Source organism: Myxococcales bacterium (assembly GCA_016720545.1).
GTDB lineage: Bacteria > Myxococcota_A > Polyangia > Polyangiales > Polyangiaceae > JAAFHV01.
Map to the genome: position 1 here is coordinate 1 of JADKKK010000006.1, position 57671 is coordinate 57671.

At 72.2% G+C, this 57671-nt stretch carries 43 protein-coding genes and 1 pseudogene (1 of these 44 running past the window's edge); 23 read left to right on the forward strand and 21 right to left on the reverse strand.

All coding sequences use genetic code 11. The features are described from left to right. Positions 1-2053 (forward strand): thioredoxin domain-containing protein (locus IPQ09_13820; protein ID MBL0195281.1); only part of this gene is annotated, 2053 nt, incomplete at its 5' end. Positions 2054-2087: 34 nt separating this feature from the next. On the opposite strand, the gene IPQ09_13825 is transcribed toward IPQ09_13820, so the two are convergent. Next, positions 2088-2930 carry a metallophosphoesterase gene (locus IPQ09_13825; GenBank protein ID MBL0195282.1) on the reverse strand — a complete coding sequence of 281 codons (843 nt, stop codon included), beginning with the start codon at positions 2928-2930 and terminating at the stop codon, positions 2088-2090. 82 nt (positions 2931-3012) lie between these two features. Between IPQ09_13825 and IPQ09_13830 the strand changes: the two genes are divergently transcribed. After that, positions 3013-3912 carry a DUF481 domain-containing protein gene (locus tag IPQ09_13830; protein MBL0195283.1) on the forward strand — a complete coding sequence of 300 codons (900 nt, stop codon included), beginning with the start codon at positions 3013-3015 and terminating at the stop codon, positions 3910-3912. Positions 3913-3965: 53 nt separating this feature from the next. Here IPQ09_13830 and IPQ09_13835 read toward each other — a convergent pair whose 3' ends face one another. The 4 genes from IPQ09_13835 to IPQ09_13850 all read right to left on the reverse strand — a co-directional run bounded on the left by IPQ09_13835 (position 3966) and on the right by IPQ09_13850 (position 10244). Beyond that, entirely contained in the window at positions 3966-4802 is an 837-nt protein-coding gene (locus IPQ09_13835; protein MBL0195284.1) for an MTAP family purine nucleoside phosphorylase, read from the reverse strand. 237 nt (positions 4803-5039) lie between these two features. After that, positions 5040-5315, reverse strand: a complete 276-nt coding sequence (locus tag IPQ09_13840; protein ID MBL0195285.1) for a hypothetical protein — start codon at positions 5313-5315, stop codon at positions 5040-5042. A gap of 171 nt (positions 5316-5486) precedes the next feature. Further along, positions 5487-5675: a hypothetical protein gene (locus tag IPQ09_13845; GenBank protein MBL0195286.1), complete on the reverse strand. Its 189-nt coding sequence runs from the start codon at positions 5673-5675 to the stop codon at positions 5487-5489. A gap of 2235 nt (positions 5676-7910) precedes the next feature. Beyond that, entirely contained in the window at positions 7911-10244 is a 2334-nt protein-coding gene (locus tag IPQ09_13850) for a glycosyl hydrolase (protein MBL0195287.1), read from the reverse strand. A 251-nt stretch (positions 10245-10495) separates the two neighbouring features. Here IPQ09_13850 and IPQ09_13855 point away from each other — a divergent pair, with 251 nt between their 5' ends. From IPQ09_13855 to IPQ09_13865, 3 genes and pseudogenes are all read left to right on the forward strand, one after another. Next, positions 10496-11035 (forward strand): hypothetical protein, encoded by a 540-nt coding sequence (locus IPQ09_13855; GenBank protein ID MBL0195288.1) that lies wholly within the window; start codon positions 10496-10498, stop codon positions 11033-11035. Positions 11036-11147: 112 nt separating this feature from the next. Further along, entirely contained in the window at positions 11148-14009 is a 2862-nt protein-coding gene (gene gcvP / locus IPQ09_13860) for an aminomethyl-transferring glycine dehydrogenase (protein ID MBL0195289.1), read from the forward strand. Between the two features lie 254 nt (positions 14010-14263). After that, positions 14264-14392: pseudogene (locus tag IPQ09_13865) on the forward strand (type I methionyl aminopeptidase). Between the two features lie 113 nt (positions 14393-14505). Here IPQ09_13865 and IPQ09_13870 read toward each other — a convergent pair. Continuing rightward, on the reverse strand, positions 14506-15900 hold the full coding sequence (locus tag IPQ09_13870; GenBank protein MBL0195290.1) for a DUF2330 domain-containing protein: 1395 nt from the start codon (positions 15898-15900) through the stop codon (positions 14506-14508). Positions 15901-16116: 216 nt separating this feature from the next. Between IPQ09_13870 and IPQ09_13875 the strand changes: the two genes are divergently transcribed. After that, entirely contained in the window at positions 16117-16986 is an 870-nt protein-coding gene (locus IPQ09_13875) for an NmrA family NAD(P)-binding protein (GenBank protein MBL0195291.1), read from the forward strand. Between the two features lie 29 nt (positions 16987-17015). Here IPQ09_13875 and IPQ09_13880 read toward each other — a convergent pair whose 3' ends face one another. The 3 genes from IPQ09_13880 to IPQ09_13890 form a co-directional block, all read right to left on the reverse strand. Then, complete coding sequence (locus IPQ09_13880) at positions 17016-17564, reverse strand: uracil-DNA glycosylase (protein ID MBL0195292.1); 549 nt, start codon at positions 17562-17564, stop codon at positions 17016-17018. Between the two features lie 92 nt (positions 17565-17656). Next, the gene (gene glyQ / locus IPQ09_13885; GenBank protein ID MBL0195293.1) at positions 17657-18571 is read right to left on the reverse strand and encodes a glycine--tRNA ligase subunit alpha; all 915 of its coding nucleotides are present in this window, start codon (positions 18569-18571) and stop codon (positions 17657-17659) included. An 84-nt stretch (positions 18572-18655) separates the two neighbouring features. Next, positions 18656-19429 (reverse strand): DUF4328 domain-containing protein, encoded by a 774-nt coding sequence (locus IPQ09_13890; GenBank protein ID MBL0195294.1) that lies wholly within the window; start codon positions 19427-19429, stop codon positions 18656-18658. Positions 19430-19535: 106 nt separating this feature from the next. Between IPQ09_13890 and IPQ09_13895 the strand changes: the two genes are divergently transcribed. After that, the gene (locus IPQ09_13895; GenBank protein MBL0195295.1) at positions 19536-20195 is read left to right on the forward strand and encodes a class I SAM-dependent methyltransferase; all 660 of its coding nucleotides are present in this window, start codon (positions 19536-19538) and stop codon (positions 20193-20195) included. 27 nt (positions 20196-20222) lie between these two features. On the opposite strand, the gene IPQ09_13900 is transcribed toward IPQ09_13895, so the two are convergent. Beyond that, a complete protein-coding gene (locus tag IPQ09_13900) occupies positions 20223-20618 on the reverse strand; it encodes a (deoxy)nucleoside triphosphate pyrophosphohydrolase (GenBank protein MBL0195296.1) in 396 nt (131 codons plus the stop codon). Between the two features lie 10 nt (positions 20619-20628). Further along, positions 20629-21747 carry an FHA domain-containing protein gene (locus IPQ09_13905; protein ID MBL0195297.1) on the reverse strand — a complete coding sequence of 373 codons (1119 nt, stop codon included), beginning with the start codon at positions 21745-21747 and terminating at the stop codon, positions 20629-20631. Between the two features lie 265 nt (positions 21748-22012). Here IPQ09_13905 and IPQ09_13910 point away from each other — a divergent pair, with 265 nt between their 5' ends. Together IPQ09_13910 and IPQ09_13915 are read left to right on the forward strand one after the other, a co-directional pair. Next, positions 22013-22651, forward strand: a complete 639-nt coding sequence (locus tag IPQ09_13910) for a MarR family transcriptional regulator (GenBank protein ID MBL0195298.1) — start codon at positions 22013-22015, stop codon at positions 22649-22651. A gap of 92 nt (positions 22652-22743) precedes the next feature. Continuing rightward, on the forward strand, positions 22744-24018 hold the full coding sequence (locus IPQ09_13915; protein MBL0195299.1) for a hypothetical protein: 1275 nt from the start codon (positions 22744-22746) through the stop codon (positions 24016-24018). A gap of 40 nt (positions 24019-24058) precedes the next feature. On the opposite strand, the gene IPQ09_13920 is transcribed toward IPQ09_13915, so the two are convergent. Genes IPQ09_13920 through aceK form a run of 3 tightly spaced genes read right to left on the reverse strand, consistent with a single transcriptional unit; the run spans position 24059 to position 27814 of the window. Next, a complete protein-coding gene (locus IPQ09_13920; GenBank protein ID MBL0195300.1) occupies positions 24059-25138 on the reverse strand; it encodes a hypothetical protein in 1080 nt (359 codons plus the stop codon). Next, entirely contained in the window at positions 25116-26060 is a 945-nt protein-coding gene (locus tag IPQ09_13925) for a cytochrome c (GenBank protein ID MBL0195301.1), read from the reverse strand. The genes IPQ09_13920 and IPQ09_13925 overlap by 23 nt, the downstream gene beginning before the upstream one ends. Further along, entirely contained in the window at positions 26057-27814 is a 1758-nt protein-coding gene (gene aceK, locus IPQ09_13930) for a bifunctional isocitrate dehydrogenase kinase/phosphatase (GenBank protein ID MBL0195302.1), read from the reverse strand. Before aceK ends, IPQ09_13925 begins: the two co-directional genes overlap by 4 nt. Positions 27815-27999: 185 nt before the next feature. Here aceK and IPQ09_13935 point away from each other — a divergent pair, with 185 nt between their 5' ends. The 4 genes from IPQ09_13935 (at position 28000) to IPQ09_13950 (ending at position 33318) form a co-directional block, all read left to right on the forward strand. Then, a complete protein-coding gene (locus IPQ09_13935; protein ID MBL0195303.1) occupies positions 28000-28329 on the forward strand; it encodes an SCP2 sterol-binding domain-containing protein in 330 nt (109 codons plus the stop codon). A gap of 106 nt (positions 28330-28435) precedes the next feature. Continuing rightward, entirely contained in the window at positions 28436-29581 is a 1146-nt protein-coding gene (locus tag IPQ09_13940; protein MBL0195304.1) for a CoA transferase, read from the forward strand. A gap of 30 nt (positions 29582-29611) precedes the next feature. Next, entirely contained in the window at positions 29612-30433 is an 822-nt protein-coding gene (locus IPQ09_13945; protein ID MBL0195305.1) for a hypothetical protein, read from the forward strand. Between the two features lie 86 nt (positions 30434-30519). Continuing rightward, positions 30520-33318 (forward strand): fused MFS/spermidine synthase, encoded by a 2799-nt coding sequence (locus IPQ09_13950; protein ID MBL0195306.1) that lies wholly within the window; start codon positions 30520-30522, stop codon positions 33316-33318. Between the two features lie 14 nt (positions 33319-33332). On the opposite strand, the gene IPQ09_13955 is transcribed toward IPQ09_13950, so the two are convergent. Further along, entirely contained in the window at positions 33333-33881 is a 549-nt protein-coding gene (locus IPQ09_13955) for a hypothetical protein (protein MBL0195307.1), read from the reverse strand. Positions 33882-33998: 117 nt separating this feature from the next. Continuing rightward, positions 33999-36356: a serine/threonine protein kinase gene (locus IPQ09_13960; GenBank protein MBL0195308.1), complete on the reverse strand. Its 2358-nt coding sequence runs from the start codon at positions 36354-36356 to the stop codon at positions 33999-34001. Positions 36357-36564: 208 nt separating this feature from the next. Between IPQ09_13960 and IPQ09_13965 the strand changes: the two genes are divergently transcribed. From IPQ09_13965 to IPQ09_13975, 3 genes are all read left to right on the forward strand, one after another. Beyond that, positions 36565-39093 (forward strand): ComEC/Rec2 family competence protein, encoded by a 2529-nt coding sequence (locus IPQ09_13965; protein MBL0195309.1) that lies wholly within the window; start codon positions 36565-36567, stop codon positions 39091-39093. A 99-nt stretch (positions 39094-39192) separates the two neighbouring features. Further along, on the forward strand, positions 39193-40311 hold the full coding sequence (gene add, locus IPQ09_13970; GenBank protein ID MBL0195310.1) for an adenosine deaminase: 1119 nt from the start codon (positions 39193-39195) through the stop codon (positions 40309-40311). Positions 40312-40459: 148 nt separating this feature from the next. Continuing rightward, positions 40460-41716: a serine/threonine protein kinase gene (locus IPQ09_13975; GenBank protein MBL0195311.1), complete on the forward strand. Its 1257-nt coding sequence runs from the start codon at positions 40460-40462 to the stop codon at positions 41714-41716. Positions 41717-41763: 47 nt separating this feature from the next. On the opposite strand, the gene IPQ09_13980 is transcribed toward IPQ09_13975, so the two are convergent. Next, on the reverse strand, positions 41764-42444 hold the full coding sequence (locus tag IPQ09_13980; protein ID MBL0195312.1) for a hypothetical protein: 681 nt from the start codon (positions 42442-42444) through the stop codon (positions 41764-41766). 166 nt (positions 42445-42610) lie between these two features. Between IPQ09_13980 and IPQ09_13985 the strand changes: the two genes are divergently transcribed. Beyond that, positions 42611-43594 (forward strand): HD domain-containing protein, encoded by a 984-nt coding sequence (locus IPQ09_13985; protein MBL0195313.1) that lies wholly within the window; start codon positions 42611-42613, stop codon positions 43592-43594. Between the two features lie 15 nt (positions 43595-43609). Further along, positions 43610-44308, forward strand: coding sequence for a hypothetical protein (locus IPQ09_13990; GenBank protein MBL0195314.1), 699 nt, complete (start codon positions 43610-43612; stop codon positions 44306-44308). Positions 44309-44476: 168 nt separating this feature from the next. On the opposite strand, the gene IPQ09_13995 is transcribed toward IPQ09_13990, so the two are convergent. Further along, positions 44477-44812, reverse strand: coding sequence for a hypothetical protein (locus tag IPQ09_13995; GenBank protein MBL0195315.1), 336 nt, complete (start codon positions 44810-44812; stop codon positions 44477-44479). A gap of 103 nt (positions 44813-44915) precedes the next feature. On the opposite strand from IPQ09_13995, the gene IPQ09_14000 reads away from it, so the two are divergent. From IPQ09_14000 to IPQ09_14010, 3 genes are all read left to right on the forward strand, one after another. Then, the gene (locus IPQ09_14000) at positions 44916-45389 is read left to right on the forward strand and encodes a hemerythrin domain-containing protein (GenBank protein MBL0195316.1); all 474 of its coding nucleotides are present in this window, start codon (positions 44916-44918) and stop codon (positions 45387-45389) included. A gap of 140 nt (positions 45390-45529) precedes the next feature. Beyond that, positions 45530-46366, forward strand: a complete 837-nt coding sequence (locus IPQ09_14005; protein MBL0195317.1) for a hypothetical protein — start codon at positions 45530-45532, stop codon at positions 46364-46366. A 146-nt stretch (positions 46367-46512) separates the two neighbouring features. Next, positions 46513-47688 (forward strand): hypothetical protein, encoded by a 1176-nt coding sequence (locus tag IPQ09_14010; GenBank protein ID MBL0195318.1) that lies wholly within the window; start codon positions 46513-46515, stop codon positions 47686-47688. A 267-nt stretch (positions 47689-47955) separates the two neighbouring features. Here IPQ09_14010 and IPQ09_14015 read toward each other — a convergent pair whose 3' ends face one another. The 3 genes from IPQ09_14015 to IPQ09_14025 all read right to left on the reverse strand — a co-directional run bounded on the left by IPQ09_14015 (position 47956) and on the right by IPQ09_14025 (position 53387). Then, positions 47956-49404: a GuaB1 family IMP dehydrogenase-related protein gene (locus IPQ09_14015; protein ID MBL0195319.1), complete on the reverse strand. Its 1449-nt coding sequence runs from the start codon at positions 49402-49404 to the stop codon at positions 47956-47958. Between the two features lie 835 nt (positions 49405-50239). Then, entirely contained in the window at positions 50240-52492 is a 2253-nt protein-coding gene (locus IPQ09_14020; GenBank protein MBL0195320.1) for a hypothetical protein, read from the reverse strand. After that, a complete protein-coding gene (locus IPQ09_14025) occupies positions 52482-53387 on the reverse strand; it encodes a MoxR family ATPase (protein ID MBL0195321.1) in 906 nt (301 codons plus the stop codon). Before IPQ09_14025 ends, IPQ09_14020 begins: the two co-directional genes overlap by 11 nt. A gap of 102 nt (positions 53388-53489) precedes the next feature. On the opposite strand from IPQ09_14025, the gene IPQ09_14030 reads away from it, so the two are divergent. Together IPQ09_14030 and IPQ09_14035 are read left to right on the forward strand one after the other, a co-directional pair. Then, a complete protein-coding gene (locus tag IPQ09_14030) occupies positions 53490-55673 on the forward strand; it encodes a hypothetical protein (protein MBL0195322.1) in 2184 nt (727 codons plus the stop codon). A 119-nt stretch (positions 55674-55792) separates the two neighbouring features. Then, on the forward strand, positions 55793-57671 hold the 5' portion of the coding sequence (locus tag IPQ09_14035; GenBank protein MBL0195323.1) for a hypothetical protein. The gene runs 194 nt beyond the window's last position; only the first 1879 of its 2073 coding nucleotides appear in the window; the start codon lies at positions 55793-55795; the stop codon falls past the right edge of the window.

Consider the following 57671-nt stretch of genomic DNA (forward strand, 5'->3'; position numbering starts at 1 on the left):
TCGCCGGTGCGTGTCGCGCGAGCCCGGCGCTCGGTTCGCCAGCGTTCGCGAGGCCCGCGCCGCCTTCGACGCCCTCGCCCCAAGCGCCGAGGATCGCCCCTCGAACCCGGACCGCGCGCCGCTCCCCGTGCCCGCGAGCCCCGCGTACCCGCCGCCGCCGGTCACGGGTTTCTCCGCGCCTCCCGTCCCCGCCGGCGCCGCCGGCTCGCCGTTTCGGCACCCGGCGCCCGGGTGGCCGCCCCCTCCGCCGCAGGCTACGGGCAGCTCGGCCGCCCCGTGGCTGGCGCTCGGCCTCGCCGGGATGCTCATCGTCGCGCTGGGCGGTAGCCTCGCCGGCTTCGTCGCGTACCGAAAGCGCGCGCGCGCGCCCAAGCCGACGCCCGTGCTGGCCTACTGGAGCGACGTCGACTCCCCCGTGCCGGTCACCTCGCGAGACCCCGTGTGGGGTGAGCGCGACGCGCCGGTCACGCTGGTCGAGTTCTCGGACCTGCAGTGCCCCTTCTGCAGCCGCGCCGAGAAGACCGTCGCGCAGCTCAAGGGCGAGTACGGCCCTGCGAAGCTCCGGGTCGTGTGGAAGAACCAGCCGCTGTCGTTCCACGCCAACGCTCAGCCCGCCGCCGAGGCCGCGCAGGTGGTCTTCGAGAAGCAGGGTTCGACCGCGTTCTGGGAGTTTCAGCGCCTCGCGTTCGAGAACCAGACCTCCCTCGAGCGCGCCTCGTACATCCGCTGGGCGACGGGGCTCGGCGTCGAGGAGCGCGCCTTCACCCTCGCGCTCGACGGGCGCCAGAGCAAGTACAAAATTCAACAAGATCAAGATCTTGCAAAGCGCGTAGGTGCCACCGGCACGCCCACGTTCTTCGTCAACGGCCTGCGCCTCAACGGCGCGCAGCCGATCGAGAGCTTCCGCAAGCTCATCGACCCCGAGCTCGAGAAGGCCGCCGTGAAGGTGGCCGCGGGCACCCGCAAAGACCGCCTGTACGTCGAGCTCTCGCGCGACAACTACGCTGCGCCTCCGCCGAAGTCCGAGCCGCCACCGCGGCCCGCGGAAGACAGCACCCGCGTGCACAACGTGCCCGTCGGCGCGTCGCCGGTGAGCGGGCCGGCCACCGCCCCGGTCACCATCGTCATCTTCTCCGACTACCAGTGCCCGTTCTGCAAGCGCGCCGAGAAGACCCTCGCCGCGCTCCGCGAGACGTTCGGCGACAAGCTCCGCTTCGTGTGGAAGGACCAGCCGCTCCCGTTCCACTCGCGCGCGATCCCCGCGCTCGAGCTCGCGCACGAGGCCCGCCGCCAGCGCGGCGACGCGGGGTTCTGGAAGGTCCACGACCTCCTCATGGCCTCCCCGCGCCTCGAGGACGACGACCTCAAGCGCATCGCGGGCGAGGCGAACCTCGACGTCGCCAAGGCCATGGCCGCCGTCGCGCGGCGCCCCCACTGGTCCGCGTCGTCGTCCGGGTCCGCCACGTCCGACGACGCGCTCCTCGCCAAGAGGCTCCACGTCAGCGGCACGCCCAGGTTCTTCATCAACGGCCGCTCGCTCGTGGGGGCGCAGCCTCCCGAGGCGTTCTCGACGATCATCCGCGAGGAGCTGGCGCACGCCGAGCGCCTCGTGAAGTCCGGCACGAGCCCCGCCGGCGTGTACGCGGCGATCATGGCGACCGCGGTCGACGAGGACCTCCCCTCGCCGCCCATCGGCGGCGCGGTCCTCGGCGGCGACCTGGCGCCCACCGTCACGCAGGTCGACGTCAAGGTGGGAACCGGGATGATGGCCGCGAGCGGCGACCGGCTCAAGGTGCACTACGTCGGCACCCTGGGCGACGGCACGGAGTTCGACAGCTCGCGAAAGCGGGAGGCCCCGTTCGAGTTCGAGCTCGGCGCGGGCCACGTCATCAAAGGGTGGGACCAAGGCCTCGCGGGGATGCGCGTGGGCGGCACGCGCCGCCTGGTCATCCCACCGAGCCTCGCGTACGGCGCCGCCGGTCACGCGCCGATCCCACCGAACGCCACGCTCACCTTCGTGGTGGAGCTGCTCGAGGTCAAGGCGAAGCGGTAGCCAGACCAACCACCAGCCCGCCTCCGCGGCCCCTTCAAATCGTCACGACGTCGAAGGTCTCGCAGGGCGCGCGGCGGCGCCTGAAGCCTCGGTGCGCGAGGGTGGCCACGCCGGCCGCGGCCGTGAGCTCGAGCCACCCGAACGGGCTCGGCGCCGGCACGTGCGCGAGCGTGGGGTGCCGCGCGCGGGCCCCGGTGAGCAGGCGCATCCGCGGCGCGCTGGCGCTGCCCGAGACCACGAGGTGCTTGCCGCGCGACGCGAACCGCTCGTACGCGTGGACATGGCCGCTGACCCACGCGCGGGCCTTCGGGGCAGCGTAGAACGCCTCGAGCAGCTCGCAGAGACGCGGCGCGCTGTCCCCCGTCATCGCGCTGTTCGTCCACGGCGGGTGGTGGCTCGCGACCACGACGGCGCGCACCGAGCCCTCGCGCTCGGCGTCCGCGAGCTCGGCCCGAAACCACACCACCTGCTCGCTCCACAGCCGCGGACCGAGCGCGCGGCGGTTGGTGTCGAGCACGAGCACGCGCACGTCGCCGAGCGACACCCGCTGCCAGCTCGCGGGCCCAAGCAGGCCGCGGCGCGCGAGGTCGTCGTAGCCTCGAAACGCGAAGGGGAACAGGTCGTGGTTCCCCGCGCACGCCGCGAGCCTCACCCCGCGAGCGCGGAGGCGCGCGAGGCACCCGTCTACGATCTGCCAGGCCGTCCTCGACTGGCGCGCCACGAGATCCCCTAGGAAGATCGCGACCTCGGCGTCGAGCGCGGCGACGAGGTCGAGGAGCCGCGCGCGCTCGTCCGAGTTGTCTTCGCGACCGATCAGCCGCTCGAGCCACAGGGTCGCCTGGGTGTCCCCCACGAAGATGGCGCGCGCGTCCGTCACCCTACGACCGTAGCAGCACGATCGAGTCGAAGCCGCGCGTGGACCGAGGTGGCCCGCGCCGCGACCGTGGTACCGTCACCCCATGGAGCGCCCTCGCGGAGGAGTCGCGCGCGGCGCGGTCGTCGATCGCGGCAAGCAGCTCCGCGCCCGCGTCAGCGCGTGCGCCCTGCGCGCCGCGAGCGCCTGCGCCGCGCTCGCCACGTCGCCTCGGGCGGCCGCCCAGGTGAACACCGAGGCGCTGCGCCCCCAGCTGATGGAGTCGGGGGTCTCGGGCACCGCTGATCTCAGCGTCGGGCTGGCGAAGGGGAATGTAGACTACATCGACATCGGCGGCGGGCTCCGCGTCCAACTCCAGACCCTGCGACCGCCCCGCGCCGACGGCGGCATGCCCTTCGCAGCGCAGCGGGTCTTCGTGGCGGCGAGCGCGCGCTACGCGGAGCGCACGCCCCTCGGGGCGGAGCGCGGCGAGGCGTTCGTGAACCAGCTGCTCGTGCACGCGCGGTGGACCGCCATGTGGCGAGAGCGCTTCGGCACCGAGCTGTTCGCCCAACTTCAAACCAACGAGTTTTTCCGCCTACGCGTGCGCACGCTCGGCGGCACCGGGCTGCGGTTCGAGATCGTGCACGAGGAGCCCGTGCAGGTGTGGGCGGGCACCGGCACCATGCTGGAATACAACCGCGTCGACGTGGCCCCGGGCGCGCCTGATCCCTCGACCGAGCTCGTCAACCGCTCCACGAGCTACCTCGGCGTCCGCACCGCGCTCCGCGACAAGACGCTCCTCCTGCAGCTCATGGGATACGTGCAACCTGCATGGATTCGCCCCAAGGACGTCCGCACGCTCGTCGAGCTCGAGGCGCTCGCCAAGGTCACGGACGCGTTCTCGCTCGGCAACACCCTCTCCGTCCTCCACGACAGCGAGCCCCCGACGACCGTGAGGCCCACCGACCTGAGACTCACCATGACGGTGAAGCTCACGTTCTGAGGTCCGCGCGCAGCCTCCGCCGAGCGCCGCGCGGGACGCCACGGCCGCATCGATCACGCGTAGCGCGCGAGGAACGGCGCGAGCTCGGCCACGCGAGCCTCGGGCCAGGCCGCGCGAGGCGTCAGGATCGCCGTCTTCAGCGCCGAGTGCGCGGGCGGGCTCGTGCCCACCGGGACCCGCTGGATGGCGAGGGCGAGCGCGCGCTGCGCGAGGGCGGCGTTGGCCTGCAGCTGCTTCACCACCGCGCCGACGTGGACGTCTTGGTCTTCGCCCTCCACCGGCTCAGCGTGCTCACCGAAGGCGTCGTAGTCGGTCACCATCGCGAACGTCGCGTAGCTCATCTCGGCCTCGCGGCAGAGCTTCGCCTCGGCGAGGTTCGTCATGCCTACGATGTCGCACCCCAGCGACCGGTGCCACTCGGACTCCGCCCGCGTCGAGAACGCCGGGCCCTCCATGTTGACGTACGTGCCACCGAGCGTGCAGGACGCCCCCGCGTCTCGGGCGGCGGCGTAGAGCACCTCGGCGAGGACCCCGCAGACGGGCTTCGAGAACCCGATGTGGGCCACGATGCCTCGCCCGAAGAAGGTGTGCTCGTCGCGCTGCTTGGTGCGGTCGAGCATCTGCAGGGGGACCACGAACTGCCCAGGCGCGAGCTCGCGCCGGAGCGATCCCACGGCGCTCGCGGAGAGCACCCAGCGTACGCCGAGCTGGCGCAGCGCGTGGATGTTCGCGCGGAACGGGATCTCCGAAGGCAGGAGCGTGTGGTGGCGGCCGTGGCGCGCGAGGAACGCGACCCGTCGGCCTCGCAGACGTCCAATACGGAACGTGTCCGAGGGCGCGCCGTACGGCGTGACCACGGCCCGGTCCTCCTCGACCACGAGCCCCTCCATCGAGGAGAGCCCTGTGCCGCCCAGGACGGCGATTTCCACGAGCTCGGGAGTCTCTCCGGCGGGATCAGTCACTGTGCTCACCCTTCCTCTGCCGCGCGCTCTACCGCGCTCTACCGCGCTCTACCGCGCTCTGCAGATCTCGCTCGACTCGCTTCGATCGCGCTCGAGCCCGGCCAATTGTCCGAGCGAGCTCGCGATCCAAGCGGCGCGCCCACACGGCGCGCCGCTCGGCCGGTGTCAGCCGCCTGCCCCGAGCCGACCGACGACGCCGCCCAGGATCCACGCGACCGTCCACGCGATCATCGTGATCTTCGCGGGGGGCATGAGCTTCTCTCCCTTGGCCGCGGCCTCCGCGTCCAGCTTGCCCGAGTTCGCCCAGCCCCAGTAGAAGCCGAGCGGGCCGCAGAGGCTGAGGAGCCCCCACATCACGCCTGCGTTCTTGAACGCACGAATAATCGTGATGACCCAGGCGACGAGGCCGACGAGCGAAATGAGTCCAGCGAGTGCTTGCATCGTGATCCCTCCGTGACGCGGGCAAGACGCCCGCGCCGAAACGGTACCCCACGCGAGGCGCGGCCCCCTCACTTTTCCCAAACTGGGCGCGCGCGCGACACATGACGCGACCCGACCACGCCCCGTCGGCCGCACAGTGATCTCGCTCGAAGATCACGCCCGCCCAGCGAGCTAGCGCTCGACGAGGAACAGCGTGTTCCCGTCGGGATCGCTGAACGTCGTCGCGGCCGCGCCCAGGTGCGCCTCGCTGCGGAGCGCGAGGCCGCGGTTCTCGAGGAGCGCGGCCGAGCGCTCGACGCTCGCGACCGAGAGCCCCAACGTCGCGCGCGGACGCGCGGGCGGCGCGGGCGTGAGCGCCACGAGGAAGCCGCCCCCCAGGTCGAGCGTCGCGGACTCGGGGGGGGCCGGGGCCCGGCGGGCCCGGGGGGGCGCGGGGGGGGACCCGCGGCGCCCCCCCGGGGGGGGGGGGGGGGCCCCCCGGGGCGCCGCCGGGGGGCCCCCGGCCCCCGGGGGGGGCGGGGGGGGGGGCCCCCCCCCGGCGGCCCCCCCCCCGGGGGGGGGCCCCCCCCGGGGGGGGCGCCCGCCCCGCCCGGGGGGGGCGGGGGGGGCCCCCCGGGGGGGGGCGGCCGGGGGGGGGGGGGGGGGGGGGGGGGGGGGGGGGGGGGGGGGGGGGCCGCGGGCCCTGGGCCGGGGGGGGCCGGGCGGCCCCGCGGGGGGGGGCGGGGGGGGGGGCGGGGGGGGGCCCGGGCCCCCCCCGGGCCGGGGGGGGGGGCCCCCGGGGCCTCCCGGGGGGGGGGGGCGCCGCGGGGCCCCGCGGGGGGGGGGGGGGCGGGGGGGGGGGGGGGGGGGGGGGGGGGGGGGGGGGGGGGGGGGGGGGGGGGGGGGGGGGGGCCCCCCCCCGGGGGGGGGGGCCCCCGCGGGGGGGGGGGGGGGGGGGGGGGGGGGGGGGGGGGGGGGGGGGGGGGGGGGGGGGGGGGGGGGGGGGGGGGGGGGGGGGGGGGGGCCCCCCGCGCGGGGGGGGGGGGGGGGGGGGGGGGGGGGGGGGGGGGGGGGCCGGGGGGGGGGGGGGGGGGGGGGGGGGGGGGCGGGGGGGGCGGGCCCGCCGCGCGGGGGGGGGGGCCGCCCCGGGGGGGGGGGGGCGGGGGGGGGGGGGCCCCCGCGGGGGGGGGGGGCGGCGCCGGGGGGGGGGGGGGGGGGGGGGGGGGGGCCCGGGGGGGGGGGGGGGGGCGGGGGGGGGCCCCCCCCCCCGCCCCCCCCGGGGGGGGGGGGGGGGGGCCGGGGGGGGGGGGGGCGGGGGCGGGGGGGGGGGGGGGGGGGCGGCGGCGGGGCGGGGCGGGGGCCGGGGGGGGGGGGGGGGGGGGGGGGGGGGGGGGGGGGGGGGGGGGGGGGGGGGGGGGTTTTGGGGGGGGGGGGGGGGGGGGGGGGGGGGGGGGGGGGGGGGGGGGGGGGGGGGGGGGGGGGGGGGGGGGGGGGGGGGGGGGGGGGGGGGGGGGGGGGGGGGGGGGGGGGGGGGGGGGGGGGGGGGGGGGGGGGGGGGGGGGGGGGGGGGGCCCCGGCCCCCCCCCGAGCGCCCCTCCACGGGCTGGGGGGGGGGGGGGCGTCGGGCGTGGTTGTGCCCCTTGCGCCGAGCTTCCTCAGCGTCTCCAGGGCGTCCGTCGCGCTCCGCCTCGGTCGAAAGCCGAGGCCCGACGAAAGTCCGCCTCGAAGATGGGCTCCAGCACCAGCTTCGCCGCCATCCTACCCGGGGTCCCGACCGTCGGGATCCGGCCACCTCCGGGAGCTCTCCACGCCCTGCTCTTCGAGGCGCGATCGTCAGGCATCGACGCCCGCGGCCCCCTTTGTTCTGTCTCCCCGCTTCCATGCTTCCGCGAGGACGTCCCGCGATGCGGTCGACAGCGCATGGAAGGGCGCTCCGGTTGCGCTTGGCTGAGGGCTGCAGTTGTCCTCGGAGGGCCGCGCCCTCGGGGGGGGGGAACCGGTCTCGCGCCAGCCCTCGCGCTTACCTGCTCTGCCGACACGACCACCCCAGGGACCTTTCCTCCCCCCGCCGTTGTTCTGCGCGGCGTTCGTTCCGCGGCTCGCGCCCCGGTCTTCGGTACAGGTGGACACCCGCTGCGCAGACGTTCCATCTTCGAAGGCCTGCTCTGGCCTGGCGCAGAGGGTCTCCGAGTTCCGCACCTCTCCGCGGGCGCCCCTTCCCGGGCCGACGACGCGCTTGACACGCCGTCGATGTTGCCCTCGCCGCGCGGGGCCGGCTCCCGGATTGTTTCCCGACGAGGCTGCAGGCTTCCTCCTTGCGCCGCGTGCTTGCTCGGTCCGTGGACCCTTCGAGCCCCGCTCGGCGAAGATCTCTCCCGCTCGGCTCCCCCGCCCGGGCCTGCAGGGGGCGGCGGGGCGGACGGGAGGGGACTTGCCCCGCTGGCGAGTGCGCGAGCCGCGCCGCGCTTCGCGGCTCGGTCCGATCTTCTTCACGGCGCACCATGGGCAGAGGCTTAGTACCTCGGCCCCCTGACCTCAACCGAGTTCGCGAGGAAGCGAGCGATGGCCGGGGCGACGAGGCCGTCGTTCGCGGGCATCGGGCCCGGGCTGCAACGGCTACGGCGCCAGGACGGCCGCGGCGCGCGGGCCGAGGGTGAGCGTCACCTGCCGACCGGCGACCGTGATGTCGCCGCCACCGAGGCGATCGCGGAGCCTCTGGCCGCTCGCGAGCGGCAGCGTCGTCGGCAGCGTCACCGTCGCGGTGCGCCCCGCGGGGTTCGACGTGAGCGCCACGAGCGCGGCCTCGCCGGCCGCGGTGACCCGCGCGTACACGAGCAGGTCCTCCTCGGCGAGCACTGTGCGGTAGTCGCCGCGGCGGAGCGCGGGCAGCTCGGCCCGAGCCCGGCCGAGCGCCCGGGTGAGGTCGAGGGTCTTCTGCTCCTCGGCCGAGAGCGCGCCGGCGCCGCGCCACATGCCGCGGTTGTTCGGGTCGGCGCCGCCGAAGTCGCCGTACTCGTCGCCATAGTAGAGCAGCGGCGCGCCGGGCTGCGTGAGGAGCCACGCCATCGCCAGCCTATGCCGGGCGAAGGGCTCGGCGTCCACTGGGGGGCCCGCGGGGTTCGACCACTTGTTCCCGGGTACGCCGCGGTCGGCGCTCGCGTTCTGCCCGCGGTAGCTCGCGAGGGTGACGAAGCGCGCGGTGTCGTGACTGCCGATGTAGGGCGTCATGACCGCGCCCGCGGTGTACTGCTCGAGGCTCGCGCGAGACCAGTAGTCGGCGTGGATGAGGCCCTTGTCGCCGTACGCGAACGAGCGATAGGGCACCGCGTGATAGAGCACGAAGTCGAACTGGCCGTCGAGCGCCAGCGGCCCCATGTAGCGGTTGATCGTGGAGTACTCGCTCTGGTTGCACGCGAGGCCACAGTCGTTCCACCCCATGGCCGTCTCGCCGGTGAGGAACACGCGGCGCCCCGACGCCTCGAGCTCGCGGTGGATCTTCTCGCGCAGCGCCATCGCGGAGGCGTCCTCGACGTGCTTCACCGCGTCGACGCGGAGGCCGTCGAGATCGAACGAATCGAGCCAAAACACCGCGTCATCGGCGAACTGCTCCGCGACCTTGGGCACCTGCCAGTTCACGTCGGGCAGGTAGTCGGCGAAGAGGCAGTCGAGGCGGCGCCCGGTCCAGTCGCAGCCGCCGGTGCCGCACACGCAGCCCGTGCGGAACCAGTCGGGGTGCTGGGTAAAATACTCGTGCTCGCGGTGGATGTGATTGACCACGAAGTCCTGCAGCACGCGAATTCCGTGGGCGTGGGCCGACTCCACCATCGCCTCCAGCGCAGCCCTCCCGCCGATCCGAGGGTCGACCTCGCGGGCCTTCGTAGGCCAGTATCCGTGATACCCCATCACGTTCGCCACGCCGCCGTCGGCCGGGTACGATCCGGCCGGGTTCGTGTGAAAGGGCGAGAGCCACAGCGCGCGCACGCCGAGCTTGTCGAGGGTGCCATCGTCGATGCGCGCCTTGAGCCCCTGCAGATCGCCGCCCTTGAAGTCGGCGCGGGCGTCGACGCCGGGTGTGCGCGCGGGGTCGTTCGCTCGGTCGCCGTTCTCGAACCGGTCGATCATGGCCATATAAATGAGGGCGTCCTTCCACTCGAACGCTTGCGCCTCCACCCAGAACACGAGGCGGAGCGGCCGGGTCTCGGCGCCCGACCTGTCCTTCGCCGTGAGCACGACCGTGTATTTCCCGTCGTCGAGGCCCGACAGGTCGACCTTCACGCTACGCGTGGCCGCGTCCACCGTGGCGGGCACCTTCTTCACCGAGCGCCCGGCGCGGACCTCGGCGACGACCGACGCGGGGTCGAGCCCGGCGCCGCCCGCCGGCCGCGTGAAGACCGCCTCCGCCGCGAACGTGCCCTTCTTGGCCTCGGGCCGCGCGACGACGATGGGGCGCGCGAGGGTCAGCGTCGGCACCTTGCAGTCCGCCGCGCGGACGCCCGAGTTCTCGATCCCGCTGACGTACTTGCGGAGCTCGGCCTTCGGGTCGAGCTCGTACTCGCCGTCGAGGAGCAGCTTATACCCCACCACCGGGCCGAGGCTCGCGTCCAGCTTCACGCGCGCGGTGTACGCTCCCTCGGCGTCGGGCCCGACCATGGGCGTGCCGGGCTTGGCGAACGCGTTCCACTCCCCCGCGAGGGCGACCTGCCGCACGACGCGCCCCGCAGGCGGCACGTAGCGGAACGCGGTCTCGCAAGCGACCTCGGGCCCGGGCGGGGCCACCGGGGGCGCCGCGTCCGCGTCGGCATCCGGCAGGGCACCGTCGACCCGCACGGGCGGGATCGCGCCGTCGGGGAGCGCCCCGCCGTCGGTCGCCGGGTCGGCGGGCGGGGTGGAGCTGCAGGCCGCGGCGACGACGAACGCGCCGAGCAACGAAGAGAGTCCTGCGATGCGCATCGCCATGGAGCTAGCACGCGGCGCACGCCCCGCCAGGGCAAAGTCACTCATGGCTGCGTTACGGCACGGGCCCGACGCCTGGCGCGCCTCGTCGGTCTCCGGGAGCTCGGCCGGTCGCCTGCGACGGCCCACGCATCCCCGCTTCAAGGCGAGACCTCGCCTGCGGCTCGGGCTCGCCTTCGACCTGCGTTCGCCCCTGCGGGGCTCACTTCCGGTTCAAGATTGGCCAAAGGAGCGCTAGGGTCCCCTTCATGAAGCTCGCGAGCCCCTTCGCCGTCGCCGCCGCCGTCGCCACCACGGTCGCGCTCTCCTCCGCTTGCCTGGTGGCCTGCACCCCGCCCGAGGGCCCGAAAGGCGCCCAGATCAAGGCGGGCGAGATGCCCGAGGGCGAGACCTACACCGGGGTCTACTTTCACCCGGTGTACGGCCACCTGCACATCGTCGAAGACGGCGGGAACGTGTTCGGGAAGTGGAAGCGCGCCGACCAGAGCCGCTGGGGCGAGCTCCAAGGCACGAAGACCGGCAACGTCGTCCACTTCAAGTGGAAAGAGCACACGATCGGCCTCGTGGGGGCGGGGTCCGAGTCGGCCGGCAAAGGCTACTTCGTCTACAAGCTCGGGAAGGACGGCCCCAACGCGTCTGCCGAGCTCGATGGCCAGTTCGGCCTGAAAGACGACGAGACCGGGGCCGACTGGCACAACGTCAAGCAGCAGCGCGCGACCCCGGATTTGAAGTCGATCCCGGGTGACACCGACGCGACCTCGCAGCCCACCGGAGAGAAGTGGGAGTGAGCTAGTCGCACGTCCTCGCCCTCCATCTCTCTGCCTGCGCACGGCGTCGCCCCCAGGCGGCGCCCTTTTTCTTTCGACGCTCCCCTTCGTCCCCCCTCGCCCGAGAGCCCCCATGTCCGTTCGACTGAGCCACCCCGACACCTTCGTTCGTCGTCACCTCGGCCCGAGCCCCGCGGAGCAGCAGAAGATGCTCGACGCGCTCGGCCTGCCCACGCTCACCGCGCTCACGAGCGAGATCGTGCCCGCCAGCATCCGCTCGCCGAAGCCGCTGACCGTGGTGGAGGCGCTCTCGGAGCGGGCCATGCTGGGCGAGCTCGCGGCGCTCGGCCGCGAGAACGTCATCGCGAAGAGCTGGCTCGGCATGGGCTATTCGGGGTGCATCACGCCGCCCGTCATCCTGCGCAACATCGTGCAGAACCCCGGCTGGTACACGCAATACACGCCCTATCAGGCGGAGATCGCGCAGGGGCGCCTCGAAGCGCTGCTGAACTTCCAGACCCTCGTGATGGACCTCACGGCCCTCGAGATCGCGAACGCGTCGCTCCTCGACGAGGGCACGGCCGCGGCCGAGGCGATGGCGCTCGCGCACGCCTTCAAGGGCACCCCGGAGCGTCAGACCTTCTTCGTGTCGAGCGAGTGCCACCCGCAGACCCTCGAGGTCGTGAAGACCCGCGCGGAGCCGCTCGGCATTCGCGTCCACGTCGGCGATCACCGCGCCGTCGACCTCGCGGCGCTCGGCGCGTTCGGCGCGCTCGTTCAGTATCCCGGCACGCACGGAGAGGTGTTCGACTACCGCGCGTTCGGAGAGGCGGCGCACGCCGCGGGCGCGCTCTTCGTCGTCGCGGCCGACCTGCTCGCGCTCGCCCTCCTCGTGCCGCCGGGCGAGCTCGGCGCCGACGTGGCCGTAGGCAGCTCACAGCGCTTCGGCGTGCCGCTCGGGTACGGCGGGCCCCACGCGGCGTTCTTCGCTACGAAGAACGAGTTCGTGCGCAAGCTCCCCGGGCGCATCATCGGCGTCTCTCAAGACGCCCACGGCAAGCCCGCGCTCCGCATGGCGCTGCAGACCCGCGAGCAGCACATCCGGCGCGAGAAGGCGACGAGCAACATCTGCACGGCGCAGGCGCTGCTCGCCGTGGTCGCGAGCATGTACGCCGTCTACCACGGCCCTGAAGGCATCCGAGGCATCGCCGAGAGCGTCCACGGGGCGGCCTGCACCTTGGCCCACGGCCTGCGCAAGGCCGGCCTCACCGTCGAGACCGGCGTCTTCTTCGACACGATCGTCGCCCGCCTCGACGCGGCGCGCGCGACCGCGGTGTTCTCTGCCGCCGCGGCCGAGGGCGTGAACCTACGCCGCGTCGGGGCCGACGGCCTCGCCATCGCGTTCGACGAGACCACGACCGAGGCCGACATCGCCCAGGTGCTCCGCCTCTTCGGCGCCCCGGCCGACGTGCGCGCCCTCGCCGACGAGGCCAGCTCGTCGCTCCCGAAGAACCTCCGCCGTACGAGCGCGTACCTCACCCACCCAGTGTTCTCGGCGCACCACTCCGAGACCGAGATGCTGCGCTACATGCGCAAGCTCGAGAGCCGTGATTTGTCGCTCGCCCACTCGATGATCCCGCTCGGCTCGTGCACGATGAAGCTCAACGCTACGGCCGAGATGATGCCGATCACCGAGCCGTGCTGGAACGCGCTCCACCCGTTCGCGCCGCTCGACCAGGCGAAGGGGTACGCCAAGGTGTTCGCGGACCTCGAGCGCTGGCTCTCCGAGGTCACGGGCTTCGCCGGCGTGTCGCTCCAGCCCAACGCCGGCTCGCAAGGCGAGTTCGCTGGCCTCCTGGCCATTCAGAAATACCACGAGAGTCGCCACCAGGGTCACCGCAAGGTCTGCCTCATCCCGCAGTCGGCGCACGGCACGAACCCCGCCTCGGCGGTGCTCGCTGGCCTCGAGGTCGTGGTCGTCGCGTGCGACCCCGAGGGCAACGTCGACGTCGACGATCTCGTGAAGAAGGCCGACGCCCACAAGGAGTCGCTCGCCGCGCTCATGGTCACTTACCCGTCGACGCACGGCGTGTTCGAGGAGCGCATTCGCGAGATCTGCGCGATCGTCCACGAGCGCGGCGGACAGGTGTACATGGACGGCGCCAACATGAACGCGCAGGTGGGCCTCACGAGCCCCGGCGAGATCGGCGCCGACGTGTGCCACCTGAACCTCCACAAGACCTTCTGCATCCCCCACGGCGGCGGCGGACCGGGGGTTGGGCCCATCGGCGTGGCCGCGCACCTCGTGCCGTTCCTCCCGCGGCGACCAATCTTCGACGCCGACGGGGCGGGCACGGTGGGGCCCGTGTCTTCCGCGCCCTGGGGCTCGGCGAGCATCCTGCTCATCTCCTGGGCGTATATCCGCATGATGGGCGGCGCGGGGCTCACCGTGGCGACCCAGGTGGCGATGCTCAACGCCAACTACATCGCGACGCGGCTCTCACCCCACTTCCCGCTCGTGTACAAGGGCCGCAACGGCCGCATCGCGCACGAGTGCATCCTCGACATGCGCGGGTTCAAGAAGTCGGCGGGGATCGAGGTCGACGACATCGCCAAGCGCCTCATGGACTACGGCTTTCACGCGCCCACGATGTCGTTCCCCGTCCCCGGCACGCTGATGATCGAGCCCACCGAGAGCGAGTCGCTCGCCGAGCTCGATCACTTCTGCGAGGCCATGATTGGCATTCGCGAGGAGATCCGCGCCATCGAGGACGGCCGCCTCCCCAAAGACGACAACCCCCTGAAGCACGCCCCGCACACCATCGAGTCGATCTCCACGGCGACGTGGGATCACCCGTACTCGCGCGAGCTCGCCGCGTTCCCCACCCCGTGGACGCGCGAGCGGAAGTTCTTCCCCGCGGTGGCGCGCCTCAACAACGCCCTCGGCGACCGGAAGCTCGTGTGCTCGTGCCCCCCCATGGAGGCGTACGTCTAGGAGTGTGTCGGGAAAAGACCAACGCCACCCGACCGCGACCGCGACCCCCGACCTCGCCCGCGACCCGAAGCCGCGGGCGGCGAGCGCGAACCCCAGCGGCGGATGAGGCCCGTGAGGAGCGCCACCAACCGATCCCCGAGGACGACGCATCGGTCGGTCATGCCCCCGGTCGCGCTGGCGGCGCCGGCGACCGCGACGATTCGCCACTGCACGGGGCAGGGCCTCACGTCGTTCCGCGAGTGCGAGCAGTTCTAGGCGGCGCGGCTATCCGCCAGCTCGGCGACGGGTGGACGCTGGTGACGGCCGACGGGAGCCTCTCGGCGCAGTGGGAGCACACCGTCATCGTCACGCGAGTCGGCTTCGAGCTGACCACGCAGCTTTGAATGAGCAGCGCGAGCCGCGACCACGGTCGGCGGCGGCAGCGGCCGGGCGCGCCCGCGAACGAGCGACGCCCAGCGCACCGAGCCGTCGGAGGATCTTTGGGAACGCCTACCGCTCAGCCCTGCTTGCGGCGACGGCGCACGACCCTCGCGAAGGCGAGCCCCACGAAGCCGACGGCGGCCGCGGCGAGCCCCTGCTCCGCGCGCGGCGCGAGCGGCGCGGCGGCGCAATGGTTCGTGGAGCTACGAATCGCCTCGCTGCGGGGCGCGGTGCCGGTCTGCTCGCAGCCGACGTACACCGGGCAGAGCGGCTCGTTCAGCTCCTTCGTGACCTGACGGATGTTCGAGACGAGGGCTTGGTCCTTCGCCGCCTGGAGCGCGAGGTCCTCCGTGAGGGCCGCGTGCGCGAGGTCGGAGCGCATGCGGGTGACGAAGAAGTCTCCGTCGTTCCTCTTGTTGAAGAGCACGGCCAGGTCCTCCTCGCGGACTTGGTCGGCCGTCTTCGCCGGTGTGGTCGGCGTGGCGGGGACCTCCGTGTAGTCGCCCGTCCCGCCCGGCGGACCGAAGCGCGAGGTGAGCCCGGTGCGGATTTGGCCAATCGGGAGCCGGAACGCGCTCTCGAGCTCCCAGCCGCGGCCCTTGTTGGCTGCGGTACGCTCTTCGCGGAGCGCCTTGTAGTTGCTCTCGCTCTTGGTCCAGTCCCACAGGAGCTCGTCGGCCTTGATGGTGAACGAGGGGAAGTTCGTCGTCTCGTAGCGCCCGTCGCCGATGACCCACAGCGTGATGCCCACCACGGGGCCCGTGCCCGCGGCTACCATACGGAGCGGCAGCACGACCGCCGGCCCCTTCGTGGTGACGCGCACCGGGCGCATCGCCTGCACGTTGGCGCCGGGGCGGAGCTTCATCGCGAGGAAGTTGAAGTGCTCCTTCACATACTGGGCGATCACCGGCTTCACGTCGGCGGGTACGGTGAACTTGTTCTCGGCGAGCCACTGGTTCAACGCCTCGGCGTTCTCCGACTGCAGCTGCACCGTGGCGTAGGGGCCCACGTTCTCGACTTTGGTCACGGTGACGCCGGGCGCGCCAGCGGCCGCGTCGGCGCCTCGCGAGTCGGCGGACGCGCTCTCGAAGTCGCCGCCACCGCACCCCGAGGGCGGGCTCGGGCAGTTCAGCGGAGGTGCCACGATGCTCGTCTGCGTGAACCCACCGATGGTGGAGAAGAGCGTGTCGGCCGAGAGACCGACGTCGGCCTCGCCCGAGATGGGGAGCACCCACGCGAACTCCTGCGGGAGCCCCTGGTAGCGGATCTGGTCGTAGAGCGTGCTCTGCCCCTGCGCGACCGAGAGGATCATCCGGTGGTCGGTGACGACCGTCGCGTCCTCTGGGGGCACGAAGCACCCGCCACAGGCGGAGGCCGTGGACTCGGTGGCGAGCGTGGCCCCGGCCGAGAGCGCGAGGCCGAGAGCGAGCGGAGCGAGGCGAGCGAGGCGACGGACGGAGCGCAGGTTCATTCGAGGTTCTCCTGATGAGGACGTTGCAGCACGCGTGCCAAGCGCGAGTTGCGCTGGAACTCGGTCACTTCGAGTCTCACTCGGTCCCCCGCGCGGGCGCAACGACTCACGCTGGCACAGCGACACGCAAAATCGGTCGCGGCTCCCTTGCGCACGTCGGAGGGCGTCCGCAGGTTGCGGGCTCCACTCACTTCCTAAAAAGAAGGACCTCACATCATGTTCGTCATCGCGGGTGTCTCGGGTCATGTCGGTTCGGTCGTCGCCAAGTCGCTGCTCGCGGCGGGCGAGAAGGTCAAAGTGCTCGTGCGCGACGCCAAGAAGGGCGAGCCGTGGGCAGAGCAGGGCGCCCAGGTCGCGACCGGCAGCCTCGACGACTCGGCGTTCGTCGCGGGCGCGCTGAAGGGCGCGGAGGGCTTCTTCACGCTCCTGCCGCCTCCTCCGTTCACGGTGCCGGACTTCTTCGCGGCGCAGCGCGCCACGGCCGATGCGCTCGCTGCCGGCGTGAAGGGGAGCGGGGTCCCCCATGTCGTCTTGCTCTCGTCGGTCGGCGCCGACCTGGCGGAGGGCACGGGCCCCATCAAGGGCCTGCACTACTTTGAGGGCCTGCTGCACGCCGCGGGCGTCCAGCTCTCCGCTATCCGCGCAGGCTACTTCCAGGAGAACGTCGGCATGTCGGTCGCCCCCGCGAAGGGCGCGGGCATCTACCCGAACTTCGCCCCCTCCGCGGACCTCGCGATGCCCATGATCGCGACGAAGGACATCGGCGCGCTCGCCGCGAAGCTGCTCGTGGAGCGGCCCGCGAAGTCGGAGAACGTCGACCTGCACGGCCCGGCGTACTCCGCGAACGAAGTCGCGGCGAAGCTGGGAGCGGTGCTCGGCAAGGCCCTCAACGTCGTCACCATTCCCCAGGCCGGTCACCTCCCGGCGCTCCTCGAGGCGGGCCTCCCGCCGACGTTCGCCGCCGCCTACGCCGAGATGTACGCGGGCTTCGCCACCGGCAACGTCGGCCCGAAGGGCGACCGACTCGTGCACGGCCAGACCACGCTCGACGAGGTGCTCCCTAGCCTCGTCAGCCTCGTCAGCTGAGCGCTTCGCAGCCGGTGGATTGACTCTCGTCAGGCGAACGCGTCGCGCACGGCGGGGTGCGCGGCGAGGAGAGCCAGCGCCTCGCCGAGCAGGGTCTTCCCCGGCTCGGTGCGGTGCCAGGTGGACGCGCCGCTGGGGTGCGGCAGCGGCACCACGTCGCACTCCACGCCGTGCACCACGCGCCGGTGGACCTGGCCCACCACGTCCGCGAGCTTGTTCACCTCGCCGAGCGCCTGCGTGATCGCCAGGCCGCCCACGGGCAGCAAGAGCCGCGGCTTCAGGATGGCGATCTCTCCCGCGAGGTAGCGCTCGCAGGCCGCGATCTCCGTAGGGTCGGGCTTGCGATCGCCGCCCCCCTTCGCCTTGCCGGGGAAGCAGCGGGCAACGGCTGCAATATACACGCGTTCGCGCACGCGTGCCTCGTCGACCCCGAGCGCGCTGTGGAACCACTTGAACAGGGTCTTGCCGGCGGTCCACGCGAAGGGCCGGCCGAAGCCTCCCTCGCGCGGCCCCGGGGCCTGCCCCACGAGCACCACGGGGGTGACCACGGCGGCGCCGTGGACGACGGGCCCGATCATCGACGGGCAGGCCTTGCACGCGTCGAGCTCGGCGTGCAGCGCGAGGAGCCGCCGCTTCTGGGCTTGCTCTGCGCGGTGGGGGCCCGGCGTCGTCACTCGGCGGCGCCTGCGGTCGCGGCGGCCCTCGCGAGCAGCGGGAAGCCGAGGGCCTCGCGCTGCGCCAAGTACGCCTCGGCCACGCCCTTCGCGAGGCCGCGCACCCGGCCGATGAAGCGCGCGCGCTCGGTGACCCCTATGGCGCCGCGCGCGTCGAGCACGTTGAACTGGTGGGCGGCCTTCGCGACGAAGTCGTAGGCGGGCAGCACGAGCTTCTTCAGGGGATCGGCGTCCCGCGCGAGCAGCCGCTTGGCCTCGCGCTCGAAGTGGTCGAAGGCCGCGAAGTGGGCCGCGGTGTCGGCCTCTTCGAAGTTGTAGGTGCTCCACTCCCACTCGGCGCGCTTCGCGAGCTCGCCGTAGCTGACGCCGGGCGCATAGGCGAGGTCGTACACCGAGTCGACGTCTTGAAGGTACATGCAGATTCGCTCGAGGCCGTACGTGAGCTCGCCCGAGACCGGACGACAGTCGACGCCTCCCACCTGCTGGAAATACGTAAACTGGCTGATTTCTAGGCCATCGAGCCACACCTGCCAGCCGAGCCCCCACGCGCCGAGGGTGGGCGACTCCCAGTCGTCCTCGACGAAGCGCACGTCGTGCTCCTCCGGCTTGGTGCCGAGCGCCAGGAGCGACTCCACGTACAGATCTTGGATGTCGATCGGCGCCGGCTTCAGGATCACCTGGAACTGGTGAAACTGCTGGAGCCGGTTCGGGTTGTCGCCGTAGCGCCCGTCGGTGGGGCGGCGCGACGGCTCGCAGAACGCCACGGCCCACGGCTCGGGGCCGAGCGAGCGGAGGAACGTGTTCGGGTTGAACGTGCCCGCGCCCACCTCGGAGTTGTAGCCCTGCACGAGCGTGCAGCCGCGCTTGGTCCAGAAGTCTTGGAGCGTGAGGACGAGCTCTTGGAAGTACATGGCGCCCCTGGGTCTACCATGTTCGCGCGGGCGCGCGTGCGCCTCGCGAGCGCGGCTCGCGAGCGGCGGGCGCGCGCGGCGCGCTCAGTAGGCGGGCGGGCCGTAGCCGGGTGGCGGGCCGCCGTAGCCCCCCATGGGCGCGCCGTAGCCGCCCGCAGGAGGCGCGTAGCCGCCCCCGCCGAAGCCCTGGGGCCCCGCGCCGCCGCCCGACGCCGACGCGGTCTGGAGGGCCATCGCCGCGCTGTCGAACGACAGCATGTAGAAGAACCACAGGAAGGGCGCGACCAAGATGTTCATGTACGGCACGAACTGGAAGATGCACGACACGAGCGACAGGCTCTTCGGCGCCGTGCGGTGGCTCCCCGAGGTGCGCAGCAGGTAGTCGAGCGCGTCGCACAGGCCGCCGCTCACCACGAACATCCAGTAGAGGTTGTAGAGCGGGACGAACAGAAATCCGACGGCCTCTCCTGGGCTCACGCGCTTGCCCGAGCCCGTGACGCGGTAGTCGGCCGGGATCGCGGCCCACGCCGAGTAGGTCCACATGAGGGCGATGACGAGGCGCCCGAACAGCGCCAGCGTACCGCCGAGCAGGGCGAGGACGACGCCGACCTCCTCCGCGCCGGCGCCGCCGGCCACGCCGCCGAGCACCATGAGCGCGATGCCGCCGACCAGCGAGGCGAGGTAGACCCACTTGAGCGCGCCGCTGTGGGCGCGGTACGCGATCGGTCCCGTCGGCTGCGGGGGACCGAAGCCCGGGAAGCGAGCCGCGTGAGGCGCCGCGTAGGGGTTGTGCGCCCCCTGCGCCCCGTGCTGACCCGACATGCCCCCAGCGGGAGAGAATCCATAAGGCGCGTTCATTGCGATCCCGTACGTCCTTCCGGCGCGAAGTCTTCCCCGCGCGGAGGAGGAGTGTAGCGCCATTTCTCCTTGTGTCTCCCTCGCGGACCGGTCCATGTGTCGGCGCATGTCCAAGAGCCCTCACAAATCGCTGCTCCCCGCCGAGATCGCCGCCTACGCCGCGGCCATGAGCCGCGAGACCGAGGTGCAGCGCGCGCTCCGCGAGGAGACCGCGAAGCACCCCCTCGCCCGCATGCAAATCAGCGCCGATCAGGGCGCGTTCCTCGGAATGCTCGTGCGCCTGCTGGGCGCCACGCGGTGCCTCGAGGTGGGCACGTTCATGGGCTACAGCGCGCTCGCGGTCGCCCTCGCCCTCCCCGACCACGGTCGGCTGGTCGCCTGCGATCGCAGCGACGAGTGGACCCAGGTGGCGCGACGCGCCTGGGCGGACGCAGGCGTCGCCCACAAGGTCGACCTCCGCCTCGGGCCCGCCGAGGCCACGCTGCGCGCGCTCGTCGACACGGCACGCGACGGCCTCGACCTCGTGTTCGTCGACGCCGACAAGAGCGCCTACGACACCTACTACGAGCTCTCGCTCTCGCTCTTGCGACCCGGAGGCGTGGTCGCGTTCGACAACGTGCTCTGGAGCGGCGCGGTCACCCGCCCATCGAGCGACGCCGACACCGAGGCCCTCCGCGCGCTGAACGCGAAGCTCTTCGCCGACGCGCGCGTGGACACGTCGTTCCTCACGCTCGGCGACGGGCTCCTGCTCGCGCGCAAGCGCTGAGCGCGGTGAGCGCGCTGAGGGGCGGCATCATCCGCCGACGCCGAGCAGCTTATTCATCGAGGCTTCGTCGGCCGGCGTGAAAGGGTAGCGGTCGAACTCTCCGCTCGAGACCCACTTGAAGTCGCTCACGGCCCGCGCCTCGAGAGTGTCGCTGAGCAGGTGGCACTCGTAAAGGAACAGGTCCACCGAGTAATGCTCGTACGGGTGGCTTACGAACGAGATCAGCTTGCCGCAGGTGATTTCGGCGCCGAGCCGGTGCATCACCTCGCGGCGCAGGGCGTCGCCGTCCGTCTCGCCCTCCTCCACCTTACCCCCTGGAAACTCCCAAAGCAGCGGGAGGACCGCCGCTGCGCGGCGCTGCGTGATGAGGTAGGAGCCGCCGCGCTCAATCACGGCAGCGACGACGCGGATCGTGCGCTCCACGCGATCCACTTTAGAGGCTCAGGCGGAACAGCTGCTGGCCCATGAGCAGCACGTCGCCCACCTGGACCTCGGTCTCCTCGCGAAGGCGAACGAACGTGCCGTTCGAGCTGCCCAGATCGGTGAGCGAGAGCGCGCCGTTCTCCCAGGCCAGCCGGCAGTGGAGGCCCGACACGTAGCCGTCCTCGGGGAAGAGCACGTCGCCGCGCTCGCGGCCGAGGTGCATGCCGACCTCCGGCACCGGGAACGAGTTGCCCGTGGTCTGCCGGCCGATGATGAGCGAGATGCGGCCGACGTAGCCCTTGGCGGGCGAACCGAGGCGCTCGACGCCGTCGGGCGACGGGGGCTCGTCTTGGATCGGCTCGAAGCGGATGATCTCCTGGCCGATGCGGAACACGTCGCCGTGGCGAAGGCCGATCGGCGTGTCGCGCGCGAGCTTGCGGTAGACCCCGTTCAGCGAGCCCTCGTCGCGCACGATGAGGGACGAGCCCGCGCGCGTGAAGCTCGCGTGGCGCGGCGAGAGGTAGCTGTCGGAGGCGAAGATGTGGCCGGTCTCGCGGCCGATGAACACCTGCGGCTCCGTCGGGAGCGTGAACGACCCGGCCTCCGAGCCGTCGGCCCGGAGCGCTGTCAGCACGAAGCCGGGAGCGGGCGCGGCCGGCGGCGCGGCGACGGGGAGCGACGAGCGGCTAGGCGACTTCGTGAGCCGGAAACCACACGACCCGCAGAAGAGGTTGTTCGGGCCGTTCGGGTGGGCGCACTGCGGACACGGGCTCAGCGCGGGCGCGGCCGGGGCCGCCGGCGCGGGCGCGGGCGCGGCGTATGCGGCCGCGGCGTAGTTCGGCACCGGCTGGGGCTGGTAGGTCGGCTGCGGGACCGCTTGGTACGCGGGCTGCGGCGGTGGCTGGTACACGGGCTGCGGCGGCTGGTACGCAGGCTGCGGCGGCGCTTGGTACGCGGGCTGCGGCGGCGGCTGGTACACAGGGGCCGGGGGCTGCGCGGCCACGCCGTGGGGCGGGGTGTTCGCGGTGAACGGCCGCGGCGCCGGGTCGCGGGGCAGCTCGGCCCCGCAGCCGAGGCAGAACTTGTAGTGTTCCTGGTTTTCCTTGGCGCACTTCTGGCACGTGATCACGGGCGTTCCTCGCGGGAAAACGGACGGCTTTGTCGGGCGAAGCCACGCGAAGGAGGAATCCCCCGCCCACCTCGATCGGCTGCCGAAGGGAGGGCTTGGGCCCCGCTCCCGGCTGTTTGGGAGTATCAGACGTTGGGAAAAGGGGTCAACCCCCTGACAGTCCGGCCCCGCGCGCGCGCGAACGACGCGTTATTTTTACAATCCTTTCCGCATGTTGCGAAACTTTCGAGGCGACGCGGGCGCGCGCGGCGTATCCTGGCGGGAGATGGCGAGAGGCGTCACCGAGGGCTCCGCGTGCGACCCGAGCGACCGCGCGAGCCCCGATCCCCGGGTCCTCGCGGCGCGCGCCGAGCTGCTCGAGGGCGTAGGCCGCGACATCGCGGCGAGCTTCCCGGGCATCACGCGGCTGGGCGGGCAGATCGTCGCGGCGCTGTACCTAGCCGAGGGCCCCATGAGCATGGACGAGCTCTCGGAGCTGCTCGGGCGCGCGAAGAGCAACATCTTCGCGAACCTCCGCGGGCTCGAGGCCGCGGGCATCGTGGAGCGTCGGCGCGAGGCCGGCGCGCGGCACGACTCGTTCGGCCTCAAGGGCAAGTACCCCGACGTGGTGATCGGCGCCTACCTCACGCGGCTGCGCAGCGTCGTCGCCGACAAGTGCGCGCTCTCCCGGCGAGCGCGCGGGCTCCTGGGCGACGCCGAGGGCGCCGAGGCTGACCGCCTGCGCGACCGCCTCGATCAGCTGCTGACGAAGTACGAGCGCTTCGCGGTGCTGTGCGACGAGCTCTTCCCCGTGGTCGACGGACCGGTCGACCTCATCGCCATCATCGAGACCATCCCGGCGCCCGTGGTCGCGGCCGTCATGAAGGCGGCCCGCGCCGCACGAGCGCTCTCGCGCAAGACCTGAGGCCGAGCGCACCGGGCCTCCTTCGGAGCGCGTGAACGCCAGCGCCGCGCGGTCCATTTCCCAAGCGCTCGCCTTGGGCCAGAATGGGCGCGATGCGACGCCCCCTCATTGTGTTCGCGGCCGAGACGCTCAACCTCGCCGAGGTGACGCGAATGCTCGAGATCGCGAAGGTCGCGAAGCGCGCGTTCGAGTGCGTGTTCCTCAGTTACGACGGCGCGCGTAGGAATCATCGCTTCATCGAGGCCGAGGGCTTCTCGATCGTCGAGCTCGCTCCGCAGCTGACCCCCGAGGCCGTCGATCGCTTCTGGAAGATCGACCGCATGGAGGCCGTGGGCGACTTCTTCACCGAGGCCGACCTGGCGGCGCGCGTCGAGTCCGAGCTCGCGCTGTACGAGCGCCTGGCCCCTGTCGCGGTCGTCACCGGGTTCTGCCTCTCCGTGTCGGTCTCCGCCCGCGTGGCGAAGGTGCCGCTGGTCTGGATCGCGCAGTCGACATGGTTTCTCGAGCACGCCGCCAAGTACGGGGGCTGGCCCGACTTCGCCGACTTCGCGCCCACCCGGCTCGTGCCGAAGGGTCTCCGCGATCGGCTGGGCAGCTGGCTCACCCCGGTCGGGTACGCGCTATGGGCGAAGGGCCTGAACCGCGTGGGCGGGCGCTACGGGCTCCCGCCTCTGCGGGGCTCCGGGATGTTCGAGGGAGACTACACGCTCCTCGCCGAGCCCGAGGGGCTCTCCGAGACGCCCATCCCACCGCGCCTGGCCGGCCGCTGCCGCTTCGTGGGGCCGCTCATCGGGAGGCTCGACGTGCCCATCCCGAAGGAGATCACCGAGCTGCCTCGCGACCTGCCCATCGTGTACTTCGCCATGGGGAGCTCGGGCCTCGAGCGCGTGGTGAAGGACACGCTCGCCGCGTTCGCCGGCCAGCCCTACCGCGTGATCGCGCCGGTCGGCGCGCTGCTCTCCGATCGGTCCACGGTTCCGCCGAACGTGACCATCACGGGGTGGGTCCCCGCGGAGCGCGTGAACGCGATGGCGCGGGTCTCCGTGCTTCACGGCGGCATTGGCACCTTGCTCACCGCCTGTCTCGCCGGAACGCCCATCGTGGGGATCCCCAACGGGAATCCCGAGCAGGAGTACAACCTCGGCTGTCTCGTCAGGAAGGGCTTCGCCGTGCACCTTCACAAGCGCCAACTTGGGCCCGAGGACGTGGTCGCGGCCGTGCGGCGCCTGCTCGACGACGAGGGCGCCCACGCCGCGGCGCGCGCCTTCCAGCGCGTCTGCGAGGCCTGGGACGGCCCCGAGCTCTCCGCGCGCTTTCTCGAGGAGACGTTCGGGGGCGGCGGAAGGCGGCGCGACGCCGCGGTGTGATCGGCGCGCTCTCCGGGGGCCGACGACAAGGGGACCGCGTTCAGCGGCGGAGCGCCGCGTCGATCGCGTAGAGCGGCGCGTCGAGCCCCTTCGAGGGCCACTCGGCGAGGTCCCGCGGGGCCCGCTCGAAGGCCGCGATGAGGAGCTCGTTCACCGCCGGCTCGAGCGCCAGCCTCGCGAGGGGTGCGTCGGCGCGCGTGGGCAGCCGCAGCAGAGCGTGGCGCTCGGGCACGAGCATCGCCTCCAGCCGGTCGTAGAGGGCGCTGTCGCCCAGGGTCACGAGCAGCCGCGTCTCTGTGTAGAATGCATGAAACGGCCCGTGGGCGATCTCGAGCACGTCCCACGTGGGCGGCTCGTCCACGCCAAGGCCCTCGACCCACTTGAGGCCGAGGCCACAGTCGAGCCCTCGCTCCCCCGCCTCGCCCGACGTCACGAACGCGACGCGCGTGCCCGCGGCCAGCGCGAACCTTGGGAGCGCGGCGATCGCCGCCCGCGCGCCCGCCGCGGCGGCCTCGAGCTCCGACGGCAGGGCGGCGAGCGCGGCGGCGGGCAGCGGCGCCCCCGCCACCTCGTGGGCGAAGAGCACCGCCGCGAGCATCGCGACCGGCGGCCCCACGACGCGCAGCAGCGTGCCCGACTCTTCCGCGGGAGCGAGCGTGAGCACGCGCCCTCCGCGCGCGACGAAGCCTTCGAGGAGCGGCGACGAGGCCGGCTCGCTCGTGAAGAGGGAGGCGCTCGCGAAGCTCGAAGCGCTCGCGAGGGCCAGGCGCGCGTTGGGAGAGAGCCCCTGAGAGAACACGCAGAGGGTCTCCCCAGCCTCTCCCGTCTGGCCCGCCGCGCCCGCCGCGCGCGCCACCACGCCGCCGTGGACGAACGCGGAGAGGGGCACGAAGCGCGCGCGGAGCCCGAGCGAGCGGAGGGTCGCGACGAGCAGCCTCGCCGGCCCCGCGCTCCCGCCTACCCCCGTCACGGCGTAGGACGCGCCGCTTGTGGGCGAGACCGCGCCGGGCAGACCGCGCGCCGCGAGCGCGGCGAGCTCGGGTACGACCTGCGCGAGCCGCGCGCGGAGCTCGGCGGTGGCTACCTTCGAGGGAGGCTCAGGGCTTCTTTGGCTGGCCATCGGGGTCGAACTTGCGCGCTTTCATGACCTCGAGATACCCCACGAGCGCGTCGAGATCGGCCTCGCGCAGATCGGGGTGCGGGGGCATGTTGCCATAGCGGAGCGACAGCGGATCACGAATGTAGGTCTTCACCTCGGCCACGGTGCGGTACTCGAGCACGTTCTTTGGCACGTTTAGCTCGGGCCCCACGCGGCCGCCCTCGCGGTTGATCGCGTGACACCGCACGCACCGGTCGCGAAACAGGCCGAACCCTACGACCGCCAGCGAGCCCGGCGGCGCGCCCGTGGGCACCGTGTGCGGGAACGTGCGCTCGAAGCTCGCGCGCTCGATCGTGGCGAGCTGCCAGGGCCGCGGGTGGGTCTCCAGGTTCTGCTGCCCCGGCTCGCGCCACACGAGGTAGAACGGCGCGGGGTTCGCGCGCTGCGGGCCGATGGGCTCCCACCCCGGCACCTCGACGTCCTCGTACGCGAGATACGCGCCCGGCTCCGTGGAGAGCGGCGGCCGCAAGGGCACCGTGTAGCCGTCCTTCGCGCGGAGCAGGAGCTCGCTCGGCGCGCCGCCCGCGTCGGCCGTCCCTTTGGCCCCCTCGAAGCCCACGCGCAGCACTTCCGCGAAGCGGAGCGCGCGGAAGGTCTTGGGCTTCTTGTAATACGGGTCGAACACCGTGAGGGTCTCGGTGGGGATCTCGCGGCGCAGCTCCGCCAGGGTCAGCTCCCGCGCCGGCCGGCCCTCGACCACGAACGCGAGCTTCGCGTCGGCCGACGACGGCGCTGACGACGACGGCGCTGACGACGACGGCGCTGACGACGACGGCGCTGACGACGACGGCGCGGGGGGGTCCTTCGAGCACGCGGCGAGGGCGCACCCGAGCGCCGCGACCAGGGCGCGCCTCGCGCGGTGCCCGCGCGCGTGAGCCGTCACGGCATCACGGAGGGCTTGGCGAACCGGCGCGCGAAGCGGATCGAGTCGGGGTACGGCGGCGACTCCTCGGGCTCACCTGCGCGGAGCTTGTCTTGCTGGGCTATCCAATACCAAGCCTCGGCGAGGTCTTTGTGGAGCTCGAGGAAGATCTGCCGAGGGCGCCCGGGCGGCAGCAAGAACTGCGGAAACTGCTCCGGGAACACGTCGTTCGGCTCGACCGAATACCAAGGCTCGCCGGCGTACTCGTCGGCGTCGTCGCGCGCCTTGGGCATGGTCCTAAAGCGGCAGTCGGTTAGATACACGATCTCGTCGTAGTCGTAGAAGATGACCCGGCCAAAGCGCGTGACGCCGAAGTTCTTCAGCATGAGATCGCCAGGGAAGATGTTCACGGCGGCGAGCTCCTTGATGGCGGCGCCGTACTCGCCGAGCACCCGACGCAGGCGCTCTTCGTCGGCGGTGGCCACGACCATGTCGAGCGGCGCGAGGCGGCGCTCGATGTAAAGGTGCTTGACCAACACGTGAGTGTCGCCGATTTCCACGGTCGTGGGCGTGAGCTGCCTCATCTCCTCGAGGAGCTCGGGGTCGAAGCGGTCTCGCGGGAAGCGCAGGTTCACGTACTCGAGCGAGTCGGACATGCGGCCCGCGCGGTCGTGGTGCTTCACCAGGCGATACCGCTCCTCGACGAGCTCGCGATCCGCGTCCTTCGGGGGCTGAAACCAGTCGCGAATGACCTTGAACACGTACGGGAAGGACGGCAGCGAGAACACGAGCATGACCATCCCGCGCGTGCCGGGGGCGACGACGAACGGATCGCTCGAGTGCTTGAGGTGCCAGAAGAGATCGCGAAACAGCAGGGTCTTTCCCTGCTTCTGGAGGCCCACGAGCGTGTAGAGCTCCGAGCGCGTGCGCCGCGGCACCACGGTCTCGAGGAACGCCACGTAGGCCGACGGCACCTCCATGTCGACCATGAAGTAGTCGCGCGCGAGGCTGAAGAGCCGCCCCACTTCTTTGGTGTCGAGCAGGATGGTGTCGACCACGATCTCGCCGCGCGGGCTGCGGCGGAGCGGCACGACGAACGGCACCACGACGTTGCCGCGGAGGGCGCGCCCAACCACGTAGGCGGCGCTGCCGCGGAAGAACGGGGACCGGAGCACGTGGAGTTGGAAGTTCTCGGCGTGCTGCCAGCCCTCGGGGAAGTGCTCGGCGACGACCCGCATGAGGTAGCCGGTGTCGCGCTCGAGGTCCTCGAAGCCGCGCGACTCCTGCCCGAGGCCCGTGTCCAGCAACACCCGCCGGAGCGTGCCCTCGAGGTCGACGCTGCGCGGGTAGTAGCAGCGGTAGGTGGGCTCGTCGGGCTCGATGTGCTCGGTAGAGATGGCCGGCCGCGAGAAGATGCGGTCGTTCTGTTGGTAGGTGGCGTCGAGCACCCGCGTCGCCACCGAGTTGTAGAAGGTCTCGGCGCACTCGGGCTGCTTGTGCTCGTAGAGGAGACCGATGTACGCGACCTTCACCTCGCGGAAGAGCGCGTCGTCCGCCGCGGCGTCGCCGAAGCGCGCGCGCACGCCCTCGACGGCCTCGCGCACCCGCGCGTCGTACATGTCGATGCGGGTCCGCACCGCCTCGCGCACGGCCGCCCAGTCGCCCCGCACGAAGCGCCCGCGGGCGCCACGCGAGAGCTCGCGGAAGAGGCTGTAGTGGCGGTCGAAGCCGTCGAGGATGGTCTGCGCGATGTCGAGGACGAGGCTGTCGCTCATCGCGCCAAGGTAGCAGAGCCGCCGCGCGGCCCGCGCGCCGCTCGCGGACCACGGGGCTCACCGCCCGGGCGCGCGAGGCCGACTCGCTTGACGCCGTGGCGGGAGGCGTGTAGCCAACTGAACCGCGATTCATTCTCGAACGCGTCCCCGACCAAGGGTCGTACCCACCCGTGCAGGAGAACGTCATGGCCGTCGATATCAAGAAGCTGTTCAACGAGGAGCTCCCGGCGTCGCTCGCCAAGAACGCGGAGGACGCGAAGACCATCGGCGCGAAGTACCAGATGAACATCACGGACGAGGGCGAGTGGTCCATCGACGTGTCGGCCACCGGCCCGTCCTGCGTCGCCGGCAACGGCCCCGCCGACTGCACGATCACGATCGCCGCCGAGGACTTCCAGAAGCTCATCGAGAACCCCCAGGCGAACGGCATGCAGCTCTATTTCGCGGGCAAGCTCAAGGTCGCGGGCAACCAGGTGCTCGCCATGAAGCTCCAGAAGCTCTTCGGCTACAAGTGAGCTGAGTCGAGCTCACCCGAGCTCACGGAGAGAAGGCCCCGCGCGACTCGATCGCCGCGGGGCTTTTTTCATGGCGCGCGGGCGGCCTTCGCCAGAGACTCGGCCCATGCAGCCCCTCCAAGGCGTCAAGGTCCTCGACCTCACGCGCCTGCTCCCTGGCCCGTTCGCCTCCCTCGTGCTCGCCGATCTGGGCGCGCAGGTCGACAAGCTCGAGGACGCGCAAGGTGGCGATTACATCCGACATATGCCGCCGATGATCGGCGAGCAGTCGGCGCTGTTCCTGGCGCTGAACCGAAACAAGCGGAGCGTGGTGCTCGACCTGAAGCGCCCGGCCGCGCGCGACGCGTTCCGCGAGCTCGTGAAGGGCTACGACGTGGTGTTCGAACAATTTCGCCCCGGCGTGCTCGACAAGCTCGGCCTGTCGCACGCCTCGCTCCTGGCGGAGAACCCGCGCCTCGTGGTGTGCGCGCTCACGGGCTACGGCCAAGACGGCCCGCTGGCGAAGCGCGCGGGGCACGATCTGAACTACCTGGCGCGGGCGGGGCTGCTCGGCTTCCAGGGCCCCGCCGAGGGTCCGCCGCAGGTGCCCGGCGTGCAGCTCGCCGACGTGAGCGGCGGGCTGTGGAGCGTGCTGGGCATCCTCGGGGCGCTCTACGAGCGCGAGCGCACGGGTGAGGGGCAGGTGGTCGACGTGGCGATGGTGGAGACCAGCCTCGGCTTCGCCACGCTCGGGTACGCGGCCTCGCTCGCGGGCCAGACCGCGCTGCCCGGCGGCGACGCGCTGACGGGTGGCATCGCCCCGTACGGCACCTACGCCACGAAGGACGGCAAGGCGATGACCTTGGCCGCCCTCGAGCCCAAGTTCTGGCTCGGCTTCTGCGCCGCCGTGGGCCTCGAGCCCGACATGGGGGCGCTCATGTCCGGGCCCCACCAGGTGGAGCTCAAGGCCCGCGTCGCGGCCCTGTTCGCCGAGCGCACCCGCGACGAGTGGGTGCAGTTTGCAAGCGAACGCGACGTGTGCCTCGAGCCCGTGCTCACGCCGGAAGAGGCGGCGGCCGATCCGCACCTCCGCGCGCGCGGGGTGTTCTTCGAGCTCGACACGAAGGGCGGCCCGATCCCCCAGCTGCGCCTCCCGCTCACCCCGCGCGACAAGGCGCACACCGCGCCGCCGGGGCAAGGCGAGCACACGGTGGAGATCCTGCGCGAGGCGGGGCTCAGCGAGGAGCGGATCGCGGCGGCCACGGCGCGGTAGCCGCGGCCCACGCCGTGGTAGCGTCGCGTCATGGGGCTTGTGGCGGTCGCGTTCGGTGCGATGGTGGTGTCGCTAGGCCTCTTCGCGCTCATCGTTCGGTTCTCGCTGGTGCAGGTGCGCGCGAGCGAGGCGCTGGTGGTGTACGCGCCCGGCCGAGAACCCCAGGTCTCGTTCAAGGGCAGGCTCGTCCTGCCGTTTCAGTCGCACGAGGTCGTCGATCTCTCGGCCAAGGAGATCGTGCTCGACCGACGGGGTCGGAGCTCCCTCCGGTGCTGCGATCGCCTCCGCGCCGACGTCGTCTTCGCCGCGAGCTTGGCGGTGAACCCCACGGCGGAGGACGTGCTCCTCGCCGCGCGGGCGCTTGGCGCTGGCCGAACCTGCGAGCTCCTCGCCGTACAAGAACGATTCGCGACGAAGCTGGGAGCGGCGCTCGCGGAGGTAGTCCTGCAGGTCGATTACGACGCGCTGGTCTCACGCCGGGTCGAGGTCGCGGACAGGTTCATCGACGTCGTCGGGCGCGATCTCGACGGGTACACCCTTCGGGAGGCCCACTTCCGCGAGGTCGCGCAGACCCCAATCGAGCTGCTCGATCGCCACGACGTGCACGACGCCGCCGCGATCCGCGCGGTGACCGAGCGCGCGGCTTTGGAGAGCGAGCGCACGCGAGAGCTCCGCGAGGCGGTCGTGCGAAACGAGAACGGCGCAGCGGTCGAGGCCGCCGCAAGGCGCGTCGCAGCGACGCACGCGGCGAGCGGCTACCGCGACGACCTCGCGGCCGCCGAGGCCCGCGTCGAGGCCATGAGAGACGACCTCGCAGAGGCCGAGGGGCTCCTCGCCGCGCTCCGGGGGTGATCCCCTGCCGAGACTGCCGAGGCGCAAGAATGAGCCCCGATCGGGCACGGTCCCCTTCCTCCCGCGTCGTGTACCCTGAGCAGTCCATGCGGTGGCGCGTCATCCAAGCCCTCTTCGCGCTCTCCGGCGCGTGCGCCCTCGCCTACGAGGTCGTGTGGGGCCGCTGGCTGGTCACGGTGCTCGGCGGGAGCGCGATGGCCACCAGCGCGGTGCTCACCGCGTACATGGGCGGGCTCGCGCTCGGCGCGTGGCTCTTCGGAGGCTACTCGCGCCGCAGCGCGGCGCCGCTCCGCGACTACGCGTTCGTGGAGCTCGGCGTCGGGCTGCTCGCGCTCGCGTTCCCTCTGCTCGCCGAGCGCGTGCTCGGGATGCCGCCCGCGGTGCGAGGCGCCGCCGCGATGGTCTTCCTGCTCGCGCCCACCCTGCTCATGGGCGGCACGATCCCGCTCGTCATGGCGTGGTCCGCGGGCGAGCGCCTCCGCCACGAGGAGACGCTGGGGCGCTTGTACGGGCTCAACACGGTGGGGGCCGCGGTGGGCTGCCTGGGCGCCGGGTTCGTGCTGATCCCCAAGCTGGGGCTCCAGCTGAGCAACATCGTCGCGGTGATGGGCAACCTCGTCGTGGCGCTGGTGGTGCTGTTCGTGCACCGAGGGACGCGCTCGCCCGTCGCGAGCGGAGACAACGCCGACGCGATGGCCGACGCGACGACCGACGCGACGACCGAGATCCCGGCCCCGACGCCTGCCAGGACGCCCGCGCGAGAAGAGCCGCGGGCGCTCGACCTGCGCGTCCTGCACCTGCTCGCCTTCCTCTCGGGCTTCGCGACCCTCGGCCTCGAGGTCGTGTGGATTCGCCTCCTGCGGATCACGCTCGGGAGCACGACGTACGTCTTCACGCTCGTGGTGGCCTCGTACGTGCTGGGGATCGGCCTCGGCGGGCTTCGCTCGGCCAAGGCCGCCGTGGGGACCACGGGCGCGGCGGGGAGCGACGAGGAGGTCCCGAGACGCCTGGCGCAATGTCAGCTCGCGCTCGTGGGGCTGCTCGCGCTGCAGTTTGCGCTCTTGCCCAAGACGCCGGCGCTCTTCAACGCGCTACGGGCGGCGGTCCCGGGGTGGGACGGCGCGCTGCTGGGCTCGGCGGTGTTGTGCGTCGTCGCCCTCGTGCCGGTCGCCTCCGTGTCGGGGCTCACCTTCCCGCTGCTCGGCCGGCTCTACCTCGCGCGCGGCCACCTCGGGCGGCAGACCGGCGTGTACTATGCAATCAACACGCTCGGCGCCGTCGCCGGCTCGCTCCTCACCGCGCTCGTGCTCGTGCCGACGCTCGGCTCGGCGCGCACCTTCGCGCTGCTCGCCGGCCTCGGCGTCGTGGGCCTGGTGGTGTACACGCGGCACGGGTGGAGCCGTCCGCCGCGCACGTTCGCGGCGGCGTCGCTGGCGGTCGTCAGCGCGGGAGTCGCGCTCGCCGTCGCGCGGCCGGGCTGGACACCGGCGTACCTCGCGCACGGAGCGTACCTGGCGCCCCGGAAGGAGCGCGTGGAGACAGTGGTGTTCGCCGAGGGGCGGAGCTCGACTGTGCTCGTCGAGAGCTTCGGCGGTCAGCTCGGCATGGCGGTCGACGGCAAGCCGGAGGCGAGCACGGCCTACGTCGATCGCGCGAACCAGATCTTGCTCGGCCACCTGCCCGCGCTGCTCGCGCCGCGCGTGGACCGCGCGCTCGTGGTCGGCCTCGGCTCCGGCATGACGCTCGGCATGCTCACGCAGCACTCACCCAAGGAGCTCGAGCTCGTGGAGCTCGAGGCGCGTATGGCCGACGCCGCGCGCTGCTTCGGCGACTGGAACCACCACGTGATGGAGCGCGGCGGGTTCCGGATGATCGTGGACGACGGCCTGAACTACCTCGCGTCCACCGATCGCCGCTACGACGTCATCACCTCCGACCCAATCCAGCCGTTCTTTCGCGGCGCCGCGGGGCTCTACACGACCGAGTTCTTCCAGCGCGCGAGCGAGCGGCTCGCCACCGGCGGCGTCATGGCGCACTGGCTCCCGCTCGCCAACATGACCGTGGCCGAGTTCCGACTCATCGTGCGCACCTTCATCGCCGTCTTCCCGAACGCGCGCCTCTACTGGACGGGCGGGTTCGCCGACACCCTCCTCGTGGGGAGCAACGGGGCCTTCGAGGGAGGCGTGAACCCGGCCGCGTTCGAGCGCGCGAAGGGCGATCTCCAGGGAATCTACATCGACGAGGCCGCGCAGATGGACTCTCTCCTCATCGCCGACCGCGACGTCCTGCTCTATTGGTCCGGCCACGGCCGTAAGAATACGCTCGCGTTCCCGCGGCTCGAGTTCAGCTCGCCGCGGAGCGTGTACGCCAACACCGTGGACGGCAACATGGCCGAGCTCCTCGTCATGCGCCGCGCGATGGACCGCGACGACCCCGCGTGGCGCCTCGGCGACCTCGTGCTCGCGTACCGCGCCGAGCTCGAGCACATGGGCGACGCGGTGACGGCCGACCGCATCCTGCTCACCGCGCTCGGCTGCCCCGAGGCCGCCGCCCAGTGCGCGCCCGCGCGCAGGTCGGGCCTCTTGCGCCGCATCTTGTTCGAGCGCGCGCTCGCGCAAGGCGATCGGGCCCTCACGCGGGCCGCCGCCGAAGACAAGGCGCGCCACGCGTGGTGGTCGGGGCGCTTGCCCCCGACGATGCCGGTGAACCCCGGGCTCGTGCGCGCGCTCGAGTCCTACGAGCATGCGCGAGCGCTGGCGGCGCTGGCCGCGCCGGCGCTACCCGACGAGGTCGCCAAGGTCGCTCAGCGCGCCCAGTCGGTCGCCACGGCCTTCCCCCCCGACACCGCCGAGGCGCTCCGCGCGAGAGCGCTCGCCGCGCCCTGACCTGGCGGCGGACGTCAGTCGGGCGCGAGCAGCGTGAGGAGCTCGTCGCGCTCGGCGTCGGTCGGCTCGGTGTTCCTGAGGAGCCGCTCGATGAGGTCGTCGCCCAGCGCGGAGGGCTGCTCCGAGGCCCACGCGGCCAAGCACCGCGGGTGGAGATACCCGGGCCCGCGGGTCATGAACGCGCCGGCGTCGACCTCACGCTCGACCGCCACACGCCACGCGCCCTTCTCGAGCTGCGCCGCGCACTGCATACACTTCGCGCGGCCCGTGGGCGCGCGATCGGCGTGGGGCAGCGGGCGGTCTCGCCCCGTCTTCTTCGGCGCGCTGCGGATGAGCGCCTCGAGCGCTTCACGCTCGGGGACCTCGCCCTCGTACGCGGCCAGGGCGTCCTGGAGGCTGCTCCCGAGCTTCTTGGCGGCGCACTCGAGGTGCCAGTACCGGAACGCCTGCTGGTCGGCGCCCGGCATGACGTACGACTCGGCGAAGCGAAGGATCCCCTTCGCGATGGCGACCTTGCACCCACGACAGCCCGCCCTTCCAGAGGGGGAGACCTCGATCCGCATGGGCGAGGAGGGTAGCGCGCCCGGCGGCGGCGTCGAGGGGGTCGTGGGAAGACGGCACCTCCGGCTGTGCCTCCAAGCACCGCCGGCTGTGCGGGCAGCACGCGCCCTTCGCGCGCGCTACCTGCGCGGCGGTCGCTTGAGTGGCGCGCGGACGAGCGTCGCGTCGTCGACCGGGATGTCACCGTAGTCGTCCTCGATGCGGGAGCGGAGGCTCTGCACTCGCGGGTCGACCGGCTGGTCGTGGTTCGTGTCTTGCTGCTCCCACTTCTCCTTTTCCTGCTCCCACTCGGGGGGCGCGGTGGTGATCGTGGTCTCGGCGTCCCACTCGGAGGCTGCCTGCGGGGCGCGCGACGCGGGCGCTTGCTGCACGCTCTGAGGAGGCTGGGGAGGCTCCGGCGGCGGGACGTAGTCGCCCAAGATCTCCTCACGCGAGATCACGTAGGTGGGCGCGTCGGAGAAGTCTTGGTTGACGGGCCGCGCGGGGCGCGGACCCATCGGCAGCGTGGGCGCGGTGGCCTGCTTGCTCGCGGTGCGGGGCTGCTCGTTCGTGGGCCCCGTGTCGAGCTCCGTGGGGCGCCGCGAGTGCACGCCGCCACCGGACGACGGGTGCTTCGGCGACGCCACGCCGCCGCCGGACGACGGGTGCTTCGGCGGCGCTGGCATCGCGCCACCGCCGGACGACGGATGCTTCGCGGCGGGCGGCATCCCCGAGCCCGCGAAGGGCGCGCGGAGCTTCTGCTCGCTCGACGGGGGTGACGGCGCCGGCGGCATACGCTGGGTCTGCCAGCGGGGCTCGTCCGGGGCGGGCGACGGGCGCGGCGGAGCAGCCATCGGGGCCATCGGCGGCGGCGCGATCGACGCGGGGCGTGCGGGCGAGCCCGCGGCGGGCCGCACGGCGGGTCGCGGCGGCATAGGCTGCTGCGCAGGCGCTGGCGGCATGGCCTGCGGGGCCTGCGGGCGCGCGAACGCCTGCGGGACCTGCGGGACCTGCGGCTGGAACGGCGCCGGCTGCCCGTGCGGGTAGTACGGCTGCGGAGGCTGGCCGTACCCTTGCTGGAGCGCGGGCTGAAACCCCGACGACGCGGGGCCTTGGCCTTGGGGCGCCGAGGGCGCGTACGCTTGTGGCGCCGGCTGCGCCGCGCCGCCCTGCACGTAGCGCCCGAGCGGCGCCTGCTGCGCGGCCTGCGGCGGTGCACCTTGTGGAGAGGGCGCTTGCTGCGCGAACGCGGGCGAAAAGGCTGGCGGCTGACCGTGGTACCCGGGAGCCTGGAAGCCTTGCTGCGGGAAGCCTTGCTGCGGAAATCCCGGCTGCGGGAAGCCTTGCTGCGGAAATCCCGGCTGCGGGAAGCCTTGCTGCGGAAATCCCGGCTGCGGGAAGCCTTGCTGCGGAGCCTGCTCTGCGCGAGCCTGCGCGGCGGCGGCCTCGGCTTGGAGGTGCTTGCCCACATGAAGGAGATCGCGCCGCATCGCCGCCGCGGTCGGGTACCGCTCGTCGCGGGCGCGGGCCATCGCGCGGCGGAGGATCGGCTCGAACGCGGCCGGCAGGTCGGGTCGTCGTTCGCGCGCGGGCCGCGGCGACTCGGTGAGGATCTGGAGGAGCAGCGCGTTGTAGTTCGGCGCGAGGAACGGCCGACGACCCGTGAGGCACTCGTAGAGCATCACGCCACACGCGTACACGTCGACCCGCGCATCGAGGCTGCGCTCGCCCCGCGCCTGCTCGGGCGACATGTAGTACGGCGTGCCCATCACCATGCCGGTGCGGGTGAGGTCGAGGGGCTCTTCGGGGCCGCCGGCCATGCCCTTCGACACGCCGAAGTCGAGGATCTTCGCGACGGGATCGGCGTTGGTGCGCCGCGCCAGGAAGATGTTCTCGGGCTTGATGTCGCGGTGCATGATGCCCTTCTCGTGGGCGGCCATCAGCCCCGCGAGCACCTGGCAGAGCACCTCGACCACTTCCATGAACGGGAGCCCACCGGCCTTCTTCACGCGGTCGGCGAGGTTCTGGCCGTGCAGGCGCTCCATCACGAGGTACGGGCAGCCGTCCTCGAGCCAGCCCATGTCGTACACCTCGCAGATGTTCGGGTGCCCGATGCCGCCGGCGGCGCGGGCCTCCTGCTGGAAGCGCTTGACGGTGTTCTTCTTCTTGGCCTGGATCGGGTTCAGCACCTTCACCGCGACGTGGCGCTCGAGGCCCAGGTGCTCGGCCTCGTACACCACGCCCATGCCGCCCGCGCCGAGCACCGACAGCACGCGGTAGCGGTTGCCCAGCACCTGCCCGATGAGCGAAGGCTCTTCGGTGAGGGGCTCGAGGACCGCTGGCACGCTCGAAGAGAACCCGGTGGACGGCGAGCGAGGCAGCGTCTCGCGAGGGGCGGGCTCGGCCGTGCGGATGCGCCTGCCCGTGGTGGGGCAGACAGCGGCCTTCGCGTCGTGCGGCGTCCCACAGTGCGGACAGCGAACGAACCTCTGACTCATCGAGCTCCCACCTACGACTCCTCATCGAAGCGTATGCGACTCCTGTCGAAACAGAAAGGCGCACTTTCGCGGGCGCGTCCCGTGACGGGCCGGGGACGTCCGGGTCGGCGGTGGCAGCGACCCGCGTGGTGGATCTGGCGGCGATCGCCGGGTTCCGAGCGGGCCGGCGCGCCCACCCTCTCGGCATGCGCCGTGCGAGCGGGCGCACATGGACGCCATCTGGCTGCTCTCTCTCTCGCTCGCCGGCGGCGCCCTCGTGCCGGGCGCGCCCGCGGTGACGCTGGGTGTGCTCGGCGTGGCGGCGGCGCTCGTCGCGCTCCGCGGCCGGCGGGCGCTGGCGATCGCGCTGCTGGCCCTCGTCGCGGTCGGGGCCCTCCGCGCCTCGCGGGCGATCTCTCGCCACGCGACGGCCGAGCGCGCCGCGCCGCGCGCGCTCGCCGGGGCGCCCCGCCTGGTGCGCTGCAGCGTCACGGGCTCGGTCGCGACGTCGCCGACGCGGGCGACCGGGGCGAGCGGCGGGACCACGGCCGACGCGAGCGTGCGCCTCGCGATCGAGGAGGTCACGCTGACGTGCGAGGGCGAGAACGCCGCCCAGCCAACGGCGCTCGCAGGTCGCGTGGTGCTCCACGTCCCCTGGGCCGAGGGCGAGGCGCTCCGCCGGGGCGATCGGGTCGAGGCGTTCGCCAGCCTCGCGCCGCCGCAGCGGTTCGTGGTGCCCGAGCTCGGCGACGACCGCGCGTCGCGCGCACACGGCGGCGTGGTGCTCTCCGGGGGCGCCGTGGATCTCGTGCGCCTCGCGGAGGGGCGCGGCCCGCGGGCGTGGATCGACGAGGCACGGCGGCACGTGCGCGCGCGCATCCTCGCGACCTTCCCACCTCGCGCCGAAGCGCTCGCGCGAGCGCTCGTGCTCGGCGAGAACGATCTCGCCCCGGACGACGCCCGCGACTTTCGCGACGGGGGGCTCTCCCACCTGCTCGCGGTCTCCGGAATGCACCTCGTGCTCACGGTGAACGGCGCGGTGCTCGCGCTCACGGCGCTCTTCTGCCGGGTGCGCTGGCTCGCGCTGCGCGTGGTGCCGCGGCGGCTGGCCTCGCTCGTTGGCCTCGTAATATGCTGGATCTATTGCGATTTTTCCGGATCGAGCGGCTCCGCGGTGCGCGCCGCGTGGATGCTCTCGGTGCAGCTCCTGGCCGCCGCGCTCGGGCGGCGCGTACGGCCGCTGCGGGCGCTCGGGTGGTCCGTGCTCGTGATGGCGCTCGTCGAACCGCTCGTCGCGGTCGACGTCTCGTTCGCGTTGTCCGCCGCCGCGACGCTCGGCCTGATCGGCCACGCTTCGCTCTCGGGGCGTCTGGGGCCCAGGCTCTCCACGCACCTCGCGCGGGCGCCCGCGCCGGCGCGTTACGTTGGCCAGAGCCTCGCGACCACGCTCGCGGCCACCGCGCCTTGCGCGCCGATCCTGCTGCGCATGGGCCCGGCCCTGTCGCTGGGCTCGCTCCTCGCGAACGTGATCGCCGTGCCGCTCGGCGAGGCCGCGGCGCTGCCCATTTGTCTCACCCACGCGCTGCTCGCGCCCCTGCCTCGCGCGGAGCGTGGGGCGGCGCTGGCGGGAGGTGGAGCGCTGCTCCTGGTGGGGCGGCTCGCGCACCTCACCGCGACGAGCCGGCTCGGCCGAGTGGCCCTGCCGCGCCCCACCGACACCCAGCTCGGGTTCCTGGTGCTCCTCGCGTTCGCGGGGACCGGCGCGGCGCGCGCCGGCTCTTCGCGCGGGACAGGCGCCTCCGCGGCGCGCGCGGCGCGACTCCGAAGCCTCCAGCGGGCGGCCCAGGTGTCCGCGCTCGCCGGCCTCGCGCTCGCGGAGGTGCACGCGCGGCGCACGGGCGCGCCCCGAGGTGCGCTGCGGGTGACCTTCCTCGACGTGGGGCAAGGCGACTCCGCGCTGATCGATCTGCCCTCGGGCGAGGCGGTGCTCATTGACGCGGGCGGGCTGGTCGGCAGCGCGGTGGACCCTGGCGAGCGGGTGGTCGCGCCGTTGCTCCGGGCCCGGCGACGGAGCGCGCTCGCCGCGGTGATCGTGTCCCACCCTCACCCCGACCACTTCATGGGGCTCCGCGCGGGACTCGAGGCCGTGCGTGTCGGCGAGGTGTGGGATACGGGCGAGGCGCGTGCGACCGCGCCCAACGCGCGCCCGGGCCCTTACGGCGCGACGGCCTACGTCGCGCTGCTAGGCGAGCTCGAGGCGCGCGGCGCGCGGGTGCGGCGGCCCGACACGTTGTGCGGGACACACGAGATCGGCGGCGCGGAGGTCACGGTGCTCGCGCCATGCCCCGCGTTCGCGGAGGACCGCGGCACGAACGACAACTCCCTCGTGCTTCGCGTGCGGTTCGGCGACCGCGCCTTCCTCTTCGTCGGGGACGCGGAGCACGCCGAGGAGGGCCTCCTCCTCCAGCGGGCGGCCGACGCGGCGGGCTCGCTCCGGGCCGACGTGCTCAAGGTGGGGCACCACGGCAGCCGGACGTCGTCGGGTGACGCGCTGCTCGACGCGGTCGCGCCCCACCTGGCGGTGGCCTCGTGCGGCGGGCGCAACCGCTACGGGCACCCGCACCCGGTGACGACCGAGCGCTTCCGCGGGCGAGGGATCGCGCTGCTCCGCACCGACTGCCTCGGCACCGTCTCGGTCAGGACCGACGGCCGTTCGCTCGAGGTCGCCGCGACCGCCGGGGACGGTCCCTGCCTCTGATCGACGCGTGAACGGCCTATCAGGGCCACCACGCAACTTCCGGAGAACGCGCGGCTCATCCAGCGATCCATCCCGGCGCGCCCGTGCTAAGCGTCCGCCATGTCGAAGACGATTCCTCTGGAGCTCATCGAGCGACTCCCCAAGACCGATCTCCACGTCCACCTCGACGGCTCGCTGCGCCTCTCGACCATCCTCGACCTCGCCGAGAAGCAGCGCGTCGAGCTTCCGGCGAACGACGAAGACCGCCTCCGCGCGGCGATGAACATCGGCCAGAACTGCGAGTCGCTCGTCGACTACCTAAAGGCGTTCGACGTCACGCTCCGCGTGATGCAGACCGCCGACGCGCTCACGCGCATCGCTTACGAGCTCGCCGAGGACGCGGCGCGCGAGAACGTCCGCTACATGGAGGTGCGCTACGCCCCCATGCTGCACACCCAGCGGGGGCTGAAGCTCACGGCGGTCGTCGAGGCCGTGCTCGAGGGCCTCCGCGCCGCGCAGGAGCGTCTCGGCATCGAGTCGGCGGTGATCATCTGCGGCATCCGCAACGTGTCACCCGAGAGCTCTCTCGAGATGGCCGAGCTGGCCGTGGCCTACAAGGGCCGCGGGGTGGTCGGCTTCGACCTCGCGGGCGCCGAATACGACAACCCGGCCAAGCACCACCGCAAGGCCTTCCAGCTCGTGCGTGACAACAACATCAACGTCACCATCCACGCGGGCGAGGCCTATGGGCCCGAGTCGATCGCCCAGGCGATCCACGTGTGCGGCGCCCACCGCATCGGGCACGGGTGCCGCCTTCGCGAGAACGGCGACTTGCTCCACTACGTGAACGATCACCGCATCGCCCTCGAGTGCTGCCCCTCTTCGAACGTCCAGACCAACGCGATCCGCGATCTCCCCAGCCACCCGATCAAGCTCTACAAGGCCCTCGGGCTGCGGGTCACGGTGAACACCGACAATCGCTTGGTGACGGACACCACCGTCAGCAAAGAGCTGTGGCTGTGCCACACGCAGCTCGGCTTCACGATCGCCGATCTGAAGGCGGTCATCCTGTCCGGCTTCAAGAGCGCGTTTCTGCCTTTCCACGTGAAGCAGCAGTACCTGCGCAAGGTCAGCGAGGAGCTGAAGGCTTTCCAAGACGACGGCTCGATCCTCCCGCCGCCGCCGCCGTCGCGCCACGAGCTCGGCAGCGCGGCCCGGCTCGATCTTCCCAAGGCCTGAGCCTACCCTCGCGCCCGACCTCACCCAAGAGCCCGACACTGTTGCGGTTTTCAATGGGTCCGCTCAGCGGGCCCGCTCGAGCCACGCGCCACCCTCGAGGGCGTGGCCGCTATGGCTCGGGCGCGCGGCGTTTGCTATGGGCCGTGGAATGGATGTTCCGGCGCGGCTTCGGGGTGGACGGTACGCCCCGCACGGCCTGTTAGGCGAGGGAGCGCAGGGAGTCACCTACGACGCAGCGGACCTCGAGAACGGGCGCGCGGTGGCGATCAAGCGCTTCGACGTGCGCGGAGCCCGAGGGTGGAAGGACGTCGAGCTCGCGGAGCGCGAAGCCCGTGTCCTCTCGACGCTCGACCACCCGCTCGTGCCCACCTACATCGAGCACTTCGAGGAGGACGGCGCGCTGTACCTCGTGATGGAGAAGATCCTCGGCGAGACGATGGAGGCCGTGAGGCAGCGCGACGGCGCGCTCGACGAGGCAGAGGTCCGCCGCTTCCTGGCGAGCTCCGACAGCGCGCTCACCTACTTGCACGGGCGCGCGTCGCCGGTCGTTCATCGCGACATCAAGCCGCGGAACGTGGTGCGCCGGCCCGACGGGAGCTACGTGCTCGTCGACTTCGGCGCGGTCGCCGAGCTGCTGCTGCGCAAGGGCGCGAGCACGGTGGTGGGGACCGCAGGCTACATGGCCCCTGAGCAGTTTCAGGGACGCGCCCAGGCCAGCACCGACGTGTACGCCGTGGGCGCCACCGCTCTCGCGGCTCTTACGGGACGGGAGCCGGAGACCCTGCCGCACGACGGGCTCCGGGTCGACGTGCGGGGGGCGCTCGGCGATCGCGTGAGCCCGGACCTGGTGGTGGCCCTCGAGCGCATGCTCGAGCCCGATCCCCGCGCACGAGCGAAGAGCGTCGGCGAGGCCCTCGCGGGCGGCGGGCCGCTCCCGGGCCCGCGACCAAGTCAGGCGCCGCCGCGCTCCGCGAGCCCCACGGCGCCCGATCGCGCCGCAGAGGACGCGGCCGTGAAGAGCCTGCGTCGCCTGATGTGGACGATGTGGGGGCTAGGCTGGGTGATCGTGCCGCTGCTCCTGCGACCGTTCGGTCTCCACGCGCAGATCCCCCTCGTGATGTTCGGCTCGCTCGCGGCGCTGCTCTTCGTCACCTGGCAGAAAGGGGCCGTCCTCCGGACGTTGCTCCGGCGCGCGCCCGCGCTCATCGACACGTTCGCGGGCGCGCGGACCGCTGCGCCGGCGAACGCCGCGGAGGGGCCGCGCGTGCGGGTCGACGCCACGAGCGGCAGGGTGCGGGTCGTGCGCGCGGGCCCCGGGGCCACCGAGAGAGACGATGACGAGTACGCCGACACGAACGTCGCGACGACGAACGACGCGCCGAAGAAGAGGCGCCGCGTTCGCTAGCTCAGCTATTGGAGCGCCTCGCGCTCGGCCGCCGCGCGCGCCCCGCGTCAGTCGCAGTAGTGGAAGCCCTTCAGGATCGTGGAGGCCTCGCACTTCTGCCCGGTCCGGCAGCTGGTCGCGGGCGACGCCGGATCGCAGAAGACCACGTCGTTCCCCGTGCAGCTGCTCCTGCAGGTGAGCGCGTTGTAGTACGTGCCGCTCACGGCCTTGTCGCCGCAGCAGAGGCGCGCCGAGGTGGGGCAGTCCTCCGAGCTGTCGCAGTGGATGTCGGTCGACGGGTTGGGGCAGGTCGCCGCCGTGCCCGCTCGGCACTCGAAGCGGTAGTTCGGGATCACGTACACGGCGCAGCAGGTCTGGGTGAGCCCACAGGACAGGCCGGGGCCGCACGTGATGCCAGGGCCCCCGCCCGCGTCGGTGCTCGCGTCGGGGCCCGCGTCGGGGGTGCCAGAGTCGACGCGCGCGTCGGGGCGCCCCGCGTCTACCGGCGGCGGCGGCGGCGGCGGCGGCGGCGGATCGGTGGGCTGAGTCGTGGAGGTGGGCGTGACGGTGCCGGTCGGCGCGGGGGGCACGGTGCCGGTGGTGGTCCCGGTCGGGGTCGACGTCGGCGTGGCGCTGGGATCTCCGCCGGGCCCCGAGAACAGGTCGGTGGCGACAGCGCCGCCGCAAGCCCCGAGGGCGAGAGCGACGAAGGAAAGCGCGACGGCGGAGGCGGCAGCTCGGGGACCCATGGTTCTGACGACTCTGTCACGAACCACCAATTGGGCAAGAGGTCTTCGGCCGCGCACGGACAGTGTCGTTGCCGAACGGGCGTCGTTGCACTACACCCCCGCACCCCATGCCCTCGGACCCGAACCTGAGAGTGAGCCCCGAAGGGGCGAACGGCGAGGTGGCGCCATGAACACCGCGAACGCCGCGCCTCCCGCCGCGGGGCCGTCGATCGACGCGGCGATGGACGCGCTCGAGCAGGCCGCCGACGCCGCCGAGCGTGGCGTCCGCGCGGGCACGTTGCTGCTCGTATCGCCCGACGATCTGCGCGAGGCCGCGAAGCTCGACCGGGTGGCCGTGCGAGCCCGGCTCGACCGCGTCGTGATGGGCGCCGACCCTGAGCTCGGCCTCGACACCCTCCTCGAGAACGGCGCCCTCGGCGCCATCTTCCCGGAGGTGCACGCGCTGGTCGGCTTCGGCGACGGCGAGTGGCGCCACAAGGACGTGTGGAAGCACACGAAGCAGGTGGTGCGCCAGGCCGTGCCGCGCCTCGAGGTGCGCTGGGCCTCCCTGTTCCACGACATCGGCAAGGTGAAGACCCGCAGCATCAGCCCGGAGGGAAAGGTGCACTTTCTGGGGCACGCGGAGGTGGGCGCGCGCATGTTCGACAAGGCCGAGCGGCGGCTCGCGCTCTTCACGCCCGAGCAGGCGCTCCGCGACACCGTGCGCTGGCTCGTGCTCCACCACCTCCGCGCCAACCAATACGATCCCGAGTGGACCGACAGCGCCGTGCGCCGCTTCGCGCGGGAGCTCGGGGTGCACCTCGAAGACCTGCTGTGCCTCGCGCGGGCCGACATCACGACGAAGCGCCCCGAGAAGAAGCGCAAGGGCCTCAGCCAGATCGAGGAGCTCGCGGCGCGCATCACGCGGCTCGCGGCCGAAGACGCCGTGCAGCCGCCTCTGCCCAAGGGCGTGGGAGATTTCGTCATGAAGGCCTTCGGGCTGCCCCCGTCGCGGGTCATCGGAGACATCAAGCGCGCCCTCGAGAAGGCGATCGAGAGCGGGGAGCTCGAGCCGCACCTCCCGAGCGAGGACTATGTGGCCTTCGTCGCCAAGGAGCCAGCGCGCTTCGGCCTCGACCCCGCGGCGAAGCGGCGCGACGCGGCTGAATGAGCTAACCTCGACGGCATGAGAACCCGCGCCCTCGCCGCCCTCGCCGCGACGCTCCTGGCGACCGTCACCGCCACCGTGTCGGTCGGCTGCGGCTCCGAGCCCATCCCGGAGACAACCGCACCGACCGTTGGGCCGAGCGACGCCGCGAGCGCACCCGACACCGCGACCGGCGACGCCGCCCCTCCGCCCGACGCCGCGACGCCCCGCGACTCGAGCGCGCCCGACGCCGCTCCCCCCGTCGACGCCGCTCCCCCCGTCGACGCCGCTCCCCCCGTCGACGCCGCTCCCCCCGTCGACGCCGCTCCCCCCGACGCGGGCGCGGTGACAGCGTCGGTCAAAATTACGAATTTGTTCATGAATTGCATGCCAATCGTCCCGAAGGATCCCATCTCGCTGTCGGGCTCGATCGACGTGACGAACAGCACCCCTGGCACCGTCGGCCCCATCGCGGGCAGCCGCGGCGAGATTCGAAGCGCCGCCGGCGCGCTGCTCACCACGTTCGACTTCACCGCGGCGGTCTCGATCGGCCCGCTCACAGCGGGGCAGACAGGGACGGGCGCCTTCGTGAAGCGCCCCACCTCGGCGGTGCCCGCGGCGCAATGCGCGACGTTGCCATGCAACTCGGACGTCACGGTGAGCGTGGCGCTCACGGGCGCGGGCCTGCCGGCCACCACGGCGCGCTCTACGCCCGTGCGGGTCAACTGCGCGTTCTAACCTCGGCCCGCCTCGCTCGCCTCGCTCGCCTCCGTTCTGCTCGCGCATGGCTCGACCGTTCCGGTGCTCACCTGCTTGGGCTCGCGCATGGCTCCACCGCTCCGATGCTCCGATGCTCCGGCGAAGCAACCCGCCGAGGCGTGCTATGAAAATCACCGATCCAGGGGACTAGCCCTCGACGGCCACGAGCAGGGTAGAGACCAATCCACTCCGTCCCGACTCGCCAGGGCAGAGCCCGGAAACGATGCGGACGCCACGCACCTGACCCTCGACTCGCGACGCGAGCTGCAAATCCGCGCGAACGGTCATCGGCAACATCGTCACGTCCGTGGTGTCGCGATCGTAGTGCCAAGTGCGCGCGTAGACGACGCCGGTGGTCAGATCCCGCACGAGCGGGTCGAACGGCTGCGGCGCGCCGTTCAGCGCAAAGGTGGACACCTCCACCCGATGCCCGGCAGGAATCGGGAGCGCCCCTCGAACGTGAAACACCTCGTCGCGGCTCATGACAGAGCCTCGCACGCGGACCCGACCGATGCCAAGCGTGGCACCCTCTGGAGACGGACGACGAGGCTTTCCTTTCGGCGGCGGTCGGCGCAAGTTTCGGTGGATGAGACCGAACGACCCGATCGAGGAGCTCACGCACGACCATCGACAGCTGACGGAGCTCGTCTTCGTCGTCCGGGCGCGACTCGCCGCGCGCGATGAGGGCGAGGACGGGTGGTCCGCGCTCGTCGCCGCGATCGAGCAGCTCCTGGACGAGCTCGTCACGCACGCCGCACGCGAAGAGGAGGGGCTCTTCCCGTTCGTCGCGGCGAACGCGCCGGATCTCGAGCCGCGCGCGCGAACGCTGCAAGCGTCGCACGACGCGACCTGTGGCACGGTGAGTCGCCTCGCCCATGCGGTGGGGCGCCTCAGCGGAGCGCACGACGAGGAGCTCACCGCGTGCCGCGAGCTGTTCGCGCGGTTCGAAGAGCTCTATGCCCGGCACGCGCAGGACGAAGCCGCGATCCTGGACGAGCTCGACCGCACGCTGAACGAGGCCCAGCGCCAGGAGCTTCGCGCCGCGCTCGCCGGGCTCTGAGCACGGGCCGCCGTGCGGGGCGGACCTCGCGCTTCGGGTGCCAGGGGAGTGCGTCGCAGACAGCTTCGCGCTCGGTTTTTGGGTCGGGTGTGGATGGGGCGCGCGCGGGCTGGAGCAGGCGCCGTGCTACGTTCGCGTGCATGCCGCTCTTCTCCCGGCCCGACGGCGACCTGCTGCGCGACGTTCACCGGGTCCGCGCCCTGATGCCTCACCTGATGCCGGGCCGCACCGAGTCATTCGTCCTCCATGAGATGACCGTAGACCTGAGCCGCACGCTGCCGTTCCTCGCCGAGTTCAACGCAGCGCGGGGCGACGCGCCCAAGGCCACGTTGTTCCACCTCGTGCTGCACGGCCTAGCGCGCGTGTTGCACGAGAAGCCTGGCCTGAACCGGTTTGTCTCGGGTGGGCGATTCTACCAGCGACGCGGCGTGTGGCTCTCGTTCGCCGCCAAGAAGAGCTTCGACGAGCGCGCGCCGTTGCTCACGATCAAGGCCGAGTTCCCACAGGGCGCGGCCTTGGCGGACAGCGTCGCCCGCGTCACGGGCGGCGTGGGCGAGGGCCGCACGGGCCCGCCGCGCCCCGTGGACAAGGAGGCGCGCGTCCTCGCCGCGCTCCCCGCCTTTCTCCTGCGGGCCATATTGGCGGCCGGGCGCCTCCTCGACCGATGGAACCTGCTGCCGCGCGCCATGATCGCCACGGACCCCTTGTTCTGCAGTTGCTTCGTGGCCAATCTCGGATCGGTGGGGATCGACCGCACGTACCACCACCTGTTCGAGTGGGGGAACGCGCATCTGTTTTGCGTCGTCGGCGCGGTGAAGAAGCACATCTTCATCGAGGGCGGCGCCCCCGTCGTCCGAGACGCGGTGCAGTTGTTCTTCACGTTCGACGAGCGGGCGAACGACGGCTTCTATTGCATGCGGGCGCTGGCGACGCTCCGGGAGGCGCTCGAGGATCCGACGGGGCGCGCCGACTCGTAGCCGCGGGCGCCAGCGCGGGGGGGGCGAGCCGCGGGGGATCGCAGATAGACGCATGGGCGCACCCCCGCGGACGGAGTGCGGCCAACCAGCGTGCGATCTTTGATATCGGTTAAGAGCCTCCCGTCGCCCTGCGCCAAGATGAGGCCATGAAGCCCAGGGGCGTGGCGTGGGGGTTGCTGCTGCTGTCGTCGGGCCTCGTGCCGTTCGCGGGCTGCTCGAGCGAGCCGGCAGGCAGTGCGGCCGAGGCGGGGCCCACCCCCACGGGCACGTCGACCGGCACGACGCCCACTCCGGGGGCCGACGCCGGCGCCGACGCGCCGCCCACTCCACCCGCAGACGCGAGCGCCGACGCCCCCGCCGACGCCCCGCCGAGCGGGGGCGCACAAGATCGTGTATACTACAGCAACGCGTTCGGGTTCGCGTATCTGCCGATCGCCGGCGGTGCGCCCGTGGTCGTCGACGCGGATCTGAAGAACGCGCTCCGCGTGCGCCTCTCCCCGGATCGCAAGCGCGTGGCCACGACGGGCGGCTTCGGGGCGACCACGTCGACCGTCTACGACCGCGCGAACGCGAAGGTCGCGACTCTGCCCGGCGTGTTCATCGGCTGGGCCGACAACGACACCGTGCTCTACGGGGCCGCCGGTGGCGTGGGGAACCAGGGCTTCGCCGACCTCCGCCGAGCGCGCTTCGACGGCTCGGGGGAGCAGACCGTGTACCGCACGACGGGGGCGGCGCTCTTCCGCGTCGGCACGAGCCCACTCTCCGCCGATGGAGGCCGCCTCGCGGTCTGGCACATCGACGGGACCACCTATTCCGTGAAGGTCGTCTCGACCACCGACGGCGCCGAGGTGGGCTCGACCTCGGTGGGCGGCGCGTCGAACCCCGTCAATGGGCCGCTCTACACGCGGGACGGGAGCGTCGTGTGGGCCGCCGCCATCAGCCCGACGAGCTACCAAATCGCGTCACCCACGCTGACGGCTCCTCGCACGGTGACCGCTCCCGGCGCGCTCGCTGGCGGCAACGGAAACGGTGCGTTCGCGCCATGGATCGGCGACGCCTTCCTGCTGGGGGCGGAGGTCATCGGCGGTGGCGGCCTACGCCAGAGCAAGCTCTTCGCGGCGAGGTCGGACGGCGCGGCGCCCGTCGAGCTCAGCGGGCTCGGCGTGCTGGGAAACCTGCTCGTGGAGCGCGTGAAGGTCTCCGCCGACGGAGGCAAGATCGTCTACAACCTGGGCAAGATCATCTGGACGGCCAGGGTCGACGGGACTGACGCGCGGCAGCTTGGGGACGTGACCATCGACCCGCAGACGCTCGCCTGGTGACGACCGCCGGCTGAACATCGCGGCGCCCCGCCCGCGGGCGACGACGTCGCGGGGGGCGACTTCATGTTCGCGCCGCAGCGGCTCGACGCCGAACGGGCCCATGTTTGCTCGGGAGTGGGGGTCAGCGGACCATGGCGAGCTGACTCACCCGCTCGACGGGCCTCGTGTGCCCGGCAGGTCGTGATAGGGACTTATCCTTCATGTCCTCTACTAGCTAAGTTTGATCACGAGCGGGGTTCTTTTGCTAGCGAATCCTCTTCCAGGGGACTAGCGACGGACGGCGCCGTGCGGTGTCCCCTCGCCGAAGCCCGCCGCGGTCTGCACGCCGACCACCGCGCGCTCGTGCAGCTCGTCGACCGTGCGCGCTCCCACGTAGGTGAACGCGGACTGCACGCCCGTGATGACGTCGATGAGGATCGCGCCCACGCTCTCCTGCCCTTCGCGCATGTAGATGCGGGAGCTCGAGATGCCCTCGCGGAAGAAACCCTTCTTCGCCCGCTCGAACGCGTCATGGTCGGCGGTGCGCTCGCTCACCGCGCGGCCGCTCGCCATGCCGTAGTTCTCCTTGTAGAGCAGGCCGTCGCGGTCTTCCTTCACGTCGCCAGGGCTCTCGTAGGTGCCAGCGAGCGCGGTGCCCACCATCACGCGCGACGCGCCGGACGCGAGGTAGAGCGCCACGTCGCGCGGGTGCCTCACGCCGCCGTCGGCCCACACGTGCTTGCCGAGGGCGCGCGCGGCCTTGGCGCACGCGAGCACGGAGGTGAACGTCGGGCGTCCCGCGCCGGTCTGCATGCGCGTCGTGCACATGGCGCCGGGCCCCACGTTGACCTTCACGATGTCGGCGCCTGCCTCGATGAGCGCGCGCGTCCCCTCCGCGGTGCATACATTGCCCGCGACGAGGGGCACGGCGGCGCCCACGACGAGGCGCACCGCCCGCAGGGTCTCCAGCATGCGGCGCTGGTGGCCGTGCGCGGTGTCGACGACGAGGACCTCGACGCCCAGCTCGAGCAGCCTCGCCGCCACGTCGGGCGCCTGCGCGGAGATGCCTATCGCGGCGCCCACCATCAGGGTGCCCGTCGGCCCGAGCGCGGGCCGGAGCAGCTCGAGCCGGACCGCGTCGTCCCGCGTCAGCACACCGAGCAAGCGGCCCTCGTCGTCGAGCACGGGCGCCGCCTTCACGCGGGCCTCCTCCATGAGCAGAAAGGCGTCGCGGTTCGAGAGCCCGGCGCGCAGCGCGACGAGGCGCTTGGACATGAGGCGCGCGGCGGGGGTGTACTGATCGCGGTCGCGGAGATCGGCCTGCGTTACCAGCCCGAGCGGTCGCCGCTCGTCGTCCACCACCACGACGAGGTCGTGCGAGCGCTTGCGGATGATGCCCTGCACGTCACGCAGCGTCGCGCGCGGCGAGACCGAAAGGGGCGTGTCGTAGCGAGGATCGGCCGCGTGGATGTGGCGAACGATGCGCTCCACCGTGTCCAGGTCCATGTCCTGCGGCAGGACGCCGAGCCCACCGAAGCGGGCCATGGTCTCCGCCATGCGCTTGCCCGTCACGGCGTTCATGTTCGCCGACACGATCGGGTGCGCGCCGCCCGGAAAGTCCGGCGGAGTGAGGTCGGTCTCGAGGCGCGAGGCGCCGTCGAAGTAGCCGGGCGTGAGGAACACGTCCTCGGTGGAGAGCTCGAGCTGTTCGTCGTGGGCGGGGTGGAGGAAGCGCATTGGTAGATTCAGCTTTCTGCCACGCGAAGGTGGCCGTATGCAAAACCCCTCTCGACGCCCTCGGCCGTCGGGATCTCTCCCGCTCGGCTGGGGCCCGCTACCCGGCGCTCCGACGCCCAGTCTCCTGTCACAGAAAATCGCGAACGACGACCTGCCAAGACCAAAGCCAACCACCGCTGCGCGCGCGCACTGGCGTGCCTGGCCCGCGGCGCGCACGGTGGGCAAGGGCACCGCCGAGGTGTTTGCCCACTACGACCAGTTCGAGGGCACGACCGCGGGGCTCGATGCGCTCTGCCTGCGCTTTGGCGACCGCGTGGTCACCCGCTGGGAGGGGGTGGGAGGAGGTCCCGGGCGTGCTCGACTCCAACGTGATTGGCCTAGTCTCCTGGAAGCGTGATCCCTTCCAGAAGTCGCGCGGCTCGGCCTTTCGCCACAGGGGAGCGAGGGGGTGTCCCGTCTTCGGCGGCGATGGGAGGATACTCATGTTCGAGGGTCGGCGTTCTCGCGCGGTCACACCCGAAACCACTGTCCCCTGAGCGCAAAGCGCCGCCTCCACCGCGCGGAACGACGTCCGAGTTGAGGACGGGCCCGCCGCCGCCGAAAACGGGGCACCCCATCGCTCCTCGGCATGACACCGAAGACCGGACTGCTGATACGAACCACGACTCCAGGGGACTAGTGTGGGCGAGCGCTTCACCACCCATCGCATCTTCTGGGGACTCGACGCGGCGGACCAGCCGGTGTGGCTGATCGCCAACTTCGGTCCTCGAAGTAGCGACGCGCTCCTTCACGAATTCTCGCGCTCTTCGCGTCCAAGCCGGCGCGCCGCGCGTGCTCACACCTTCGACCAGCCGAGCGGGCCAAACGTGTGATCGCAGAGCGCGTCCCCCCAGTTCTCCGTGAGAAGGACCACGTGCGGATCGAGGATATGGGAGGTGCTCCCGAGCGCGTGTCGAATGTCCTCGACCTCGTACTCTACGGGCTCGAAGACGGCGCCGTTCTTGGCGAGCCAGAGCTCGTCCGGGAAGGGCCTCTCGAGATCGCACGTGCTCCCAGGCCGCGGGCAGTCGAAGCAGAGCTTGGTCTCGAGGTCCTCGAACTTCCACACGTGCCGCATCCCACGCGTCACGTAGTGACTCCCCGTGTCGGTCAGCAAGAACACACGAGTCCGTTCGACGCTCTTCTTGGCGAGCCAGCGCAGCACGGCGCCCATGCGGAAGCCGCCGTGTCCATAGCCGTGGAAGGACTCCAGCGTCTCTCGCGTGAGGGGCGCGCCGCGCTCCTTCACGCGGAACATGCGGACCTTCTCGGGGCCGCCGTCGATGCACCCGTAGATCGCCAGCGGGGCGCCGTCGCCGAGCTGAGTCGCGAGGTCCTCGATCCAGCCGACCGCGCGCTCGAGCGGCCGCGCGCCGTCGGGGCGGTAGTGAACCATCGAGACGCTGAGATCCACGACCACGGTCGCCTGCACGTCGGTCGCCTGGATCTCCCGACCGCGGAACACCCGGCCGTCCACCGCGCCGCCCGCGCGCTTCGTCGCGAGGAGCCGCACGAGCCTCGTCGGAGAGAGGCGCGCGCCGCTCATGCGGAACGACGAGGACGCCACCGGGCGCGTGGTCGCGACGGCCACCTCGCTCCGCACCGCGCGCCCCACCACGCCCGCACGGCGAGGGTCCCACACGTGCAGTTCGACGCTCGCGCCGTCCTCGCGGACGCGGGCCTTCCAGAAGTCGTACTCGGGGACGATCTCGCCCTCTGTGGAGAGCGACGAGAACATGTCGAGGTTCATGCGAGGACGCACCTCGGCCGGTTCGCGGCGACCGAGCGGTCGGAGGTCGACGCGGCGCTCGTAGCTCTCTTGTGGCACCGGGCGGCGGCGCGTGAGCTCCGACACGAGCTGCGCGCGATCGCCCGGCCCGACGTGCCTCACGAACCAGAGGCAGAGGTCGGTCGCGGCCACGATCGACTCTGCGAGGGTCGGCGACACGAGCGCGCGAAACGAGGCGAGCGTCGCGCGCACCTCTGTGAACGAGGCAGCGTAAGCCGCCGGCGGCTTCGCGGTGCGCCCCGCGAGCTCGACGAGCACGGCCTGAAGGAGCTGGATCAGCGAGCTCCCGAACACCGCCGGCCGAGCGAGCGCGCGCGCGCCCTGATCCACGTAAGCGACCGCGGCCACGAAGCCAGGGAGCAGCGCTGGGATCCGGCGCTCGACGCGGCTGTCCTCGACGCAATTCAAGAGGTTGAAGAAGAGCTCGCCGCTCTCGCCAAAGAGCTCGGTGACGCCCCGCAGTGTGTTGGGGTAGCGCGACGAGCGCGGGAGGTTGTCGGCGAGGTGCCCGTGCTCGCGGAGCCGCCTCACGACGTGGCGAGCGGCCTGTTGGCACGCCCCCTCCTCGAAGCTGCCCCCGGAGAGGTGCAGCGCCTCGTGGACGAGGAGGCGCACATAGGCTAGCTCGTTGTGCCGGGGGCTTTCGAAGAGCGCGATCCGCGACGGCAAGTAGATGTCTCGACCGTCGGTGTATGCCCTCATCCCGCGGGGGTCGCTCTCGCCAGGCGCCTCGGCGCGTATCGCCACCCGCGCGCGGAGCGGGATCAGGCTCGGGAGCGCCCACTCGAGCGACGGGAGCACCTTCGTGAGCGTGACCTGCGCCGCGCTGCGACGCTTCGAGGCCTCGCGCTCGCGCTCGAGGAGCTCCGCGAGGACGGCGTCGTGCCGCGTCTTCGCCCCCACGCGGAGGGCCGCGCACAGCTCGCCCCACAGCCTCGCGGTGGCGAGCTCGAGGAGCGGCGCGAGGAGGCGCGGGTGATTCGTCGTCGCGAGGAGACCGTCGGGGGCGTCGTGACCGTGGCCGAGCAGCAGGCTGAAGCACGCGAACGAGGGCCCCAGGTTCGTGGCCCTTCCCTTCCCCTCTGCGCCGGAGACGAGCGCGAGGAAGCTCGGCTCGAGGGCGCGCCAGCGGTCCTCGTCGAGCGGATGGCGTGACCGGAGCACGTGGAGGGCGCGCGCGAGCGTTGGATCGCGGACCTCGAGGGGCGGCTGGGCCTGCTCCGGATCCTCGGGCGTGTCGGCCGGAGGGTCAGCCGTCATGAGCCTCGGCCTGCTCGGCCGGCTCCACTTGACTGCCCACGTCGAACGGCTCAATCGCGTCGCCCGGATCGGCCTCGATCGTCGGGAGCTTCTCGCCCGGCTCGAAGGAGAGCCCCTTCGCCTCGAGCGTGGAGAGCACGGTCCGCGCGTCGCGGTCGCCGAGCTCGAGAGGATCGAGGAGCGACTCACGCACCACCCACTCGCGCGCGACGCCGCTCTTCGAGGCGCGCGCGGCCAGCAGGAGCGCCCGCGTGCTCGGCGATCGCCAGCGGCGCTCCTCGGCGCCGCTGCGGAGCACGTGGGCCACGTCGACGAGGTACTGCGCGTCCTCGCGCGGGATCCCAGTCCGATCCACGAGGAGGCTCACCTCCTCGCCGGGCGCGAGGTAAGAGAGGCGGACGACCCGGCACCGCTGGAGGAACGCCTCGGGCAACGAGCCCAGCTCGCGCGGAGTGTACGCCCCGACGAAGCAGAACCCCGGGGCCGCGTGCACGATCTCCGGCTCACGGCCGAGCTTGCCTACGAGGTGCAGCTCGCGGCGATCGTCGAGGAGGGGATACAGCGGGCGCAGGGTGCCCTCGCTCGTCTTGCCGATCTCGTCAAAGAAGAACGGCAATCCGTGGCGCACGGCGTAGACGAGCGGCCCGTCGTGCCAGGTCATGGCGTCGTGGGCGAAGAGGTACCCGCCGAGCAGGTCGGCGTCGGTGAGGCTCGGCCCGCCGGTGACAGGGACGACGCGACGCCCTAGCTCGGCCGCGATCGCCGCGAGGAGCGTGGTCTTCCCGCAGCCCGTCGGCCCGAGGAGGAGCACCGGCTCGCCGCGCTCGACGTACAGGCGGACGCGCTCGAGCTCGAGCTTGGAGTCGACGAACTGCGGAGTCGTGGGGGACGGCATTGGGAGAGTCTACTGTCGGCAAGTCGGTTGGCCGTCAACGAAACCTCCGTCCGAGCCCGTGTCAGGATTGACGTTCGGCGCGCCGCATCGCATGTGTTCGGGGTGCGCGCCGCGTGTCGCTCCCTCCCCGCCGGCCTCGTCGGCCTCGTCGGCCGCGTGGTCCTGGCGAGCGGGCTGGCGAGCGGCCTCGCGGGATGCGCATCGAGTCCGTCGGCACCCGAGGAGCGCTCCTGCGAGACCACGATCTGGCACCTGCCCGCCAGCCGCGGCGCGCGCGTCGAGATCGTCGGCGACTTCAACGGGTGGAAGCGCCCCGGCGCCGAACCCGAGGCCGTGGGCGACGCGTGGCGCGCCCTCACGCTCACGCTGCCTCCCGGCGAACAGCGGTACCTCATCTACGAAGACGGCGTCCCCCTCACCGACCGCAACGTGCCCACCACCGCGTTCGCCGAGGGCCGCGAGGTCACGCTCGTCGAAGTTGCAGACTGCACGAAACCGGCGCTGCGCGTGGACGCCGTGTCGGTCGACGCCCGCGGCGACGGCGAGATCCGCGCCACGTTCCTCGCGAGGCACGAGGGCGGCGAGCCCGCGCGCCTCGCCCCGTCGACCCTCGCGGCCACCACCCGCGACGGCGCCACGCTGCGCGGCGAGGGCGATCCGGCGACCGGCCAGGTGCGCTTCCCGCTGCGCGGCCTGCCCCGCGGGAAGGCGCTCTTCACCCTCTCGGCCACCGCCGCCGACGGCGCTCCGGCGGAGACCGCGCGGGCGACGGCGTGGGTCGAGCCCCGCCCCTACGACACGCGCGACACGGTGATCTACCAGGTCGTGCTCGACCGCTTCCGTGGCCCCGCGGGCCCGCTCGCGCCGCCCGCCACGCCCGCCGATCGCGCGGGCGGCACGCTCGGCGGCGTCACCCAGGCGCTCCGCGACGGGTACTTCGAGCGGCTCGGGGCAAACACGCTCTGGCTCTCTCCCGTGTACCTCAACCCGGAGGGAAAATACCCCGGCAGCGACGGCCGGTCGTACTCCAGCTACCACGGCTACTGGCCTATCGCGCCCCGCGGCGTCGACCCCCGAATTGGCGGCGAAGAGGGGCTCGACACCCTCGTCCGCGAGGCCCACGCCCGCGGCGTTCGTGTGCTGTTCGACGTGGTCCCCAACCACGTCCACGAGGCCCACCCATACGCCAAGCGGCGGGACTTCGTCGACGGCGACGCCGCGTGCGTGTGCGGGGTCCGCGACTGCGACTGGGCCACGCACATCGACACGTGCTGGTTCGCCCCCTACCTCCCCGATCTCGACTGGTCGAACCCCGAGCTCGCTCGGACCGCGACGGACGACACAGTGTGGTGGCTCGACCGCTTCGAGGCCGACGGGTTCCGCATCGACGCCGTGCCCATGACCCCGCGCGCCGCCACGAGGCGCATCGCGAACCTCGCCCGTCGGCGCTTCGCCCACCCTGGCAACCCACTCCTCGTGCTCGGCGAGAACTTCACGGGCCCCGGCGCCTACAACCTGTTGCGGCGCGATCTTGGCCCCTTCGGGCTCGACGGCACGTTCCACTTCCCCCTCATGTGGACGCTGCGCGAGGCCATCGCCGAGAAGCGCGCGGGCGCGCCGACCGACGCGCGAGGCGCCGGGCTCGCGGCGATCGACGCCTCGATGCGCGAGAGCGAGAAGGCCTGGGGCGGCGCCGGCGCGGTGATGGGCGTGATGCTCGGCAACCACGACGTCTCGCGCTTCGCCTCGGTCAGCGCGGGCACGGCGAGCGGCGACACCTGGGAGCCCGCGAAGGAGGTGCTCGACGCGGCCGTCCTCTCGAAGCAGCGCCTGGGCTTCTCGGCGGTGTTCTCCCTCCCCGGGGTGCCGGTCGTCTATTACGGCGACGAGGTGGCGCTCGCGGGCAAGTCCGACCCCGACTGCCGCCGCGTGCTGCCGGCCGAGGCCGCCCTCACGGCCGAGCAGAAAGAGCTGCGAGCGTATGTGGGCACCCTCGGGCGGGCGCGCGCCTGCTCCGAGCCGCTCCGCCGAGGCACCTACGTGAGCCTCTACGCGGACGCCGAGCGGCTCGTCTTCGCGCGGGAGCTCCCGGGCGATCAGCGCGTGGTCGTCGTGCTCTCGCGCGAGCCCCTCGGCCCGCTCGACCTGGCGGTCGCGAAGATCCCTCCGGGCGCGTACCGCGATCTCCTCACGGGGCAGCCGCGCACGCTGGCGGCCGCCGGCACCGTGGAGCTCCCCGCGTACTCCGCGCTCCTGCTCTCCAACATCGAGCCGAGCTGTCCGTGAGCGACCCCTCCACGCGGCGTGACTCTGTCCTGAGTTGACATTCGGCGGCGCCGGTTCATGCTCCAGGCGGTCCTCGCCGCCTCGCCACACTCTCGCCCCCCGCATCTCCTCCGAGCCCCATGCTTTTTAGCCGCTTCGCCGCCGCCGCGCTCCCCCTGACCGCCGCCTACGCTTTCTCCGCGTCGCTCGCCGCCTGCAGCAGCGAATCCGCGCAGAACAAGGACTACGGCGCGCCGCCCGACGCGGGCACCTTCAACCCGCCGCCCAACCCGGGCCCGGGTGACGGCTACGGCTCGGGCGGCAACACGGGCGGCCCGCCCGTGTGCCCGGAGGACTTCAAGGCCTGCTCGCACACCTTCACCTACAGCTCCACGACCGGCGGCTCCGAGACCTCGGTCGAGCTGCGGGGCGATTTCGGCGGCCCCGACACCTGGAGCGCGGGCGTCGCCATGAAGAAGAACGGCGCTGTATGGGAGGCCACCACGAGCATCCCGTTCGGCAAGCCTGTACAATACAAGTTCTTCGTCAACGGCACCACCTGGCTCCACGACCCAGCCCAGCCCACGGTCGTCGTCGGCAACGACACGAACAACACCTTCGCCGGCAAGACGTGCGAGCCGTTCACCTGCGCCGAGCCCGGCGCGGTCGCCCCCGGCGTGTTCGACTGGCGTGACTCGGTCATCTACTTCGCCTTCGTCGACCGCTTCTTTGACGGCAACACGGGCAACAACTGCAACGTGCCCGGCACGAGCGGCCCCATCGCGAACTACCAGGGCGGTGACTGGGCGGGCATCAAGCAGAAGATAGACGCCAACTACTTCAACGACCTCGGCGTCAACACGCTGTGGCTCACCGTGCCGCTGAACAACACGAGCAAGGTCGGCGCGGGCGTCGGCGGCGACTCGCACCAGTACTCGGGCTACCACGGCTACTGGCCGCAGATCGACGATCCCACCAACCCGGGCAACCTCTCGCAGGAGGGCTGCTTCGGCACCATGCAGGAGCTGAAGGATCTCGTCACCGCCGCGCACGCCAAGGGCCTCAAGGTCCTCTTCGACTACGCGATGGTGCACGTGCATCGCGACAGCGGCATCTTCCAGCAGCGCCCGCAGTGGTTCTGGCCGAACGACAACGGCCGGGGCGGCAACTGCCTCTGCGGCCAAGGCTGCTCATGGGACTCGATGCCCGACCGCGAGCGCTGCTGGTTCACCGACTACCTGCCTCACTGGAACTACACGAACGCCGACGCGCGCAACTACTCGGTGACCAACGCGGTCGAGTGGGCCAAACAGCTCAACATCGACGGCTTCCGCGCCGACGCCATCAAGCACGTCGACATCTCGTGGCTCACGCAACTGCGCCAGCAAATCAAGACCGAGATCACCTCGAAGCAGACCCCCCCGCAGCGCTTCTACATGGTGGGCGAGACCTACGACTTCGGCAACCGCGACGTGCTGAAGGCCTACGTCGACCCGGGCACCAAGCTCGACGGCCAGTTCGACTTCCCGCTGCGCAAGAACCTCGTCGAGGCGGTCGTCATGCGCAAGTACCAGGGCATGAACGACCTCGCGGCGTTCATGAACGGCAACGATTTCTTCTACGGCGGCAACGCCATCATGAGCACGTTCATTGGCAATCACGACCTGCCCCGCGTGATCCACCTGGCCGCCAACAACCGCCTCTGGGGCGACGACCAGGGCGCCGACGGCAAGGACCGCTCTTGGTCGAACCTCCCCACCATTCCCCAAGAGCGCGAGGCGTTCGAGCGCCTGGCCAACGCGTACGCCGTGCTGTTCACGAACCGCGGCGCGCCGCTCATCTACTACGGTGACGAGATCGGCCTGCCCGGCGCGGGCGATCCCGACAACCGCCGCTTCATGCAGTGGACGGGCCTCGACGCGAACCAGACCTTCCTCCGCGACCGCGTGAAGAAGCTCCTCGACATTCGGGCGAAGCACCCGGCCACGCGCCGCGGCGTGCGCGCCACGATCTCGGCCG

Coding starts and splice junctions, on each gene's coding strand:
- gcvP (MBL0195289.1), top strand. CDS start 11,148: ATGTCCGTTCGACTGAGCCACCCCGACACCTTCGTTCGTCGTCACCTC.
- IPQ09_14005 (MBL0195317.1), top strand. CDS start 45,530: ATGCCGCTCTTCTCCCGGCCCGACGGCGACCTGCTGCGCGACGTTCAC.
- IPQ09_13920 (MBL0195300.1), bottom strand. CDS start 25,138: ATGGCCAGCCAAAGAAGCCCTGAGCCTCCCTCGAAGGTAGCCACCGCC.
- IPQ09_13985 (MBL0195313.1), top strand. CDS start 42,611: ATGAACACCGCGAACGCCGCGCCTCCCGCCGCGGGGCCGTCGATCGAC.
- IPQ09_13950 (MBL0195306.1), top strand. CDS start 30,520: ATGCGGTGGCGCGTCATCCAAGCCCTCTTCGCGCTCTCCGGCGCGTGC.
- IPQ09_13915 (MBL0195299.1), top strand. CDS start 22,744: ATGCGACGCCCCCTCATTGTGTTCGCGGCCGAGACGCTCAACCTCGCC.
- IPQ09_13875 (MBL0195291.1), top strand. CDS start 16,117: ATGTTCGTCATCGCGGGTGTCTCGGGTCATGTCGGTTCGGTCGTCGCC.
- IPQ09_13835 (MBL0195284.1), bottom strand. CDS start 4,802: ATGGAGGGGCTCGTGGTCGAGGAGGACCGGGCCGTGGTCACGCCGTAC.
- IPQ09_13880 (MBL0195292.1), bottom strand. CDS start 17,564: ATGATCGGGCCCGTCGTCCACGGCGCCGCCGTGGTCACCCCCGTGGTG.
- aceK (MBL0195302.1), bottom strand. CDS start 27,814: ATGAGCGACAGCCTCGTCCTCGACATCGCGCAGACCATCCTCGACGGC.
- IPQ09_13840 (MBL0195285.1), bottom strand. CDS start 5,315: ATGCAAGCACTCGCTGGACTCATTTCGCTCGTCGGCCTCGTCGCCTGG.
- IPQ09_13870 (MBL0195290.1), bottom strand. CDS start 15,900: ATGAACCTGCGCTCCGTCCGTCGCCTCGCTCGCCTCGCTCCGCTCGCT.
- add (MBL0195310.1), top strand. CDS start 39,193: ATGTCGAAGACGATTCCTCTGGAGCTCATCGAGCGACTCCCCAAGACC.
- IPQ09_13895 (MBL0195295.1), top strand. CDS start 19,536: ATGTCCAAGAGCCCTCACAAATCGCTGCTCCCCGCCGAGATCGCCGCC.
- IPQ09_13940 (MBL0195304.1), top strand. CDS start 28,436: ATGCAGCCCCTCCAAGGCGTCAAGGTCCTCGACCTCACGCGCCTGCTC.
- IPQ09_13990 (MBL0195314.1), top strand. CDS start 43,610: ATGAGAACCCGCGCCCTCGCCGCCCTCGCCGCGACGCTCCTGGCGACC.
- IPQ09_13960 (MBL0195308.1), bottom strand. CDS start 36,356: ATGAGTCAGAGGTTCGTTCGCTGTCCGCACTGTGGGACGCCGCACGAC.
- glyQ (MBL0195293.1), bottom strand. CDS start 18,571: ATGTACTTCCAAGAGCTCGTCCTCACGCTCCAAGACTTCTGGACCAAG.
- IPQ09_13980 (MBL0195312.1), bottom strand. CDS start 42,444: ATGGGTCCCCGAGCTGCCGCCTCCGCCGTCGCGCTTTCCTTCGTCGCT.
- IPQ09_13830 (MBL0195283.1), top strand. CDS start 3,013: ATGGAGCGCCCTCGCGGAGGAGTCGCGCGCGGCGCGGTCGTCGATCGC.
- IPQ09_14010 (MBL0195318.1), top strand. CDS start 46,513: ATGAAGCCCAGGGGCGTGGCGTGGGGGTTGCTGCTGCTGTCGTCGGGC.
- IPQ09_13855 (MBL0195288.1), top strand. CDS start 10,496: ATGAAGCTCGCGAGCCCCTTCGCCGTCGCCGCCGCCGTCGCCACCACG.
- IPQ09_13850 (MBL0195287.1), bottom strand. CDS start 10,244: ATGCGCATCGCAGGACTCTCTTCGTTGCTCGGCGCGTTCGTCGTCGCC.
- IPQ09_14025 (MBL0195321.1), bottom strand. CDS start 53,387: ATGCCGTCCCCCACGACTCCGCAGTTCGTCGACTCCAAGCTCGAGCTC.
- IPQ09_13910 (MBL0195298.1), top strand. CDS start 22,013: ATGGCGAGAGGCGTCACCGAGGGCTCCGCGTGCGACCCGAGCGACCGC.
- IPQ09_13975 (MBL0195311.1), top strand. CDS start 40,460: ATGGATGTTCCGGCGCGGCTTCGGGGTGGACGGTACGCCCCGCACGGC.
- IPQ09_14000 (MBL0195316.1), top strand. CDS start 44,916: ATGAGACCGAACGACCCGATCGAGGAGCTCACGCACGACCATCGACAG.
- IPQ09_14020 (MBL0195320.1), bottom strand. CDS start 52,492: ATGACGGCTGACCCTCCGGCCGACACGCCCGAGGATCCGGAGCAGGCC.
- IPQ09_13995 (MBL0195315.1), bottom strand. CDS start 44,812: ATGAGCCGCGACGAGGTGTTTCACGTTCGAGGGGCGCTCCCGATTCCT.
- IPQ09_13890 (MBL0195294.1), bottom strand. CDS start 19,429: ATGAACGCGCCTTATGGATTCTCTCCCGCTGGGGGCATGTCGGGTCAG.
- IPQ09_13935 (MBL0195303.1), top strand. CDS start 28,000: ATGGCCGTCGATATCAAGAAGCTGTTCAACGAGGAGCTCCCGGCGTCG.
- IPQ09_14015 (MBL0195319.1), bottom strand. CDS start 49,404: ATGCGCTTCCTCCACCCCGCCCACGACGAACAGCTCGAGCTCTCCACC.
- IPQ09_13965 (MBL0195309.1), top strand. CDS start 36,565: ATGGACGCCATCTGGCTGCTCTCTCTCTCGCTCGCCGGCGGCGCCCTC.
- IPQ09_13955 (MBL0195307.1), bottom strand. CDS start 33,881: ATGCGGATCGAGGTCTCCCCCTCTGGAAGGGCGGGCTGTCGTGGGTGC.
- IPQ09_13945 (MBL0195305.1), top strand. CDS start 29,612: ATGGGGCTTGTGGCGGTCGCGTTCGGTGCGATGGTGGTGTCGCTAGGC.